At 53.8% G+C, this 57,671-nt stretch carries 56 protein-coding genes and 1 pseudogene (1 of these 57 running past the window's edge); 35 read left to right on the plus strand and 22 right to left on the minus strand.

Annotated elements, in window-relative coordinates; genetic code table 11:
• The 3 genes from EUU23_RS00005 to EUU23_RS00015 form a co-directional block, all read left to right on the plus strand.
• Positions 1-250, plus strand: a 250-nt coding sequence (locus EUU23_RS00005; RefSeq protein ID WP_160352109.1) for a hypothetical protein, incomplete at its 5' end; no start/stop codon positions are given.
• Between the two features lie 86 nt (positions 251-336).
• Positions 337-2,106, plus strand: coding sequence for an oleate hydratase (locus EUU23_RS00010; protein ID WP_160352110.1), 1,770 nt, complete (start codon positions 337-339; stop codon positions 2,104-2,106).
• Positions 2,107-2,165: 59 nt separating this feature from the next.
• On the plus strand, positions 2,166-3,803 hold the full coding sequence (locus EUU23_RS00015; RefSeq protein ID WP_160352111.1) for an oleate hydratase: 1,638 nt from the start codon (positions 2,166-2,168) through the stop codon (positions 3,801-3,803).
• 713 nt (positions 3,804-4,516) lie between these two features.
• On the opposite strand, the gene EUU23_RS14075 is transcribed toward EUU23_RS00015, so the two are convergent.
• The 4 genes from EUU23_RS14075 to EUU23_RS00035 all read right to left on the minus strand — a co-directional run bounded on the left by EUU23_RS14075 (position 4,517) and on the right by EUU23_RS00035 (position 12,939).
• Complete coding sequence (locus EUU23_RS14075) at positions 4,517-6,049, minus strand: glycine zipper 2TM domain-containing protein (RefSeq protein ID WP_246155963.1); 1,533 nt, start codon at positions 6,047-6,049, stop codon at positions 4,517-4,519.
• A 75-nt stretch (positions 6,050-6,124) separates the two neighbouring features.
• A complete protein-coding gene (locus EUU23_RS00025; RefSeq protein WP_160352112.1) occupies positions 6,125-8,404 on the minus strand; it encodes a heavy metal translocating P-type ATPase in 2,280 nt (759 codons plus the stop codon).
• Positions 8,401-8,580 carry a hypothetical protein gene (locus EUU23_RS00030; protein ID WP_160352113.1) on the minus strand — a complete coding sequence of 60 codons (180 nt, stop codon included), beginning with the start codon at positions 8,578-8,580 and terminating at the stop codon, positions 8,401-8,403. Before EUU23_RS00030 ends, EUU23_RS00025 begins: the two co-directional genes overlap by 4 nt.
• 72 nt (positions 8,581-8,652) lie before the next feature.
• Positions 8,653-12,939, minus strand: coding sequence for a CheR family methyltransferase (locus tag EUU23_RS00035; protein WP_160352114.1), 4,287 nt, complete (start codon positions 12,937-12,939; stop codon positions 8,653-8,655).
• A 218-nt stretch (positions 12,940-13,157) separates the two neighbouring features.
• On the opposite strand from EUU23_RS00035, the gene dps reads away from it, so the two are divergent.
• From dps to EUU23_RS00060, 5 genes are read left to right on the plus strand one after another with little or no spacing between them, the layout of a single operon-like run.
• Positions 13,158-13,661, plus strand: a complete 504-nt coding sequence (gene dps, locus EUU23_RS00040; RefSeq protein ID WP_160352115.1) for a DNA starvation/stationary phase protection protein Dps — start codon at positions 13,158-13,160, stop codon at positions 13,659-13,661.
• Positions 13,662-14,021, plus strand: a complete 360-nt coding sequence (locus tag EUU23_RS00045; protein ID WP_160352116.1) for a response regulator — start codon at positions 13,662-13,664, stop codon at positions 14,019-14,021.
• Positions 14,022-14,036: 15 nt separating this feature from the next.
• The gene (locus EUU23_RS00050; RefSeq protein WP_160352117.1) at positions 14,037-15,119 is read left to right on the plus strand and encodes an efflux RND transporter periplasmic adaptor subunit; all 1,083 of its coding nucleotides are present in this window, start codon (positions 14,037-14,039) and stop codon (positions 15,117-15,119) included.
• Positions 15,119-16,324, plus strand: a complete 1,206-nt coding sequence (locus tag EUU23_RS00055) for an ABC transporter permease (protein ID WP_218939469.1) — start codon at positions 15,119-15,121, stop codon at positions 16,322-16,324. Before EUU23_RS00050 ends, EUU23_RS00055 begins: the two co-directional genes overlap by 1 nt.
• Entirely contained in the window at positions 16,321-16,992 is a 672-nt protein-coding gene (locus EUU23_RS00060) for an ABC transporter ATP-binding protein (RefSeq protein ID WP_160352118.1), read from the plus strand. Before EUU23_RS00055 ends, EUU23_RS00060 begins: the two co-directional genes overlap by 4 nt.
• 4 nt (positions 16,993-16,996) lie before the next feature.
• Here the strand turns inward: EUU23_RS00060 and EUU23_RS00065 are convergent, their stop codons facing one another.
• On the minus strand, positions 16,997-17,458 hold the full coding sequence (locus EUU23_RS00065; protein ID WP_160352119.1) for a CHRD domain-containing protein: 462 nt from the start codon (positions 17,456-17,458) through the stop codon (positions 16,997-16,999).
• Between the two features lie 162 nt (positions 17,459-17,620).
• Between EUU23_RS00065 and EUU23_RS00070 the strand changes: the two genes are divergently transcribed.
• Positions 17,621-18,814 carry an autotransporter outer membrane beta-barrel domain-containing protein gene (locus tag EUU23_RS00070; RefSeq protein WP_160352120.1) on the plus strand — a complete coding sequence of 398 codons (1,194 nt, stop codon included), beginning with the start codon at positions 17,621-17,623 and terminating at the stop codon, positions 18,812-18,814.
• 51 nt (positions 18,815-18,865) lie between these two features.
• Here the strand turns inward: EUU23_RS00070 and EUU23_RS00075 are convergent, their stop codons facing one another.
• The 4 genes and pseudogenes from EUU23_RS00075 to EUU23_RS00090 all read right to left on the minus strand — a co-directional run.
• Positions 18,866-20,113: a glycoside hydrolase family 130 protein gene (locus EUU23_RS00075; RefSeq protein WP_484589691.1), complete on the minus strand. Its 1,248-nt coding sequence runs from the start codon at positions 20,111-20,113 to the stop codon at positions 18,866-18,868.
• A 36-nt stretch (positions 20,114-20,149) separates the two neighbouring features.
• A complete protein-coding gene (locus tag EUU23_RS00080; RefSeq protein WP_246155965.1) occupies positions 20,150-22,534 on the minus strand; it encodes a glycosyltransferase family 4 protein in 2,385 nt (794 codons plus the stop codon).
• 10 nt (positions 22,535-22,544) lie between these two features.
• The gene (locus EUU23_RS00085; protein ID WP_160352121.1) at positions 22,545-22,910 is read right to left on the minus strand and encodes a PRC-barrel domain-containing protein; all 366 of its coding nucleotides are present in this window, start codon (positions 22,908-22,910) and stop codon (positions 22,545-22,547) included.
• 387 nt (positions 22,911-23,297) lie between these two features.
• Positions 23,298-24,062, minus strand: a pseudogene (locus tag EUU23_RS00090) (response regulator); the annotation flags it as partial.
• A 150-nt stretch (positions 24,063-24,212) separates the two neighbouring features.
• On the opposite strand from EUU23_RS00090, the gene EUU23_RS00095 reads away from it, so the two are divergent.
• From EUU23_RS00095 to EUU23_RS00105, 3 genes are read left to right on the plus strand one after another with little or no spacing between them, the layout of a single operon-like run.
• The gene (locus tag EUU23_RS00095) at positions 24,213-24,449 is read left to right on the plus strand and encodes a NepR family anti-sigma factor (RefSeq protein ID WP_246156174.1); all 237 of its coding nucleotides are present in this window, start codon (positions 24,213-24,215) and stop codon (positions 24,447-24,449) included.
• Positions 24,446-25,081 (plus strand): sigma-70 family RNA polymerase sigma factor, encoded by a 636-nt coding sequence (locus tag EUU23_RS00100; protein ID WP_160352124.1) that lies wholly within the window; start codon positions 24,446-24,448, stop codon positions 25,079-25,081. Before EUU23_RS00095 ends, EUU23_RS00100 begins: the two co-directional genes overlap by 4 nt.
• A 33-nt stretch (positions 25,082-25,114) precedes the next feature.
• Complete coding sequence (locus EUU23_RS00105) at positions 25,115-26,806, plus strand: sensor histidine kinase (protein ID WP_160352125.1); 1,692 nt, start codon at positions 25,115-25,117, stop codon at positions 26,804-26,806.
• On the opposite strand, the gene EUU23_RS00110 is transcribed toward EUU23_RS00105, so the two are convergent.
• From EUU23_RS00110 to EUU23_RS00140, 7 genes are all read right to left on the minus strand, one after another.
• Positions 26,807-27,067, minus strand: coding sequence for a hypothetical protein (locus EUU23_RS00110; RefSeq protein ID WP_160352126.1), 261 nt, complete (start codon positions 27,065-27,067; stop codon positions 26,807-26,809).
• A gap of 30 nt (positions 27,068-27,097) precedes the next feature.
• Entirely contained in the window at positions 27,098-27,547 is a 450-nt protein-coding gene (locus EUU23_RS00115; protein WP_160352127.1) for a DUF2721 domain-containing protein, read from the minus strand.
• A 123-nt stretch (positions 27,548-27,670) separates the two neighbouring features.
• Positions 27,671-27,901 carry a hypothetical protein gene (locus tag EUU23_RS00120; RefSeq protein WP_160352128.1) on the minus strand — a complete coding sequence of 77 codons (231 nt, stop codon included), beginning with the start codon at positions 27,899-27,901 and terminating at the stop codon, positions 27,671-27,673.
• A gap of 105 nt (positions 27,902-28,006) precedes the next feature.
• Entirely contained in the window at positions 28,007-28,276 is a 270-nt protein-coding gene (locus EUU23_RS00125; RefSeq protein WP_160352129.1) for a GlsB/YeaQ/YmgE family stress response membrane protein, read from the minus strand.
• A 15-nt stretch (positions 28,277-28,291) separates the two neighbouring features.
• Positions 28,292-28,960, minus strand: coding sequence for a superoxide dismutase (locus tag EUU23_RS00130; protein ID WP_160352130.1), 669 nt, complete (start codon positions 28,958-28,960; stop codon positions 28,292-28,294).
• Between the two features lie 36 nt (positions 28,961-28,996).
• Entirely contained in the window at positions 28,997-29,179 is a 183-nt protein-coding gene (locus EUU23_RS00135; RefSeq protein ID WP_160352131.1) for a CsbD family protein, read from the minus strand.
• A gap of 102 nt (positions 29,180-29,281) precedes the next feature.
• The gene (locus EUU23_RS00140) at positions 29,282-29,800 is read right to left on the minus strand and encodes a GNAT family N-acetyltransferase (RefSeq protein WP_160352132.1); all 519 of its coding nucleotides are present in this window, start codon (positions 29,798-29,800) and stop codon (positions 29,282-29,284) included.
• Positions 29,801-30,270: 470 nt separating this feature from the next.
• On the opposite strand from EUU23_RS00140, the gene EUU23_RS00145 reads away from it, so the two are divergent.
• The 17 genes from EUU23_RS00145 to EUU23_RS00225 all read left to right on the plus strand — a co-directional run bounded on the left by EUU23_RS00145 (position 30,271) and on the right by EUU23_RS00225 (position 48,113).
• Complete coding sequence (locus EUU23_RS00145) at positions 30,271-30,792, plus strand: c-type cytochrome (protein ID WP_246155966.1); 522 nt, start codon at positions 30,271-30,273, stop codon at positions 30,790-30,792.
• 238 nt (positions 30,793-31,030) lie between these two features.
• Positions 31,031-31,411, plus strand: a complete 381-nt coding sequence (locus tag EUU23_RS00150; RefSeq protein ID WP_160352133.1) for a hypothetical protein — start codon at positions 31,031-31,033, stop codon at positions 31,409-31,411.
• A 396-nt stretch (positions 31,412-31,807) separates the two neighbouring features.
• Positions 31,808-33,379: a hypothetical protein gene (locus EUU23_RS00155; protein ID WP_160352134.1), complete on the plus strand. Its 1,572-nt coding sequence runs from the start codon at positions 31,808-31,810 to the stop codon at positions 33,377-33,379.
• A 79-nt stretch (positions 33,380-33,458) separates the two neighbouring features.
• Positions 33,459-36,176, plus strand: coding sequence for a TonB-dependent receptor domain-containing protein (locus EUU23_RS00160; RefSeq protein ID WP_160352135.1), 2,718 nt, complete (start codon positions 33,459-33,461; stop codon positions 36,174-36,176).
• A gap of 180 nt (positions 36,177-36,356) precedes the next feature.
• Positions 36,357-37,187, plus strand: coding sequence for a type II secretion system protein N (locus EUU23_RS00165; RefSeq protein WP_160352136.1), 831 nt, complete (start codon positions 36,357-36,359; stop codon positions 37,185-37,187).
• Complete coding sequence (gene gspD / locus EUU23_RS00170; RefSeq protein WP_160352137.1) at positions 37,184-39,376, plus strand: type II secretion system secretin GspD; 2,193 nt, start codon at positions 37,184-37,186, stop codon at positions 39,374-39,376. The genes EUU23_RS00165 and gspD overlap by 4 nt, the downstream gene beginning before the upstream one ends.
• A 47-nt stretch (positions 39,377-39,423) precedes the next feature.
• On the plus strand, positions 39,424-40,929 hold the full coding sequence (gspE, locus tag EUU23_RS00175) for a type II secretion system ATPase GspE (RefSeq protein ID WP_160353452.1): 1,506 nt from the start codon (positions 39,424-39,426) through the stop codon (positions 40,927-40,929).
• Positions 40,922-42,139 carry a type II secretion system inner membrane protein GspF gene (gene gspF, locus EUU23_RS00180; RefSeq protein WP_160353453.1) on the plus strand — a complete coding sequence of 406 codons (1,218 nt, stop codon included), beginning with the start codon at positions 40,922-40,924 and terminating at the stop codon, positions 42,137-42,139. The genes gspE and gspF overlap by 8 nt, the downstream gene beginning before the upstream one ends.
• Positions 42,140-42,180: 41 nt before the next feature.
• Positions 42,181-42,618: a type II secretion system major pseudopilin GspG gene (gene gspG, locus EUU23_RS00185; protein WP_160353454.1), complete on the plus strand. Its 438-nt coding sequence runs from the start codon at positions 42,181-42,183 to the stop codon at positions 42,616-42,618.
• Positions 42,590-43,084 (plus strand): GspH/FimT family pseudopilin, encoded by a 495-nt coding sequence (locus EUU23_RS00190; protein ID WP_160352138.1) that lies wholly within the window; start codon positions 42,590-42,592, stop codon positions 43,082-43,084. The genes gspG and EUU23_RS00190 overlap by 29 nt, the downstream gene beginning before the upstream one ends.
• The gene (gene gspI / locus EUU23_RS00195; RefSeq protein WP_343032661.1) at positions 43,071-43,457 is read left to right on the plus strand and encodes a type II secretion system minor pseudopilin GspI; all 387 of its coding nucleotides are present in this window, start codon (positions 43,071-43,073) and stop codon (positions 43,455-43,457) included. Before EUU23_RS00190 ends, gspI begins: the two co-directional genes overlap by 14 nt.
• Entirely contained in the window at positions 43,454-44,098 is a 645-nt protein-coding gene (gene gspJ / locus EUU23_RS00200) for a type II secretion system minor pseudopilin GspJ (RefSeq protein WP_160352140.1), read from the plus strand. The genes gspI and gspJ overlap by 4 nt, the downstream gene beginning before the upstream one ends.
• A complete protein-coding gene (gene gspK, locus EUU23_RS00205; RefSeq protein WP_160352141.1) occupies positions 44,098-45,081 on the plus strand; it encodes a type II secretion system minor pseudopilin GspK in 984 nt (327 codons plus the stop codon). The genes gspJ and gspK overlap by 1 nt, the downstream gene beginning before the upstream one ends.
• On the plus strand, positions 45,078-46,160 hold the full coding sequence (locus EUU23_RS00210) for a GspL/Epsl periplasmic domain-containing protein (protein ID WP_160352142.1): 1,083 nt from the start codon (positions 45,078-45,080) through the stop codon (positions 46,158-46,160). The genes gspK and EUU23_RS00210 overlap by 4 nt, the downstream gene beginning before the upstream one ends.
• Positions 46,157-46,636 (plus strand): type II secretion system protein GspM, encoded by a 480-nt coding sequence (gene gspM, locus EUU23_RS00215; protein ID WP_160352143.1) that lies wholly within the window; start codon positions 46,157-46,159, stop codon positions 46,634-46,636. Before EUU23_RS00210 ends, gspM begins: the two co-directional genes overlap by 4 nt.
• Positions 46,633-47,331: a type II secretion system protein N gene (locus EUU23_RS00220; protein ID WP_160352144.1), complete on the plus strand. Its 699-nt coding sequence runs from the start codon at positions 46,633-46,635 to the stop codon at positions 47,329-47,331. The genes gspM and EUU23_RS00220 overlap by 4 nt, the downstream gene beginning before the upstream one ends.
• Before the next feature lie 32 nt (positions 47,332-47,363).
• Positions 47,364-48,113 carry a prepilin peptidase gene (locus EUU23_RS00225; RefSeq protein ID WP_160352145.1) on the plus strand — a complete coding sequence of 250 codons (750 nt, stop codon included), beginning with the start codon at positions 47,364-47,366 and terminating at the stop codon, positions 48,111-48,113.
• Between the two features lie 237 nt (positions 48,114-48,350).
• On the opposite strand, the gene EUU23_RS00230 is transcribed toward EUU23_RS00225, so the two are convergent.
• Positions 48,351-49,919 carry a GMC family oxidoreductase N-terminal domain-containing protein gene (locus EUU23_RS00230; RefSeq protein WP_160352146.1) on the minus strand — a complete coding sequence of 523 codons (1,569 nt, stop codon included), beginning with the start codon at positions 49,917-49,919 and terminating at the stop codon, positions 48,351-48,353.
• A 92-nt stretch (positions 49,920-50,011) separates the two neighbouring features.
• Positions 50,012-50,599, minus strand: a complete 588-nt coding sequence (locus EUU23_RS00235) for a TetR/AcrR family transcriptional regulator (protein ID WP_160352147.1) — start codon at positions 50,597-50,599, stop codon at positions 50,012-50,014.
• A gap of 205 nt (positions 50,600-50,804) precedes the next feature.
• Here EUU23_RS00235 and EUU23_RS00240 point away from each other — a divergent pair, with 205 nt between their 5' ends.
• The 4 genes from EUU23_RS00240 (at position 50,805) to EUU23_RS00260 (ending at position 53,316) form a co-directional block, all read left to right on the plus strand.
• A complete protein-coding gene (locus tag EUU23_RS00240) occupies positions 50,805-51,458 on the plus strand; it encodes a TetR family transcriptional regulator (protein WP_160352148.1) in 654 nt (217 codons plus the stop codon).
• Positions 51,459-51,742: 284 nt separating this feature from the next.
• On the plus strand, positions 51,743-52,093 hold the full coding sequence (locus tag EUU23_RS00245) for a hypothetical protein (protein WP_160352149.1): 351 nt from the start codon (positions 51,743-51,745) through the stop codon (positions 52,091-52,093).
• Positions 52,094-52,348: 255 nt separating this feature from the next.
• Positions 52,349-52,702, plus strand: a complete 354-nt coding sequence (locus EUU23_RS00250) for a hypothetical protein (RefSeq protein WP_160352150.1) — start codon at positions 52,349-52,351, stop codon at positions 52,700-52,702.
• A 386-nt stretch (positions 52,703-53,088) separates the two neighbouring features.
• Positions 53,089-53,316 (plus strand): hypothetical protein, encoded by a 228-nt coding sequence (locus tag EUU23_RS00260; protein ID WP_160352151.1) that lies wholly within the window; start codon positions 53,089-53,091, stop codon positions 53,314-53,316.
• Between the two features lie 214 nt (positions 53,317-53,530).
• On the opposite strand, the gene EUU23_RS00265 is transcribed toward EUU23_RS00260, so the two are convergent.
• Positions 53,531-54,007, minus strand: coding sequence for a hypothetical protein (locus tag EUU23_RS00265; RefSeq protein WP_160352152.1), 477 nt, complete (start codon positions 54,005-54,007; stop codon positions 53,531-53,533).
• Positions 54,008-54,153: 146 nt separating this feature from the next.
• On the opposite strand from EUU23_RS00265, the gene EUU23_RS00270 reads away from it, so the two are divergent.
• Positions 54,154-54,765 carry a TetR/AcrR family transcriptional regulator gene (locus tag EUU23_RS00270; RefSeq protein ID WP_218939471.1) on the plus strand — a complete coding sequence of 204 codons (612 nt, stop codon included), beginning with the start codon at positions 54,154-54,156 and terminating at the stop codon, positions 54,763-54,765.
• A complete protein-coding gene (locus tag EUU23_RS00275) occupies positions 54,762-55,286 on the plus strand; it encodes a DUF2867 domain-containing protein (RefSeq protein ID WP_160352154.1) in 525 nt (174 codons plus the stop codon). The genes EUU23_RS00270 and EUU23_RS00275 overlap by 4 nt, the downstream gene beginning before the upstream one ends.
• A 256-nt stretch (positions 55,287-55,542) precedes the next feature.
• Here EUU23_RS00275 and EUU23_RS00280 read toward each other — a convergent pair whose 3' ends face one another.
• The 3 genes from EUU23_RS00280 to bla form a co-directional block, all read right to left on the minus strand.
• Positions 55,543-56,334, minus strand: coding sequence for a hypothetical protein (locus EUU23_RS00280; RefSeq protein ID WP_160352155.1), 792 nt, complete (start codon positions 56,332-56,334; stop codon positions 55,543-55,545).
• 62 nt (positions 56,335-56,396) lie between these two features.
• On the minus strand, positions 56,397-56,651 hold the full coding sequence (locus EUU23_RS00285) for a hypothetical protein (RefSeq protein WP_160352156.1): 255 nt from the start codon (positions 56,649-56,651) through the stop codon (positions 56,397-56,399).
• 296 nt (positions 56,652-56,947) lie between these two features.
• Positions 56,948-57,671, minus strand: partial view of a class A beta-lactamase gene (gene bla, locus EUU23_RS00290; protein ID WP_160352157.1) — the 3' portion only. 230 nt of this gene lie beyond the right edge of the window; 724 of the gene's 954 nt are visible here — the last part of the coding sequence; its start codon lies beyond the right edge, outside the window; the stop codon is at positions 56,948-56,950.

The raw sequence follows: 57,671 nt of genomic DNA on the forward strand, positions 1-57,671 counted from the left end.
AAAGACCAGCGTTACCGTATCGCCGCTATGGCCAAAGGTCGGAAGACTTGAGTTAAGCCGACCAATCACGCTCGATGAAATTGGCGGCTCACGGATGATGCATGATCCGACAAAGGTGAAGGACGGCATTGAGATTTCGCCGAACGACCAGATCATGGCCACACGGCGGGGCGCGTTTCTCGTTTCGGCGGCGAAGCGCAGCGGTGGCTGGCAGTCATGCCCCCACGCAAAACCATATGATACCAAATGAGAAGCACATGGCTGCAAGTCGTGCGGTGCACGACCGCGAAGCCAGCAGCACACTTTCTCGGCACCTCTCGTTGAAAGGGAGAACCCATGTACTATAGCAGTGGAAATTACGAAGCTTTCGCCCGCCCGCGCAAACCCAAAGGCGTAGAGACCAAAACTGCATGGTTTGTCGGCTCGGGAATTGCGGCGTTAGCGGGCGCTGCCTTCCTTATCCGCGATGGCCAAATGTCCGGCGATCACATTACTATCTTGGAGCAGCAACAATTACCCGGCGGGGCACTGGACGGCATCCATGAACCCGGAGAAGGCTTCGTGATCCGCGGCGGACGCGAGATGGAAAGCAACTTCGAATGTCTGTGGGACCTGTACCGCTCGATACCGTCACTCGAAATAGACGGGGCGAGTGTGCTCGACGAGTTTTATTGGCTCAACAAGGATGATCCGAACTTTTCATTACAGCGTGCAACTGTGAATTGCGGGGAGGACGCCCATACCGATGGTTTGTTCACTCTCAGTGAAGGAGCGCAAAAGGAAATCATCCAGCTCTTTCTAGCCACCCGTGAGGAGATGGAGAACAAACGCATAAATGAGGTATTCGGGGAGGAGTTCCTGAACAGCAATTTTTGGCTGTACTGGCGCACAATGTTTGCCTTCGAGGAGTGGCACTCTGCACTAGAGATGAAGCTCTACCTGCACCGCTTCATTCACCAGATCTCAGGTCTTCCGGACTTCTCAACACTCAAATTCACTAAGTACAACCAGTATGAATCGCTAGTACAGCCGCTCATTAATTGGCTACAAGACCATGGCGTGGTCTTCCAATATGGCACCGAGGTCACCGATGTCCGTTTCGATATCGCACCTGGACGCAAGCAAGCCACCCGGATCGACTGGCGTAAAAGCGATGTTCAAGGAGGTGTCAATCTCGGCCCCGATGACTTGGTGTTCGTGACCATCGGCTCGCTGACCGAGAATTCCGACAATGGCGATCACCATATACCGGCGAAGCTGAATGAGGGCCCCGCGCCAGCATGGGATCTGTGGCGACGTATCGCCGAAAAGGACCCTGCGTTCGGCCGTCCGGATGTTTTCGGCGCGCATATTCCCGAGACCAAATGGGAGTCGGCGACAATCACGACGCTCGATGAACGCATCCCGAAGTATATTCAAAAGATCGCCAAGCGCGATCCGTTCAGCGGCAATGTGGTGACAGGCGGTATTGTGACTGCGACGGACTCCCCCTGGTTGCTCAGCTGGACGGTCAATCGGCAACCGCACTTCAAACAGCAGCCAAAGAATCAGATCGTGGTTTGGTTCTATGGGCTGTTCGTCGAGAAACCTGGTGATTTCGTGAAGAAGGCCATGCAGGACTGCACTGGCGAGGAAATCACGCAGGAATGGCTTTATCACATGGGCGTACCGGCCACGGACATCCCAGAGCTTGCGGCAACCGGCGCAAACACTGTGCCGGTAATGATGCCATATGTCACTGCGTTCTTCATGCCTCGCCAAGCCGGCGATCGCCCGGATGTGGTGCCAGAGGGCGCTGTCAACTTCGCCTTTATCGGCCAGTTCGCTGAATCCGGGGAGCGCGACTGCATCTTTACCACTGAATATTCAGTGCGAACATCCATGGAGGCCGTTTACACATTGCTCTGCGTTGAGCGGGGCGTACCGGAAGTGTTCAATTCAACTTATGACATCCGAACGCTTCTGTCCGCCGTCGGCCGCCTGCGTGACGGTAAGGAGATCGACATTCCAGGGCCAGCATTCTTACGCAACCTGCTGATAAAAAAGCTCGACAGAACCGAGATCGGCGCACTGCTGCACGAGTTCAAACTTGTCGGGGGTGACTGAGCTAATTGCCACGATTGTGACGATTGCCGAGTTGAGCAAAATTGGAAAGGCAGGCCAAAATGAACAACACAGAGGATTCTTCCGTCAACATATATCTCAATGGGCTTGGTCTTGGCTCGATTGCTGCTGCAATGTATCTGATCCAGAAAGCAGATTTCAATCCATCCAATATCCACATCTTCGAGCAAATGGGCGACAATCACCTTTTGGGCGGGAGCTGTGATGCCTCAGAGGTCATGGTGAACGGCCAGCCGGCCTACTTCATGCAAGGCAGTCGTGAGTTCGAAGACAAGGCGTACCCGTGTACCAAAGAATTGTGGTCCATCATTCCGTACACCGATGATGCATCGTGCTTGCAAGACCATCAGAAGAATCGTGAAGAATGCAGGGTTCACACAGTCGTTCGCCTGATGCACGAAAATGGCGAGAAGGACAGCGGATATCAGCTCGGTTTGGACACGGCGCAAAAGCTGAATATGGCCAAACTCATGGCCACGCCTGAATCCCTGATCGCTGATGGCGCGAAGATCACCGACATCTTTGGCGAGACGTTTTTTACCAGCAACTTCTGGTACATGTGGCGCGCCATGTTTGCGTTCCAGCCGTGGCATTCAGCGGTGGAAATGAAGCGCTATATGCACCTTTTCTTTCACGAGATGCCGAACATGGACACGATGGTCGCCCTAGAGCGCACCCGCTACACCAACTTTCACTCGTTCATCCTGCCCGCCTTACGCTTCATGAAGAAGAAGGGTGTGAATATCCACTATAACATAAGGATATCGGACGCCGATTTCGGGACCGATTCTGGAACTGAAAAAAGGTGGATCAAGCGCCTCTACCTCGAAACGGCAAGTGGCGCGCCCAAGCCCTCGATCGCGGTGAGTGACACCGACCTCGTCTTCCTGACCATCGGCTCCATCGTCAGCAACGCATCGTTCGGCACCCATGACCGCCCGGTTGACAGACCCGCGGTCGACGGCGACAAAGTGGGCGGCGCGTGGACGTTGTGGAAGAATATCGCTGCCAAGCAACATGGCTTCGGCCGCCCCGATCAGTTCCTGCGCGATGTCCCGAAGTCCACCATGATAACCTTTACCGTCACCTTTCGCGGCGGGTTGTTCCAGCGCAAGTTCGAATGGTTGGTGGAGCGCCAGATGGGTCGACAGAGCCCGCTACCTCTCACCGCCTCCCCGTGGATACTGCACCTCCACACCTACCGTCAGCCCTTGTTCCCGGAGCAACCGCGCGACACATGCGTTATCTGGGTGACGGCGCTGGGCAGCGATCAGATCGGCACATTCGTGAAGAAGACCATGGCCGAATGCACGGGCCGCGAAATCCTGGAAGAACTGTTGGGTCATTTGCAATTCGACCATGACGAGGGGGAAAAGGCCGAACTGCTCGACACCTCGACCTGCATCCCCTGCTTGCTTCCCTACAGCACCAGCCAGTTTCTGGGCAGAGCCGAGGGCGACAGACCGGCGGTCGTACCTGCGGGCTCACAGAACTTCGCGTTCCTCGGACAGTTCGTTGAAATTCCCGATGGCATTGTCTTCACCACCGAATACAGCGTGCTGGGCGCGATCCATGCGGTAAAGCAGTTTGTTAAACCAACTTTGGAGGTGCCGCCCATGTATTTCGGACAGCACCATCCGCTGATAGTCGTTGAGGTCGCGCGTGCTTTGGCCCGTTAGGGGGTCCTTGTGTCGGGGTCCATGACGTGGCGCAACCTTCTCAATTGTTGCAGTTTGAATCGCGCGATAATTGCCTCGAGAACGGTGGCGATTTGACCTCACTTACCGCACTAATGGTTCAGCCGAGGCATCAAGACGCAGCGCGACCGGGCGACAGGTGAGTTTAGGGTTGCCGCTGTTTGAAATCGCTTGTTATTCGCATGGGCTGTTTTTGCGGACCCACGACGGCTTTTGCGAATGGCGATCTGCAAAGGGCACCGCAGAATTGTCAGCGGATGCGCCTGCTTTCAGTGAGGCGGGACAATGGGACCTGAACCGCTGAAATATTAACAGTCAAACCGCCCTTAAGATCTCCCAAAAGCGGAGTTTCATGTTCAACTATTGTGATGGCACCGGACGGACCATAGACCAATTTTTTGGTCCGTTCGGAATGCGCCAGTGGCGCGTGACGTCGAAACCAAGCGCATGATGATCGGGCGAACACCCAGCAATGCGAAGATACTAATGTAGTTCGGCGGGATGGTTGGCGTCGCTTGCCGCGCTAACGGTCAGATTTCAAATCACGCGAACTTTGGTCTGGGGCCAAATGGAATTTGGCAGATACTCTACGCGCCATCGTCGGACGGATTACGTCCATTGCTTCGGATTTTGAGATACACCGGATGCTGCACCGGACAGGGGGGTCATAAAAGTGCAGCATCCGATGGCCTGGTTCAATAGCGCCGGTCATCTTCAAAGGTTGTGACACGCAGTTGGCCGCTTAATCGGTCAAGCCTGACATTTATCGCCGCTTCGTTACGGATCGACAGCTGGCCGTCGCGGTCACGGCGCATCATGCGTTCGCTGCGCCGGATATTGTTCAGATCACGCAACGCCCGGTTGGTTTCCACACGGTTCAAGGTGCCTTCGCGATTAGAGGTACGGATGTAGTTTTCGATCCAGGCTTCACGCGCGCGGATTTCGTGCGGCATACCGGTGCCCGGTTCATTGCCCATTGAAGGTCTTGTGATCCAGCGTCCCTGGCCGTCATAATAACCCGAAACGGTGCCTGCCTGCCAATGGCCGCGGGAATCATAATAGCCGGGTTGGTCGCCGGACATCCAAATGCCAGCGCTATTGCGATAACCGCCCGGATCACCGGCAATCCATTTGCCCCGGACATCGTAGTGCCCTGTCGTCAGCCCGGCAATCCAGCGACCGCGGCTGTCATAATGACCACTTGTGGTGCCGGCGATCCACTGGCCATCACGGTTGTAATAGCCTTCGGCCGACGCCGGAATCCAATGTCCCTGCTGGTCATAATATCCCGCAGCGGCGGCCTCTCCCCTTGCTGCTATCCATCGGCCTTGATTGTCATAATATCCGTTGGGCGTACCTTCTACCCACTGGTCGTTGCGATCATAATAACCTCTCGCCATGTTGCGGTCAGAGGTGCCGACATGCCAACGGCCCTGATTGTCATAATATCCGTAGGCATCGCTGCGTCGTCCTGACTGGGAAGGTGGGCCCTGGTTGGGTCCGGTCGAGACCCAGCGACCGCGCGTGTCATAATAGCCAGCCGCGCTGCCTGCATTCCAGCGCCCGTCGCTGCCATAATGACCGCTTTTTTGGTCGCTGATCCAATTTCCATTTGCGTCTGTATGACCATTGGCCATGCCGGGCATCCAGCGCCCGTCGTCATTATAATGACCCGTCGTGTTGCCGATGTTCCAACGACCGCGATCGTCATAATAGCCAGCCGTCGACCCGGCTATCCAACGATCGTCGCGGTCATAATAGCCGTCGGCAGAAGCCGGAACCCAATGACCATCGGTGCCGTAATACCCATTTTCATCCTGCGAACCGGGATTTTGAACCCAGCGGTTGCTGGAATTGTAATAGCCATTGGGTGCACCGCTCACCCAGTCGCCATCGCGGTCAAAATATCCGGTGGCTTGCGAACGATCTATACCGGTTGAATGCCAACGGTTATTCTGGTCATAATAGCCAAAAGCGCGCGAGCAGTCGGCGTCGGGCCTGGTGACCTGGTTGCCTACCACCGCGCCGACGACGGCACCGATCACAGTGCCAAGGGTTTTATCGCCGCGTCCGGCGATGACATTACCTGCCACACCGCCGACGACGGCACCGCCAACGGTCGCGCCAACACGTGCAGAGCGCTGTCGCTCGCAGCTTTGCTGTGCAGACGCGATTGATGGTATCATCGTTACAACGGCGATACCGGCAAAGAGAAGATGTTTACGCATGATGTCATACTCCTGAAACTGGCTGATGCGAGCCTCTTTCCAACTAAACTGCGGGGAGTATGAATTGTTCCTCGGTCACAGTTTGACGCGGTTGAGTCGCAAGGCGTTCAGCACCACGGTCAACGAGGACAGGGCCATCGCGGCGCCGGCAATCATGGGTGACATCAATATGCCGGCGACCGGATAGAGCGCGCCTGCCGCGATCGGAATACCAATGCCGTTGAAAAGGAACGAGAAGAAGAGGTTTTGGCGAATGTTACGCATCGTGGCCGTTGATAGTCGACGCGCGCGGACGATGGCACCGAGATCGCCTTTGGTGAGCGTTATGCCGGCACTTTCGATGGCAACGTCAGTCCCGGTGCCCATTGCGACCCCGACATCAGCAACAGCAAGCGCCAGCGCGTCGTTGATGCCGTCACCTGCCATTGCAACCCTGGCACCATGAGCTTTCAGTTCACCGATAATCCGCGCCTTACCTTCCGGCAACAGGTTTGCACATATGTCGTCCAATCCACCAACCGCTGTTGCTACAGCGTTTGCCGTCAACTCATTATCGCCGGTCAACATGACGACGCGCAGGCCTTGCGCCCGAAGTTCGGCAATAGCTTCGCTTGCGCCACTTCGAACCGGATCGGCAACCGCGATCAAACCGGCCAGCTTGCTTCCGATTGCGACGAACATGACGCCAGCGCCATTGCTGCGATACTTTTTTGCAGCGCTGGATAACGGTGTGGGATCAACTTGTATGCGGCGCAATTGCGCTTCATTGCCAATCACGACCATCTGTTTCCCAACCTTGGCGGAAACCCCCATACCGGTGTGTGACTTGAAATCCGTGACCGAGCCGAGCGAAAGGCCGCGCTCTGCGGCACCTGCGACAATAGTTTGCGCCAACGGATGTTCTGACTGCGCTTCAACTGCGGCAACACGGGAGAGCAGGTCATCGGCGGCGAAGGTTGCGTGTGGTTCAACCGCGATCAGCTTGGGCTTGCCCTCGGTCAGCGTTCCGGTCTTGTCGATAACGAGTGTGTCTACTGTCTCAAAGGCTTGCAGAGCCTCTGCATTCTTAATAAGCACACCCGCCTGTGCTCCACGTCCTGCCGCGACCATGATCGACATCGGCGTCGCAAGGCCAAGCGCGCAAGGGCAGGCGATGATCAGCACCGCGATTGCATTAAGCAAGGCGTGACTAAAGCGAGGCTCGGGGCCGAAGAGACTCCATGCGAGAAATGTCAAAACCGCAATGCCGATAACTGCGGGTACAAACCAGCTCGAAATCCTGTCTGCAACCGCTTGGATCGGCGCTCGACTGCGTTGGGCATCGGCTACCATGCGGACAATATGCGCGAGCATGGTGCTATCGCCCACGGCGCGCGCTTCGATAATCAGGCTGCCGGTTCCGTTGATCGTCGCGCCGGTCACAATGGCTCCTATGTCTTTGGCGACCGCGGCTGGTTCGCCGGTCAACATCGATTCATCAACGGTTGAGCGCCCTTCGATGACAACGCCGTCGACCGCAAAGGCCTCTCCGGGGCGGACGCGGAGCCGGTCTCCGGTCACAACCAGGTCAAGTGTGACCTCGCTTTCGGTGCCATCGGCTGCAATCCTATGCGCGGTCTTGGGAGCCAGATCCATCAATGCACGGATCGCACGTCCCGTGGCAGCGCGGGCGCGCAGTTCCAGGACTTGACCAAGCAGCACCAGCGTCACAACAACGCCCGCCGCTTCATAATAGACGGGTATCATTCCGGCATGACCGCCAAAGGACGGAGGGAACAGTTGCGGAGCGACGGTCGCGACAATGCTGATGGTAAAGGCCGCGCCAACCCCGATGGAAATCAGCGTGAACATGTTGAGGCGGCCCGTGACAAGCGATGTCCAACCCCGCACGAAAAAGGGCTGGCCCGCCCACAACACGATGGGCGCGGAAAGAACGAGCTGGATCCAGGGTGATGCGGTGGCGCTAACAATGTGCAACCCGAACATGTCGGCCCCCATTGAGAGCAGCAGTAACGGAATGCTCAGCACGGCTGCAACCCAAAGCCGCCGGGTAAAGTCGATCAGCTCTGGGTTAGGCGCATCGATGAGCGATGGTGCTTCAGGCTCCAGCGCCATTCCGCAAATTGGGCAAGATCCCGGACCGGCCTGCCGGATTTCGGGATGCATCGGACATGTCCACATTTCGGATGTCGTCGCAAGGAGCGGGCGAGTCATATCTTTCGGATAGCTCAACGGGTCGGCGATAAATTTTGCCTTGCAACCTGCACTGCAGAAATGGATCGTCCGGCCCGCATGATCTACGTTATAGGGTGACTTCACCGGATCGACCGTCATCCCGCAAACCGGGTCTTTCATTGCACCGCTAGGATGACCGTTATGGAAACGGGCGCATCTTCCTGTCGCTTAAGTGCCCCGAATTTACTGGCAACGTCCTGTGGCGCTTCGTTGACGGGACGTCCCGAAGACACAATTGCGCCGGGAAAGGCAGATCTCAACCGGTTGATTTCGGTGTTCGCGGATTTGATGTTCATCGATGTCCTCCTTATTCGGACCTTGGATCGACGCATTTTAATACCGATATTGCAATCTGCCAGACTCGGAATCTACTTAGCCTTGGCGGCAAGAGCTAAGCGGGCCAGCGCGGGTAGTGACGTTGTGCCGGTTTTTGTCATGATCGCGGCACGATGATTTTCCACGGTGCGTTGACTAATGCCCAGGTCGGCGGCGATGATCTTGCTCGGCTGCCCGGCGAGCACCAGATCCATGACTTGATGTTGGCGTTTGGTAAGACCTGCAACCAGTTTCGCCGCAGCAATCTGCTGGTCAGAACGCTTGCTCACATTTTGTGCAAGCTCCAGCGCTCGGGTTATGCTTGCGAGCAGTTCTGCGGTGCCGATCGGCTTCTCGATGAAGTCCACGGCACCCGCCTTCATCGCCTCGACGGCAATTGGTACGTCGCTGTTTCCTGTGATCATGATGGCCGGAAGATGATCACCGCTTTCCTTCAGGCGCTGCAAAAGCTCTAGTCCGGTCATGCCGGGAAGATATGCGTCGATCAGCAAGCATCCCTCTTGCAATGGCTGGTAAGTCGAGAGAAACTCTTCGCAATTGGCGAAATCTTTCACTTCATGCCCTTCTGCTTCAAGCATTTCGCGCATGGAAGTGCGGATTAATGTATCATCGTCGACAATATAGACGACGGCATTTTCATTAAATTTGTTAGGCGTAGCGGCCAGCATCCGTCTAATCGCCTGGATCAGTATATTCGGTTTCACAGGTTTGTTGAGCTGTTCGCAATCATGGTCCGCTATATTACGTAGGGCCGCGGTTGATATATCGCCGGTCAAGATGATTACTGGAACCATATGCCCGATCTTCTGCCGCAATCTGGCAGTAACCTCGACGCCGTTCATCCCGCCCGGCAGGTTATAGTCCGACAAGATGAGGCCAGGTTTAAACTGGGCGTCTGTCGCAAGTTTTAAAGCCGCCGCACCATCATAGGCCAAAACGACGTTATGACCTTCGTCGTCGAGCATTATTTTGAGCAATTCTCTTAACTCGGGATCATCCTCGATAATCAGGATTTGTCCACCACCCTGCGTCTTTAATGTGATGTCCTTGGGTACGGAATCCTGTTTACCGGATTGGCGCGGCAATGTCTTTACGTCTACCGCAAACACCGATCCTTTGGCTGGAATTGATCGGACATGAACCCTATACCCCAGCAGATTACCAAGACGCTTGACGATTGAAAGCCCCAGTCCCAGACCTTGGCTACGTTCGCGCGCGGCATTGTCGACCTGATGATATTCTTCAAAAATGGCGCCTAGATCAAACGCATCGATGCCAACGCCGCTGTCCCAAATCTCGATGCGAAGATGATCGCTATGTCGGCGGCAGCCAATCAAAACCTTCCCCTTCGATGTGTATTTGATGGCATTGGCAATAAGATTTCTCAAGATCTGTTCGAGCAGGCGTGGATCACTTGCTATCGATAGCCCGCAAGGTACAAGGCGCAGCGACAGTTGCTTGGCATCTGCATGATAAACAAATTCGCTTCGGAGCCGTTCGAGCAGATCGCCGACTGGAAATGTCGAAATTTCTGCGCGTACAGTGCCGGCTTCGATCTGGTTGATATCGAGCAATGTGTTGAGCATACCAGACATGGCGCCCAATGTATCATCGACCCGTTTAACCAGTTGCTGCGCTTTAGGTCCCTCGACAATTTTGGCGAGTAGGCCCTGCAACAGCGCCAGCGTCTGAAGGGGTTGACGCAAATCGTGACTGGCAGCTGCAAGAAAACGTGATTTTGCCTCATTGGCCCGATCGGCCTGCTGCTTGGCATCTTCGAGTGCAAGTTTGATCTGTTTGCGCTCGCTCACGTCGGTAAATGTAATGACGACACCTTCGACCTTCCCGTCATCGGCAAGATAAGGCAAAATACGCCGAACAAACCAAAGGCCAGGGGTAGTTTCGATTTCCCGGTCAATAGCATCCAGACTCGCAAGAACATGGTGGGCATCTTCTGAAAGAGCCTGATCCGCCGATAGTGACTTCAAATCTGTCAGCGGCCTGCCCACGTCACCTGGTATAAGATTGAAAAGCGCAGTTGTCGCAGGTGTAAAGAAACGAATGTTGAGATTGGTATCAAGAAATAGCGTGGCCACATCGGTACTATAAAGCACATTTTGCAAGTCATTTGACGTAATTCGCTGCCGATCAAGCGTTTCTTGAAGTTGACTGTTAAGGGCTGTCAATTCTTCATTCAATGACTGCAATTCCTCTTTCGACGTCAACAGTTCCTCATTGGTTGATTGAAACTCTTCATTAACCGACAGGGCTTCTTCATTAACCGCGCGCTGCTCTTCACCTGATATTTCAAGATTATGGATCGCACCCTGCAATTCTGTCCGGGTGGTTTCCAATTCATGCTCCAGTTCGACGACACGGGCGGCATTGGTCGGCGACGCGGCGCGGCTTTTCCATGCTTTTGTGACCGGTACATCTACGAAGCACACAAGGAGCAACGGTTCGCCTTCGCTATTGACCGGTGTAACGTGGATGTCGAAATCGGCCAGCGGGCTGCCCTGTTCACTGCGTCGGCCGGTTACAATCACAAGCGCATTGGTCTGAATGGCCTGCTGAATTGCAGACCTTAGCTTTGTTCGGAGTGACTGGGGAGCCATGGAAAGGATGTCGTGGCTAGGATGCCCCGGCGCAACGCGGAGATAACGCTCCGTAGGACCAGAAGAAAAAAGTGCCTCATTTTTGCGATTTATCAGCACGGCAGCGGGGCAATGCGCTTCGGCGACCAGGCGTTGAACGAGATCGGCAAGCTTGTTTTGATGTGTGATTTGGCCTTGGCTATTTCGATTCGAACTGCGCGCCGCTTCGGCTTGACCAATCTGAAACCCGATTTCGCCGGGCTTACTGCGACCGACATGGCGATAAAGCCGCTCGACTTTTGAAATGACTTTGAAGCGACTTTCGTTGCTACCAATTGTTTCGGCATTGCCGAGCAACAAAATTCCTCCTTCACGTAATGCGAAGTGGAACAGCGCAATCACTTTGGCCTGTGCCTCTGGTCCGAGATAGATCAGCAGATTGCGGCATGAAACCATGTCAAGCCGAGAGAATGGTGGATCGGCAAGTACGTCCTGCACCGTGAACACGACTGCCGCGCGAAGCTCGGGAGACACGCGATAGCCTTGGTCTTCCTTGACAAAGAAACGCGCAAGCCGTTCGGCACTGATCTGCGGCGCAATGGTTTCTGGATAAATACCAACCCGCGCAGCCGATATAGCGTCGCCGTCCACGTCCGAAGCAAATACCTGCAGCTTGATGTCGCGCTTGCTGGAAATGATCGCTTCGCGGAACAGCATCGCAAGCGAATAGGCCTCCTCTCCTGAACTGCACCCGGCTATCCAGATTCGTAGTGGACGGTCGGCCGGATGATCGCGAACCATGTCAGGTACGATAGATTTTGCGAGCATATCAAATACCGCCATATCGCGAAAAAAGCTGGTAACATTGATGAGCAAATCCTTTGCGAGCAGATCGAGTTCCGTAGCATCGGTCTTCAATCTCTCGAGATATGTCGACAGATTGTCGATCAAGGCGAGGCCCATCCGCCGTTCAATTCGTCGCTGCAAGGTTCCCATTTTGTAGAGCGTGAAATCATGATTGGCCGAGGCACGCAGCAATTCAATAATCTCGGTGAAAAGGGTCGAATCTGTATTTGGCGCTAAATGGATGTTCAATGATCGCCGCGTTGAATCCATTAGAACGGCTGCAATTTCTGTAACCGGAAGGATAAGGTCAATAGCTCCCGCAGCGATCGCAGCCATTGGCATACCCTGATATTCAGCTTCATCAGGGCTTTGCGCCATGGTGAAGCCGCCCGCGCTGTGAAGCAGAGTAAGCCCGATGGTTCCATCCGCACCGGTTCCCGACAGGATCACCCCCGTTGTGCGGGAAGGACAATCCATCGCAAGTGATTGTAACAGAAAATCAAAGGGCAAGCGGGCACCATGAGGTGCGGTGGGTTTGGAAAGATGGAGACGTCCAGCGGTTACGGAGAGGTAATTACCTGGAGGAATGATATAAAGATGGCCGGGCTGAATGATCGAATCGTTTTGCGCCTGCGCCACTACCATTGTCGTATGTCCGGCCAGCAAGTCGGCCATCATGCTTGCATGATTTGGATCAAGATGCTGAACAAGAATGAAAGCCATGCTACCGGCAGTGCGATCCAGTCCTTTTGCTAAGGCATCTACCAGCTTTGTACAGGCGTCCAACCCGCCCGCAGACGCCCCTATCGCAACGATAGGAAAAAGTCTGGACGGCGACCGATGCGTGGCCTTCAATGGTTTCGGCCGCTCGTCTGTCATGATGACCCGTCCCTTAAATATAGGTTCCCGCTGAACCATAACAACACGGCTTCGCTTTTGTTCCACGCGGCGGTGTGCGGACAAACTGAGTAGGGGCGCTTCGGTTAGACAAGTCAACGAATAAGCGGGTGGAACCAAATACGAAATGAGTAGTTTCCGATTCTTAACGCACGAAGCGTTAGCCCTAATACTGGCGCAGTTCTAAATGGAGTTTCCCCATGCAAAAGACCCACAATACCCTATCCGAAAAAATCCGGATTCAGTCGGTTGAGCTTCTAAACAAGCATCTGGCCGCCGCAATTGATCTCCATGCCCAAGTAAAACAGGCGCACTGGAATGTGCGTGGCCCCGGCTTTATCGCGATCCATGAGCTTTTTGACCGGGTTTCGGTGGAAGTAGAGAATTTCTCCGACATGCTCGCAGAACGTGCCGCCGGACTGGGAGGTAGCGCAAACGGAACTATCCAGGTAGCAATCAAGGAATCATTTCTGATCCCATACCCGCTGGGCATCGCAGATGAATCAAAGCATCTGTTCGCAGTATCAGCCGCGCTGGCTGCATTTGGCGGCTCGATTATCGAGGCGATCGGAAAGTCTGCGGAGATCGAAGATCCCACCACAGCCGATCTTTTTACCGAAATCTCGCGGGGTATCGATCAGCAACTCTATTTCGTTGAATCCCATTTTGCCCCGTTGAAGGTCGATCCGTCTAAAGGAAACTGAATGCGTAAGATATCGATCCTCATTGTCGAAGACGAACCCATTATCGGCATGTTGCTGTCTGAAGTGCTGGCTGGAATGGGTCACAACGTGATAGCGGTCGTAGGAACCGAGGGAGCAGCGGTTGCAATAGCTGCGGAGTATTTGCCCGACCTGCTGATTGTGGATGCAGGGCTGACGTCGGGCAATGGTATCTCTGCGGTTGATATGATCCTGACGACAGGGTTCGTACCGCACCTCTTCACAACCGGTGACGCGATGAAAGTCAGACAACTTAGACCCGATGCCATCATACTCGAAAAGCCGTTCAACGAATCCGACCTAGCCGATGCCATCGCCAGTGCGTTGACGCATCACAGTTGACGGTGGATCGAAAGGGTGAAGATAAGCCGAACCCGCGCCATCCAGATCTTGATTGCGCTGCTTTTGGTGTTCGGCGCTGTTGCTATCGCAATTCGGGCAACGGCACCCAAGCCGGTTAATGTAATACGCCTGACCGTCGGGCCTGCTGAACAGATTTTGGCTGTTGTGGGACGTGTCCGCTCGGCCAATGTCGTCCGCATCCTGCCCGAAAATGCCGGGGCCATTATTGCACTGCTCCATGACGAGGGCGATGTGGTAGCAAAAGGAGAACTGCTGGCGCAGATACGATCGGACCAACAAGCCGCCGCCGTCGCAGTTTCCTCCGCGCAGATCAAAAATTTCGAAGCGCAGTTAAAGCTGGCAAGGGCCAAACAGCGCCGTGTCCAGGCCCTGGCGGCCAAGGGCTGGGTTACACGGGCAATGCTTGATGAAGCCAATGCTGCCGCTGATGTTGCCGTCGCCAGTCTCGATGCGGCAAGGGCAAATGCCGGTCAGGCGACCGCAAAGGCGCGAGAGTTTAACATTTATGCGCCGATGACAGGTACGATCCTGGTCCGGCCGGTTGACCCGGGGCAGGTGGTATCAGTCAGCAGCATCTTGTTCGAAATCGGCTCGGAAGGACCGGTGGAAATCGAAGCCGAGATTGACGAAGTCTATGCAGACCGGGTCCCGATCAACGCAACGATCATGCTTTCACCAACCGGTAGCGGGCGGCAATTTGCGGGCAGGATTAGCGAGATCGCACCACGCATTGATCCCGCGACCGGCGGCAGGTTAATGCGGTTTATCGCCAATCAGGGGGATGACAGCCTGCGGTCCGGCCGGTCCGTTGATGTGAATATCATTGTCAAAAAACGGGACCGCGTCTTGTCGCTGCCGCGGTCGGCCATGATCAAGAAACTGGGCCAAAACAATGTTTTCGTCGTTGAGTCCGGTAAAGTTGTTTTACGCTCTTTGGATATCGTCGATTGGCCCGGCGCCTATGTCATCGTCACCAGCGGCGTTAAAGCGCGGTCTTTGATCGTGCTCGATCCGCTCAGCGTGAAGTCAGGCGACAAGGTGGAGGCTCGGATTGCCAAGAGCATGAGGGCCAACTGATGCTGTTCGCGCTGCGGGTCGCCTTTCGATATTTAACGGCAAACCGTGTGCAGAGCGGCTTGTTGATTGGCGGCGTTGCCTTGAGCGTCATTGTATTTGTGTTCATGACCGCGCTTATTCGTGGTCTTGCGCTTTTCCTGACCGTGCAAACCACCGGCCAGATCGCACATGTCGAGATGGAACCACCACGCAGAATTGCAGAAGTGATGGGTCCCGATGCCCGGTTCGCGGCTCAACCGATTTCAACCTTTCAGCGGCAGCAGATCCGTAACTGGCAGCTGATGGTCGATCAGGCGGAACAACTCGATCACGTCGTAGCTGTTGTCCCCGAAGTAAACGGAAACGGCTTTTTGGTGCGCGGCACGGCTGTGGCACCTATTGCTTTACAGGGGATTGATCCCAGCCAGATCGACGCCATCATCCCCTTAAGCAAGTCGATTATTGATGGCAGCGCCGACCTTTCAACCGGCGGTCTGTTGATCGGCGCTGAACTTGCGGAGGATTTGGGGCTTCGTGCGGGTGTCCCAGTCATCCTCCGGTCGGACCGAGGCATCGAACGACTTATTCCTGTGACAGGTATATTCCGCATCGGCCTTTCCAATGTCGATCGGCGGGTTGCGTATCTTTCGATAGCGGTTGCCCGGCCTCTGCTCGCGCTACCTAACGGCGTCACGTCGGTTTCGATCAAGCTGGATGATCCCGCACTGGCGCCCTTGATAGCCGAACAGTTAAAGCGCCAATTGCCCTTGAAGGTCACCGCATGGCAGGAGAAAAACCGCAATCTGGAAACCGCGCTTGAATCGCAAGGCCGTACCGGCAATTTCATTCAGGCTTTTGCGCTTATTGCCATCATGATCTCGATAGCAAGCGCGCTGCTGCTGACCAGCGTGCGGCGACGGGGTGAGATAGGAATTATGCGGAGTTTCGGGATTTCGCGGGGTTTTGTTGCAAGTGTATTTGTATTTCAGGGGGTCATCATCGGTTTGGCCGGCTCTCTCATTGGGTCCGCATTGGGCTATCGTTTATGCTTGTTCCTCAGTGAGGGCATAACGGGTCCAGATGGAGGGCCGCTATTGCCGATTGCGCCTGCGGAAGGCGGATATGTGCTTGTCATCGTGTTGACAGTTGTCGGTTCGGCGATTTCGGCAATCCTGCCCGCGCAGGCCGCTGCGCGGCTCGATCCTGTCGAAGCGATACAGCAATGACGTTGCTGAAAGCCGAAGGCATAACCAAAAGTTTTCGCACCGGAGATATCGACACCCTCGTCCTCAAAGGAGTAAATCTGGTTTTGGAACCTGGCGAAATGGTGGCATTGTCTGGACCATCAGGTTCCGGTAAATCGACCTTGCTCAACATTCTTGGTTTGCTGATGCAGCCAAGCGATGGCGCATTATCGTTTATGGACAAACCCATGTCCGGCCTGACCGACAAGCAATTGTCGGCAATCCGCAACACGCATTATGGGTTCGTATTTCAATTCCACCATTTGCTACCCGATTTCACCGCCATGGAGAATGTCGCCTTTCCGGCCGCTGCACCCGCAGGTGGAATATCGGCAGAGATCAGGGACCGTGCAAAGATGCTGCTTGGCCGGGTAGACCTTACGGACCGTATCGATTTTGCTGCAATGCGGCTTTCTGGCGGTCAGAAACAGCGCGTGGCAATCGCACGTGCGCTGATGAACAAGCCCGAGCTGGTGCTTGCCGATGAACCCACCGGAAGTCTTGACCGGGAAAACAGCGCTCGTGTTATGGCGCTGTTAAGAGAAATAAATCATGAGGATAGAACAAGTTTTCTGATTTCAACACATGATCCGGAGATCGCAAAATGCTGCGACCGCCAGATCAATGTTGTCGATGGCCGGATCGCCTGACTAATTAGCGTGTCAATTGACCCCGGATTGCGCCCTGTGGGAATTCTGTGGTTGAAATCTGGATATAATAATTGCCCGGTTTCCATTCCAGCGAGTCTTCGAGCCATTCGGACCGCTTGACACAATTCTTCCATCCGCCTTCATTTGCGCGGCTGAAGGTAAGGACGGCCGGTCCTGTTTGGCCCCTCAAACCGCGATTGATTGACACAGAAGTAATGTCCGCAATGTTATTGATTTTGTTTATGTCGTAACAGATCTGGTCGAGCGTGTTGGCAATGCTGACCTCGGCTTGGGCGGACCCGTCCCGGTCACCGGTAGAGGTGACGACTTCGCGCCCGCTCAACGAGGCGCGATGGGTCTCGGCGACAGCCTCGACAACCCCCTCCTCTAAAGTGGCGCATCCCGCCATGAGGGAAGGAAGCACGATTGCAAACGCGATAGCGACGTTTTTGGGACTCATATTCATAGGATCATCCTTTATCTGTTTTCCAATGCACAAACCCGTTGCGGGCTTTATTGTTCCGAATGATCCTGCGGTGTGGAACTTAATCAATCCAGTCGGGTTTTCTCCATTCTGCACGGTATGCGCCAATCGCATGGCCGTGTTTCGCCCCACTGGAGTAATTTCATGTTCAACAAATCTTTCGTCGTCCTGCTTTTGGCAGGCACGTCCACCGTGGCGCACGCCCAAGCGATTCCGGGAGCCACGCCAAATCAGAATGGCGTCGCTACCGTTCTTGCGGCGCCTATTGGTGCCCCTTCGATCACAGCCATAGAGCTGCAGAACAGCCTGACAATTACGGACCCTGTCATCCGGGCAGACGCCTTGGCGCAATTGACACCGCAAGCATATAGTCTGGTTCCAGAGGTATCGCTCAACGCAGTCGAAGCACAGGAAACCAACATATTGCGCTATGTTCGTGACCAACGCGGTAACGCTGAACGCCCGGATGGGAGCGAAGTCACAATTGACGATGCTGGCCGCCTGAGTGCCTTCGTTATAGGCGGCGCACGTTTTGGCAAATATGATGCCGCAACAGATCGTCCGCGCGTAAAAAATGACAATCGCATGGTCATGGGCGGCCTGAACCTCCGGCTGACGCCTAAAACGACGCTTGGTGCCTTTGGCGGCTGGATGCAAAGCGATGTCGATTTTGAACAGTCTGCGACATCGGCGCCATCAAAACTGAGCAACTGGTTTGCCGGCGGTTTTGGCACCATAGGCGTCGGGCCCGTGTATATCGATGCCTGGGGCAGCTATACCAATCTCGATTGGACCTTGCGTCGCGGCTATGCTTTCAACGGCTTATCGGGTGTATCCAATGGCAGCACGTCAGGACATGTATGGGCGGCCGGTGCGGCAACTGGCTTCAGCTTTTCTGCGGGAAATTTCGAGATAGAACCGTTTGCCGCGCTCCGTTACGCCAAAGTCAAAGTTGACGGCTTTAGCGAGAGCGGGTCGCCTGCTGCCCTCGACATTGGCCGTAATGACGCAGAAAGCCTGCGACTAAATCTTGGCGGCCGAATTGGTACGAAGTTTGATGCAGGCGGCGTTGTGGTTCGTCCCCAATTGCGCGGTGGGTGGAACAAAGAGTTCAAATTGGACGACGCCCGCACGATTTCGGCGGCATTTACCGACGGCACCATCAATACGCCATTCAGTTTCACCACAACCCCATTGCGCGGAGAATATTTCAATGCCGGGGCTGCCATCAATATTGCAGGGAACGGGCCTGTTTCGATTGCTGTCGATTATGATGCACAATTTGCCAAGGACAGACAGTTCCATGCACTATCGTTGACCGGGCGTCTGAAATTCTAGGCCAGACCGTACCTATTAGAAGGGGGGTGGCGTCATGCCGCCCCTTTTTTATTACGCCATTCGCGATAGAATGTCCGGTATCGCAAAAAAGGCGAAACAGACCGAGCTGTCCGCTACTCCATAAGGCACGAACAGATCATCTCCGGTGCGGATCGCGCCGCAGGTGTAAACGACATTGGGAACATAGCCTTCGCGGTCTTCATCCGCCGCCGACAATATGGGGCTCGTGGTTCGGCCGAGGACCTTTGCTGGATCATTCTTGTCAAGCAACACCGCGCCGACCGCATATTTTCGCATCGCACCGACGCCGTGGGTTAGGACCAGCCAGCCTTCATCCAGTTCAATCGGTGCACCGCAGTTACCGATCTGAATCAATTCCCAGGGGAATTTGGGTTGGAGCAGCAATTCGCCCCCTTCCCATTCATCGAGGCTGTCCGAACGCAGCAGATAGAGATTCATGCCATCCTGCCGGCCGATCATCATATATTGCCCGCCAATCTTACGCGGGAACAGCGCCATGCCCTTATTGCGGCCGGCTCCTCCCTTAATCGGGGTTAAAGTGAAATCATGGAAATCGCTGGTGCGTAGAAGTTCCGAACGAATGTCGCGCCCGCTATAGGCGGTATAGGTGCCGATCCATTCGCGGTTGCCATTGTCGCACGCGAACTCGACCAGACGCAGATCCTCAAGACCGTTGCGTTGCGCTTCGGTCACCGGAAAGATCACGGTGCCGGACAGGCTGCTTTCCGGGTGACGGTAAACGGCAACGCTGTCGGCGGTGGTTTCGCCCAGCATGGCAGCGGTTGCAAATGCAGGCTGATGCAACAGGCTGAGTTGGCGTCCTGCCGAAATAATCCCTTCGCGGAACGCTATGGTTGAAATATGACCTTCGCCCACCGCGCGCAGCGAAAGCAATATGCGTGTGCTGCCGGGTTGCAACCCGGATTGGTCGGGATGGCGAACAACGCTTGGATTCATCAACGCGGCGGCAGCATAGCTGTATTCATGGCAAAAATAGGCACCGATCAACCGTTTGGTAGGTCGTCGCAGCTTGCTTCCATCAAGTTTCAGTGCAGTCTCAATCTGCTTGTAACGGTCGTCAAAGACGCGTTCGATCTGCCAATGCCGATCGGCAAAATCGTGCAGGACAATGCTCATTTCGCTCCGCACGGTGCGAAGATCGAGGCGAATGATGTGGTTGACCAGATTGCGAACACGCTCAATGTCCGGACCCGACGCCTGCCAGGCAAGGTGAAATGGGCGCACGACAACGCGGCTGGGGTCTGCGTGCAGCCGCAATTCATGGTGGACGAGGTCAACTATGGTGTTTCACCTTTAATGTGTGGCGACCTTGGCCATTAAACCGGAGAGCGCGCAGTGCGCCAATTGGAACGAGAGCACGGATTCTGCGCCTTCGTTCAGATTTACGCCGCGCGGATTGATTCCATCGCGGCAAGAACCGGTCAACATTTCGCCGATAGCGACGCTGCGATCATTTGCTCCGGTAAACCAGTCAAAGGCGCGGCTCGCATGGCCCAGCCAGTGCCCGTCGCGGGTCGCGTCATAGGCAGCGCTGGCACCATCAATCGCGGCCCATGCTTCGACAGGTTGCTGGTCAAAGGGGAGGGGTGGCGCATATTCATGACCAAAACTATCCGACCCGACCGGCCTGAAATGACCAGACGGACTGATCTGTAATTCCAAAATCCACTGAAGTGTTTCAAGACCGTGCTGCGTGACATCAGGGCGTTCAAGCCGAAGTCCGGCGCGGATCATGGCTTCTGACATCCGGCAATTGTCATAGGCCAGCACACTTTCAAACCATGGCCAATCAGAACGACGTGTCAAGGCGAGACGCGCGAGAAGGAAGTCGGCACCGTCCGATAAAATGGCGCGTGCCCTATCGTGATCGGGGTGCGATGCCAGCACATAATCGGCGCCAAGCATGGCAAATGCTGTGGCACGTGGAGATCCAAAATGGCGCGCACTATCGATTGTCCCGTCGAACAGCTTTTGCGCCCAGTGGCGCAGTGAGGGGGTCAATCCTTCATGTGCGGTTGCACCCAACGCCCAAATTGCCCGGCCACAACTGTCTTCAGATCCTGCGGCTTCGAGCCAATTGCGGGCAAAGCCCATAAAATTGCGAAATTCGCCGCTTTCATAATTCCAGGAACTCTGCACAAAACTGGCAAAAATAACCGCCAACCGGGATCGTTCCGGCTCTGCCTGAGCGCCGAGCCGGTTCGTCAGCATCAAGGCCCGGGCATTGTCATCGACGCAATAGCCATGCGCCCTGTCCGGCACGCACAAGATGGAATGCTGGATGATACCTGTGCCATCACACAAACGCGTCAAGCCTTCGATAGCGGTGCGCGCAGTTAATTGAAAAGCTGGCGCAGCGACAGGATGGAGGCTATTCAAAATCACGTCTTGGCAGCGCATGGCAAATGCCGGCCAAATCATGGAACGGCTGCGTTCATACCCTCGGCGCTGCAAGGTAAGCAAGCGTTCGGGGTTTTCGAGAAGTGCTTCAATTTCACCCGCCAGGGCCGCACTGTCATTAAATGGAACCAATATGCCATGGTCGTCAGCCAACAGCTCGAGAGCATGGGCGTAAGGCGTCGAAATCACTGCTTTGCCAAGCGCGAGCGCGTAAGAGAGCGTGCCCGATGTCGCCTGATTGGCCCCCTGATAGGGCGTTATGTAAATGTCAGCCGCTTCGATAAGGTCGAGAAGTTGTTCGGTTTCCAAAAACGCATCAATCCAATGGATATGTGCCTCAACCCCCAGAGATCGGGCCAAGCCTTGAAGTCGTTCCCGATAAGCCTCGCCTTCGCGCGCCAATAAATTGGGATGCGTTGCGCCGACGATGCAATATAGCAGGTCAGGATACGCGGCGAGGATATCGGGTAATGCAGAGATAACCGTTTCAATACCTTTGCCCGGCGAAAGCAGGCCAAATGTCATCAGCAGTTGCCGACCCTCGAACCCGAATTTCGCTTTGAAGTGGTTGGTCCGACCAAAGGGCCGGTCGGGAACGCCATGAGGAATTACTTCGATCTGATCGGCATTTGCGCCAAAGATGTCACGCAGCAAAAGGGCTGCGCGATCCGTCATCACGATCAGTTTTGTCGCCCGCGCGACCAGTTTTTGCATGACACGCATTTGATCGGGATCGGGATCTGGCATGACTGTGTGCAATGTCACGATCAAAGGTGCGGCAATCCGGTCGGTCAGTTCGAAAATTTTGTTGCCGGCAGGGCCACCGAATAGGCCGAATTCATGCTGAAGCCAGACAATGTCGGCACAGCTTGTTTCTATTGCTAGTGCTGCCGCGATGAAGCTTGCGCTGTCATCTTCGATGATGACTTTGTGAACAGGGGCATCAAACACAAGGTCGTTAGCAGGGGGTGCCATGGCGTAAATGTCTATGACAGCTTCGGGAAAGGCAGCGGTGATCGAGGTGCGGATATCCGCTGTAAAGGTCGCGATGCCGCACCGTCGGGGTGTAAAGCCGCCAACAAGCGCAATATGCGGCATGTTGGGCATCAGCCCTGACTGCGATTGCACCAAGGGTTTTGGGATCAAATTCTCGGACGGATAGGTTTCAAGCACGGGCTGTTCGACCACAATGCCGAAGGCGGCATAGGGGGCCGAAAAAATGCGTCCCGGCCGGGGGGATGGCCGGGACGCGCTGGCAGGAGGGGTGGTCGCCAGCATGCTCAAAATCCTACCAGGTAACGCCGTAATAGCTGTTGATCATCGTGCCATATGAGTCATCAAAGACAGGGGCGTTGCCGCTTGAATGCTTGGGCGCTTTGTCAAGGGTCGGTTGGTCGATATCGACCACAAAGCCATTTTGCGTATCATCATATTTAAGCTTCTTCCAAGGCAGCGGATAATGATCTTCGCCCATGCCCAGAAATCCGCCGAACGACATCACGGCATATTCGACTTGGCCGGTTCGTTTGTTGACCATGAAATTCTGGACTTTGCCCATTTTTTCACCGTCCTTGTTAAATATGGTGGTTCCCTCGACCATATCTGATGCAATCAGCGACATTGTTTCTTTGTGCTCGGTTTCGTGGTCTGCCATGATTTTTTATCCTCTGGTGTGTCTGATAAAAACAACTGGCAGAGGTCGGATATGTTCCCGGAGAAATTCAGAAATTAGGCCATAGGACAGTAAATTGTCGACCGGTCGTGCGCGTTAGTCGGGCTGACCGGATATCCGGGTGAGAGCATTTTTAACCTTGCGCGCTTCGTCTGCCAATTGGGCTTCGCGCTTCGCACTTATTGGATCGGATGCGCTCATGCCTTCTGACTCTGCGTTGAGCCGATTGTCCATTTCCGAATCCCACTCCGTCAGAAGTGCCTGTTTGTCGCCGTCAGCAAGCTGTGGATCGGCAAGCAAAGCCTCTGGAGTGTCAAAATGTTTGCGCGGATTGGGTGTCATATCATCCATCGCCAAAATTGCGGGGGCCGCCGCCGCCAATCGTTCACGATGGACCAGAAGAGCCTGGCCGATGGTAGCGATTACAGTTTCAGGTTCGAACGGCTTGGTAATAAGGTAAGTGGGTTCGGGCCGTTCACCCGTCAGCAGACGTTCCGGGAATGCAGTGATGAAAATCACCGGCACATTCATCGCGCCCAATATGTCTTTCACCGCATCGATCCCGCTGGATCCATCGGCCAGGCTGATATCGGCGAGTACGAGCTCGGGTTGGGTTCTTGCTGCTAGCGCAACGGCTTCCGAACGGGTGCGTGCGACGCCGGTGACACTGTGGCCAAGCGCTTCGACAATCGAACGGATGTGCAATGCAATGATAGCTTCATCTTCAATGATCATGACCGAGGATTGCAGGCTATCGGTGATGGACTGCCGGGCGATTGCGGAATTGGCGGAAACCGACTCAACATCACTTCCGAGAATTTCGGCCGCCTCCTGCATACTGAACCCTTCTACAGCGGTTAAAAGCAATGCTTGCCGACCCTGGACCGGCAAACGCGCAACAAGTCCGTCGCCACCGCTTGGTTCGACCAACGCATCGTGTCGCCACAGTTGGTGAAATATGCGGTATAGTTCGACCCGTGCCGGTTTTTGGGCATCCAATTCTTCGGGCGCGAGCAAAAGCCCTTCCAGCACCTGACGCACAGCTGCGTCGCCCATTTTTTGCGATCCTGTCAGCGCACGCGCATAGCGGCGCAAGAAAGGGAGTTCAGGCGCAACCGCTGCTTTAAGTGACATATGCATTCCTCATTCGAAACAGCCAAAACTGCCCGGAGCGGTTTTTGTTCCGCGGGACGGAACTTTTTCCCCGAGTATCGAGTTTACGCTAGCATGGATGGCAAGTCGCCACCCGTTTTTTCCATGACGGCAAGGAATTCGGTGACAAACATGCAAATATCGCCGACACCCACCGGCCTACAATCGAAACCCATGCTGGCGGAGCAACAAGCAATGGTGAAAGCGAACAAGCCCGGCAATCATGATTCGGATAGCGGAGCCGATCCAATCGCGGCCGCGCTGAAACAAATGCATGATGCGGTGGCAAATGAAGAGCTGCCTGCCGACTTTCTGAAGTTGCTCGATGAAATTGATATGAAGATAGCCGATAAAAAGGCATCGCATTGACGCGCGCGGGGGAGGCCATTGATCCTGACAAGGTGTTTCGCGACCAGCTGGTGGCGCTGCTGCCGTCTCTTCGCGCCTTTTCGCGGGGGCTATGCGGGCACAGGGAAATGGCCGACGATCTGGCGCAAGACACGATGATGCGCGCCTGGGCCGCACGCGCAAGCTATACCCAAGGTACAAATTTCCGCGCGTGGATGTTTATGATCATGCGTAACCAGTTTTATTCAACAATCCGGAAAAATTCGCGGACGACTTCGCTTGATCCAGAGGTTGCTGAACGCATACTCGTGGTCGCGCCCGCGCAGCAAAATGGCATCAATGTCGACGATGTCGCCAAGGCTTTGCAAAAATTGCCAGCGGAGCAAAGGGAGACATTGTTGCTCATCGGTGCAAATGGCCTATCTTATGACGAGGCTGCTGAAGTGATGGGATGTGCCATGGGTACCGTCAAAAGCCGCCTCGCACGCGGGCGCAGCGCGCTGGCCGCCATGATTGATGGTCCTGCCGACAACGCATTATTTGATTCCCCGCCGCAAAAGGCTAAGCTTGGCGAAGGTCATGAGGTCGCACATATATTTAGTGACATCCTGCGGGAACCACCCACGGCGAAGAGCGCGATAATCGCCAGCTGAACCAAGTCAGGGTTGAGAAAAGGAATGCATTCGATGCGACCGGTCACCTTGCGTAATGGTCTGGTTCTGATCGTTATCGCGGCACTATTGCCGATCGGTACGTTAAGCATCGTACAAGCGCTATCGACCTTGAACTATTCGCGCACCCTCATTGGCAATAGACTGGTGACCAGCGCATTGGCAACGGCCGCCCGCGAGCGCGATCCTCTGGTTATCAGTAAACAGGTGCTGCTGACATTGAGCAAGGATCCGCAGGTGGTGTCCGGAAAAGCGGGATGCAGCGCCGCGCTGAAGGCGGCACTTGGGAACCTTGCTGCATTCCCCAATTTAGCGCGCTCTGACGCAATGGGTCGCGTTCAATGTTCGATTCTGCCGTTTGATCCAACAATATCTTTTGCCAAAGAAGCGTGGTGGCAGCGCGGTATCAAGGCACAAGGCTTCACAGTCAGCGCGCCAGTATATGGACAAATTTCAAAGCGGCGTATCCTTGTGGGCATGCAGCCCATCCGGGCTGAAGATGGCACCAATGATGGCGCTGTGACCGTCGCGATCGACGCATCATGGCTGGAGCGATCAATGAATGCTTCGGAACTGGGTGCTGATGCCGCAGTTGCCATCGTCGACAAACAGGGAATTGTTGTCCTTACAAGCGAGAACAGACATCTACCCCAATTTAACGTCACTTACGGAGACGCCAAAGTGGCCGATGCAACTGCGCTGGACGGTGTTGCGTGGATGTACGCGGTTGCCCCGCTTTATGATCACGAGCTTTTCGTTGTCTATGCCGAGCCCACCGAGCATTTGATGGCGACTGCGGTTAAACAAGTTCGCATCAGCCTGCTTTTGCCGATTGCGGCCCTTCTGATCGCGTGCCTGGCGATCTGGCTTGGCACCACGCGGCTTGTCCTTCGATGGCTAGAGTCGCTCCGCACGCTTGCCTCGCAATTTGCAAAAGGCGATTTTGCCGGAAATGCCGAGAAATATGAGCGCGCGCCGCGCGAGCTTGGGTTGCTGAGCGCCGATCTGCATAGCATGGCGCGCGCAATCGAGACCCGCGACCTTGAGCTGCAGGCGGCCCTTAATGCCAAGACCGCGTTGACGCATGACATACATCACCGGGTGAAGAATAATCTGCAAATCGTCAGCAGCCTGCTCAATCTTCAGGCAGGAAAGATCAGCGACCCTGCCGCGCGAGAAGCGCTAAACCAGACTCGCGCCCGTATAGGAGGGCTCGCGCAGATCCACCGGTTGCTCTATGAAGAAAGCCACGACAGCGATCATGGCAATGTCAACATCGCCAGTCTGCTAAATGCCCTGTGCGTTCAGTTGCGCGCACTGCATCGGGGGCAGGGCAATGTGCATTTAATATGCGAAGCGGCATCACAAACCGTCCCCATCAACAATGCAGTTCCCCTCACTTTACTTGCTGTCGAAGCGGTAACCAATGCCTATCGGCACGGCTATCCTTCCGGCCAGACCGGCAAGATAGTCGTCCAGTTCGATGTGGTCGATGAACAGGCAACATTATCGGTATCCGATGATGGCAGCGGATTTGATGCCACGCAAAAGACTGCGTCGATGGGGGGGCAGTTAATGGAGGCATTTGCCCAGCAGCTGGGCGGCGTACTCAGCGTCATTTCGGCACCGGGAAACGGGACAGTCATCAAGCTCGCATATCCGCTTTTGCACGAACAGGTAGACACTGAATTCACCTCCGGCGCTTAGCTATTTTTTAAGCTCTGCGTCCGCCGCTTCAACGGCATTATCGACCTTTTTCAGGTCCGATTTCACTTCGCGTTGCACGCCCTGCGCCTTGTGTTCGACAATCCGTGCCTTGGCTTCGATCTTGTCCTGTTGGGCATTCGCGTCTGAACGGGCCTTCGCAATCGCGGAATCCGCCTGACGCCCTTTGTCTTCCAGATTTTCTTTGTCAGAACAGCCGGAAACCAATGCGATCAGTGGCAATAGGGTTAGAAAATTACGCATTGATTTGGTCCTTTTGGTGGATGTTGACCACTAAACATCCGGCTGATGCATATGTTCCTTATGCAGCCGCCGCCCACCAATGGCGATCTGGATTTCGGTGAGAAATTCGATCAGCCCGCCGGCGAGGAGCAACATCGCAAGCACAAAAATTAGCGCAATGGTGTTTCCAAGATTAAGGCCGATCATCTGGCTGACAAACAGAAATACGACTACAAGACATACGGCAAGCGCGCTTGCAACACAGAGGGTGGTGGCGTGATTGCTGTGCTTTATGCGGCGTTCAAGCAGCAAGAGTTCAGTGGCGTATCTGTGATGCTCGACTCCAGCAGATTTCGAATGCAAGTCTTCGATCGCCCGCACCCTGTCTACGGATCTGCTGAGCCGCATTCCCACGACATTCAATATGCCGCCAATACCGGCAAACAGAAATACCGGTGCCACTGCTGACTGGATGGTCGACGCGATCGCGTTAAACGGCATGGATTCCGCAATCTGGCTTTACATTTGACATGACCCGCACACCAACTGACGGCGCAGTTTGCAAGCAAACTGCGCCGTCATTGAAATCCGGATATGCGCTCGAATGTTTCACCTATCCGTTCTTCAATCCTTAGCAGGCGCCGCATTGGCCCGGGTTTTGCCGACTTTCGTGGCTTGATCGGGACTGTTGCGATGCAGGAGCGTGGAACCGATGGCTGTGGCGGCGGCGCCCACTGCCACACCAATCACCGCAGCGCTCGCAATTTTCTCTTTAGTGGAAATGTGGCTAATCTGCTCGACAGCAGCAGTTTTGATTGCCGTCATCTTATCCTTGGCTGTTTTCGCTGTTAACATGTCAGCTCCTTTTAGGGTTCAATTTGGTTGTACGGCGCGTCCGGGTTTATTGATTGAACGCTCGATCACTAAGATTGCGGTTTGACCGGGAATTGTGCCCGATTTTCAGCGAACCGAACCACGCCGGACCAGATTCACGATTCCCAGCAGCACAACCGCACCAAGTAGCGAGACGGCGAGTGACTTTATATCAAATGCACCCGATGTGATCGGCGCGCCTCCAAGCAAAGGTGTCAACAGATAGCCGGCCAGAATGGCACCGACCACGCCGACCACTACATTCAACAAAATTCCTTGTTGGCCGTCTGTCCGCATAATCATGGACGCCAGCCATCCGAGGATACCGCCGACGATGAGCATGATGATCAAATTCATTTTACTTCTCCTGATTCATGAAACCGTAATAACGAACGGAGCCGCATTTGGTTCCACCCGCGTCGGCGTTTCTTCGTTCATTGCCGATGCCGCGGCGGCAAGATTGGCATTGGCAAAGTCCCAATTGAGCAGATGGTCGAGAAACACCGTGACAAAATCGGCACGCCGGTTTTGATAGTCGAGATAATAGGCATGCTCCCAAAGGTCGCAGCATAACAACGGCGTCCGCACGTTCCGCGGAGGGAGTTCTGCATCATGGGTTGTAACTATTCCAACCGCGCCGTCCGTTACGACCAGCCAAACCCACCCGGAACCGAAATGCTTGGCTGCCGCCGCGCTGAACGCCGCCCGAAACGCCGCGTCGTCACCGATTTCACGTTCAATCAGCATCTTGATATCGCCGGTCGGCGGTCCGCCGCCATCCGGTTTCATCGATTTCCAGAAGAAATCATGATTCCAGCTTTGAGCGGCGTTGTTGAAAATGGTTTGGCGCGCAGCAAGTCCCTGGGACTGTTGAATAACCTCTTCAAGAGGCAAATCCGATAACGCATCGCCGTCAAGCAATTTGTTGAGCGTATCGACATAACCCTTGTGATGCTTGCCATGATGTAACGCCAGTGTTTCTGCCGAAATATGCGGTTCCAGCGCATCCTCTGCATAAGGAAGTTTGGGGAGGGTAAACATAGGGTAGCTCCTGTGCAAAGGATGCAATGGCTGGAATTAAAGCCGGTCGCCAAGCTTGCCTTTGATCGTTCCGATCTTGCTTTGTGCCTTGCCCTTGGCTTCTTGTGCGAGGCCCTTGGCAACCATTTCAGGATGTTCGGTGTTCTTGCCTACGGCAACTTTGGCCTTGCCTATCGCCTCGTTGGTGGCACCCTTCACCTTGTCAACAAATTCACCCATCGAAAATCTCCTTTTCATATCGTCGAACTGTTCCGACGATATGCCAAACCTGTGAAATTTGGTTTTGATCCCTTAAAGGCTTTTTTGTCGGCTATCGCTTGGTCAGGCGGGCGCCAATTGTCTTTGCAACAGCATGAGCGATGCATCGCCCGGATAGCTGGTTGCGGTGAACCCCATCTCGCGCTCCATATCAATGGCGGAATAATGATCGCGGCTTTCAATCGATTCAATTGTCTTGACGCCCTTGGCTTCGGCAAAGCGCACGATGTGCGCCAAAAGCTCCCACGCCAGACCCATATTTTTATATTCAGGCAGCATGACCATGGCGACCTCGCCTTTTGCCATATCGTCCGAGCAGGCAAGCATTGCGGTTGCAATGATCTCCGGTCGGTTCGGAACAAATGCGAGGAAATTCTCGGTCTGGCGATGGTCGACGCTGGTCATCGACACGAGGCGTTCGTGGCTGACCGTTTTAAGCGCGGAAAGAAAGCGAAAGCGCATGTCGACAGGTGTAACATTTTCGAAAAAGGCACTCAAAGCAGCTTCATCTTCGGCCCGGGCGGGCCGGATATGCACAGCAAGCCCTCCGCTCGTCGTCAAATCCCGTATCCAGTTTTCCATGAAATTTACTGCCTTTTTTGCTCACCGGAATAGGCGATCATACGGGCATTATGTGAGCAGCGGGACGCCCGTAATACCGTCGGAATCTACCTACATTTTGTCAGCTTCTATTTCAGGTCCGACGCCATCTGTGCATGCTGCGTCCGCAAGTTCGCGATGGGAAGCAAGAAACCGGATTTCAATTGTAAGATTACAGGGTGGGGTCGAACATTGGATATCGGCGGATTTGCGGGAAAAGGCCAATGGAGCCATTGATCACTTTTCTATCCCCCTTGCGCTGACCGCAAGAACTGAGAAAAGGGAGATTGCGGTCATGGGCGATTGCGCGTGCAAGTCGAAAAATTCGGATTTTGTTCGATTTTGATGGAATCAAATGGAGCGCATAGGTACATTTCTTGCTCTTGTTGGCCGATCGGTGGAATGTTTCATTCTGTCAGAGGCCACCTCATTCAAAGTGGGATAGGAATATTATGGCCCGGATACGGATGTTTACAGCGGCTGTCATTGCACCGGCATTTCTTTTCGGCTGTTCGGGGGGTGGTTCGGAATCCGCTGGTCCGCAACAGACATCCGATAGCGCAACCGGTCCGGTTTCTTCTGATCAAAGCAAATCCGTTGCCACGGCGTCAGAACTGCCTGCGGCAGAAGATGTGTCCACGCTGGACGGCGCGAAACTGTCAGACTTCAAAGGCGACGCGGCGGCTGGCAAGCTTGTATTTGCCCAATGCAAGGCATGTCATGTGACCGATGCAGGCGTCAACAAAATCGGGCCATCGCTTGCCGGGGTAATTGGTCGCAAGGCGGGCAGCGTTGACGGATTTAACTATTCATCGGCAAATGCGGCGAGTGGCTTTGTCTGGACAAAAGAGAAAATGTTCCAGTTTCTGGAAAAGCCGCAACGGGTTATTCCAAAAACAAAGATGATGTATGCGGGAATGAGCGACCCGCAAAAGCGCGCGGACATTATCGCCTATCTTGAACAGCCTGGCTGACACAAGGTCGGTAGGCGGGTTCTTTCCCGTCATGCCCCAGAAGTCAGAATAAGTACAAATCAGCATCTCATCGAAGCCGGGGTAACGCCCGGCTTTTTTGCGTAAAAAAGGCAGGTGGATGAGCGGACAGGCCAATTTATGACACTGGCATATCATTTAAGTTACATATTTATGACTATAATATTGCATTATATGTCATCAAAGTGTAATAAAAACCTTCAGAGCAAGGAGAGTTGCCATGAAATCATTATTTGTCGGCATGTTACTGACAGTTGGTCTGTGCGGAGTCGCACAGGCGGCGCCCAGTTCTCAAGGCGAGATTGGCTATCCAAAGGGGTCCATTGGATATGATGCCCTGGTGGAAGGTGATAATCAGCGCGCAATTTCGCAAATTTTGAGCAGCGACCGGGTCAGTCTGCGCGATCCTGCAAAGCTTATCAACCTTGGCCAGGCCTATGCACGGACTGGAAGAACCGCCGAAGCGGCCGAACTTTTTATGATGGCCATGCAAAGCCGGGAAAACGTTGAACTGGTTTTGGCCGATGGCCGGATCATGAATTCCAGGGAAGCCGCCAGACAGGCATTTTCCGGACTTCAGACAAAAGTGGCGACACGCTGACGACGGTCGTCGTTTAGGGTAAGGGCCACTGAAATGCGCCGTCAGGCAGAATGGCTGCCTGACGGCGCGCATTTTGGTCCGACATCTTTGCCATTTTGACGCCTCGCAAGTGCTTTTGACGGGTCCTGACCCTAGCACAGCCACTGTCGATATTTGGGCGGGTATTATTACCCGCCCTCTTTATTTTACAGATAATTAGGTCGTGTCAGCCAGCGATTCCGCTGATGTCACATATATGCCATAAAAATGACTCCGCATTGAAATCTAATAAGCGCTGCTTTGTCACATGCCGCTTCTATGGGCGGTTTGGACAACGGGTGGGGCCTTCGTTGATTCGTCGCTGGTCCGTTGCTTGTGCCTGAAATTAGGCGATTATATTTGTTGCGGAGAATCAGAATGTTAGATCCAAAATTGCGTGGCATCATATATGCGACTGCTGCTGCTGCCCTCGTTGCCGGTTGCGGCGCGGATGACATCGCATCGCCGGGTACGGGCGGAAACGTCACTATCAATAATCCGGCTCCTCCCCCGCCACCTCCACCTCCACCTCCGCCGCCAGCAACGGTTCAGCCTGCAGGTGGCTGCCCAACTATTTCCGATCCGCAAGGATTGACGGACTCGGGCACGATTACTGGTCCAACGGGAACTTATCGCGTTTGCACATTGCCTGCGCGGTTGAATACAACCAGCACGTTGCCCAAGATCACTGGTGTTCTGTATAGCCTGGGTGGACGCGTAGATGTAGGGACCGACCAAGGCCCATCGTCGACGAATAATGTCGTTACGCTAAATATTGAACCAGGCGTCATTATTTTTGCAAATGTGGGTCAGGCATGGTTGAATGTGAACCGTGGAAACCGGATCAATGCTGTAGGAACTGCGGCTCTGCCGATCATTTTTACAAGCCGTGATAACGTTCTAGGCCTGAACAGCGACAATTCGATTGGCCAGTGGGGCGGCGTTGTTCTCAGCGGTCGTGCGCCGATAACCGATTGTGCTGCACCGGGTGCGACGCCAGGCACCGTTGCATGCGAACGACAGGTTGAAGGCGCAGTTGACCCAGCGTTGTTCGGTGGTGCCAACAGCGCGGATAATAGCGGTCGCATGAGCTTTGTGCAGATCCGGTTTTCAGGCTTCGTTCTGTCCGGAAATTCGGAACTTCAGTCGCTTACTACAGGCGGTACTGGTTCAGGAACAGTTCTTGACCATATTCAGTCGTTCAACAGCTCTGATGATGGCGCTGAATTCTTCGGCGGATCAGTGAACATGAAGTTCTTTGTTTCAGTCGGGGCTGATGACGACAATCTTGATACCGACACCGGCGTAAAGGCGAACTTCCAATATGTATTGGCAGTTCAACGGCAGGGTGCTGGCGACTCGATGATTGAAGCAGATTCCGACAATGCGCTTGACGGCAATCTTCCCCGTCAAAACACCCGCCTGTCGAACTTCACCTTTATCCAGCGGAGTAATCTGGGTAACCTTTCAGCGATATTGCTGCGCGGTGGTACCGACTATAGCTTGGTGAATGGCGTAATTGTCAGCCCTAACACGTCGTGCTTGCGGATAAGCCGTCCCCAGACAATTTCAGCAACTGTTGATGCTGCGATTGACGAAGCTGGCGCGCCCTTCATCCGTTCTGTTGTCGCCCAGTGCGGTAACCCTGCATTTGTCGGATCAAATGGCGTCACCGAAGCTCAGGTTGCTGCGGTATTTGGTTCGGGCAGCAATAATAACAACAGTGCGTTTACCCCGACATTGTCTTCATTGTTCATCAATGGTGCCAATGAAACTGCGGTGACTGCATTCAATGCCAACACATTGAACGCATTCTTTGATGCCACAACTTATGTGGGCGCTGTACGCGATGCCAATGATACATGGTTTGCCGGTTGGACTTGCAATAGCGCGACCGCAAATCTGGGAACAAGCACGTCAGGTCTCTGCACCTCCCTGCCGACCTTTTGATAGGCCGTAATTGATTTGGGTGGGGTGCAGGCGTAGCCGCGCACCCCACCCTTTTTTGACCAAGAGTAAGGGAAAGAATATGTTGAAGCCATTGGGGGCAATCAGCCTGTTGCTTTTGTCATCTGCGCTTGTCACGCCTTCAATGGCGTTGGCTCAAGATGCCGAAACTGCACAAGCCGAACCAACCGAAATGACGGAAGAGGCGGCTGAACCAGCTGTTGACGCCGCCGCTGATCCGGCAACCGATGCCGCCGCCGAAGAAGAGCAGGTGGATGTTTCCATCCCAGGTGGTGAAGAGATAGTTGTACGTGGGTATCTCGATCGCAATATTTCCAAAAACGCGCAGCAGGTTGTTTCGGTACTTTCCAGTGCAGATATCGAACGTACCGGCGAAGGTGATATCGCGGGCGCTTTGGCCCGGGTTACTGGTCTGAGTGTGGTTGGCAATGGCTTTGTCTACGTGCGCGGTCTTGGCGACCGTTACTCATTGGCGCTTCTTAACGGTTCGCCTTTACCGAGCCCTGAGCCGCTAAAGCGCGTTGTCCCGCTCGATCTATTTCCGACCAGCGTGATTGCTTCCTCGCTGGTGCAAAAGACCTATTCGGCGAATTTTCCCGGCGAATTTGGTGGAGGTGTTATCAACCTCACTACAAAAGCCATTCCGCGCGAGACATTCCTGACCATTGGCGGTGACATTAGTGTCAATGGCGAAACCACAAATCAGCTCGGCTATACCTATTTCGGCAGTTCGCAGGATTGGAGCGGGTTTGACAACGGTAATCGCAATCTGAAGCCGGCGCTTGCTGCCTATTTGGCGAGTGGCGAACGGATCAGTGCGGGTAATGTTGATACGCAAGCAATTGCTGGTCAGTTGGTTACGGGACGCAATGCGGTGATACAGCGCAATCGTAATCTTCCCGCCAACGGTTCCGCAAATATTACCGGTGGTACCAATTTCGACATTGGTGATGATGCGACAATGGGTATTATTTTTAATGCCGGATACAGTAATAAATGGCGGACCCGCGATACGTTGCAGCAAACTGCTGCGACCCTCGATTTGAGTCAGAAAGAGCTCGATTTTCAGCGCGTCATTACCGATAACCGGATTGTCGTAAACGGCTTGCTGGGCTTTGGTATCGAAGCCGGTGATCAAAAGATCCGTTGGACCAATTTGTTCATTCGCGACACGTTGAAGCAAGCGCGTCTGGGCGTGGGAACACGGCAAACGACGTCGCCCACCGCAACTTTGATGCAACAGGATACGGCTTGGTTTGAACGCCAGCTTATAGATTCGCAATTGGTCGGTGAATTCAAGCTTTCACCGGATGTGAATTTGAGCGTCCGTGTTGCCTATGCAAATTCGCAGCGTGAAGCACCCGATGAATTTAGTTTCGAATATATTCGCAGCAATCAGGCATCTGACCCATTTGGGCAGTTTTTCATCAATCGTCTGAACAATGGTCAACAAGGCAGTGCTGAAGTCAGCTATTCTTTCCTGAACGAAGATCTATGGGCAGGCGGCCTTGATCTGTCAGTCAAAGTTACGCCAGACATTACGGCAACCATTGGCTACGCCTATTCTGATACGACCCGACGGACAGAACGCCGCGATTTCCAGTTTACGGCCCCGTCAGATTTTCCCAATGCAGTTGCCCTGTTCCGACCGGATTTTCTGCTGCAACCCGACGTCATAGATTTTTTCAACATCGCACTGATTGATACCAATGAAGCGAATCCTGTATTTGATGCTCGGTTGCTGAACAATGCGGGCTATGGACAGATACAGGCGTTTATTACCCCGGAAATCAGCTTAAATCTCGGCGTGCGTTATGAAACTGCGAAGCAAACCGTTTTACCGGTGCAGGTGTTTAACACGCCATCAGCATCTTTGGCCGCGACCAGCTTGAATGAGAGCTATTGGTTGCCTGCCGTGACATTGACCTGGGATATTACGGATCAAATGAAGTTCCGGTTGAGCGGTTCGAAAACCATCGCGCGTCCGCAGTTTCGTGAACTAATTTTCCAGAATTATTTCGACACTGATTCAAACCGACTCTTCCGGGGCAATCCATTTCTGACAGACAGTCAGCTTTATAACGCCGAAGCCCGTTATGAATGGTATTTTGATCGGGATCAGCGATTCACGGTTGCTGGATTTTTTAAACGGATCGACAAACCGATTGAATCCTTCTCCAGTTTTGACGACAATTCGGTCATTACCAGTTTCGCCAATGCGCCCAAGGCCGATTTGTACGGTGCAGAAATCGAAACGCAGAAATATTTTGATTTATCCGGGCTTGGAGAAAAAGGCTTTTTTGCGACACGACGTGCCGTTGTTATCGCCAACTACACCTATACCCAGTCAAAAATCAGCGTTAAGGCGGGTGATGCTGTTGCGGTATTCAACTCGTCTTCAACGAGCGCCCTCGACTTCTTCACAAATGGCTCTCCGTTGACGGGGCAATCTGACCATTTGGTGAACTTGCAATTCGGCCTGGAAGATACCGAGCGTTTGTCCCAACAAACAATCCTGCTGACTTACGCCAGTGAACGAGTCACAAGTCGCGGTGCTTCACTGCAACCGGATATCAAGGAAAAACCGGGGTTTCAGCTCGACTTTGTTGCGCGTGAAGGCTTCACTATCGGTGGCAAAGAAGCCGAACTGAAATTCGAAGCGCGTAATCTGACCAACACCAAATATCAGGAATTTCAGGAAAGCGGAGAAAACCGGATATTTTACAACCGCTATCGTCAAGGAATTAGTGCGTCGATTGGCGTAGAAATCAATTTCTAACCCACAGCAAACCCCCACTTACGGCAGTGAATCTTGACCGATTTGCTGCCGTAATTTTGTGACCGCCCCAATTCTGGCCCGACACAAAGCGTCATGAAAATGTAATTTTAATGTCACGCATAAGTCACGGGATCGCCTTACGCCCGCAGTGTCGGATCAAGAATCACGCAAAGAAAAAGGGTGGCAATTTTGCTAGCGGACAAGTTTAGACTGCAATCATTCCGGCTCGCACCAATTCCGTTTGCAAAACTGGTTTTGGCGATACTGTCGATTTTGGTCGCTTTGCAAATTGTACGCTTGGTCTTTTTGTTCGTCGCCGATGTGGGGCCCTTGGGCAATTGGCGTGCGGTGCCGGTTAACATAGTATCGTCGTCGGCGCGCGGTGCCCTGTTTACCGGCTTTGATCCTTTCTTCCGTAGCGAGGCTGTGGCGGGCGGCACCCAAAATGTGACTTCGCTCAACCTCACCCTGTACGGCATCAGGTCCAATGAAAACTCGGGCGGCGGCTCTGCCATTATCGCGGGGGAGGACGGTGTCCAAAACAGCTTTGCGGTAGGTGAAGAAGTGACGGCTGGGGTCGTTCTGGATGCGGTCGCGTTCGATCATGTTATTTTGTCGCGTGGCGGGGTGAAAGAATCCCTGTATCTAGATCAATCAGTGCCTGCTGAAACCGTGGGAACCGGCACGGCCGCCGCTACTGGCGTAATGCCACCGCTTCCTGCGTCAACCGGCGCGCAGTTAAATGCGGAAAGCTTGCAAAAATCAATTGGCCTTGCCCCGCGAAATGAAGGCGGGCGCGTTACTGGTCTGGTATTGCAGCCGCGCGATGATGGCACAATGATGCGGCTGGCCGGCTTTCAAGACGGGGATGTTGTTGTTGCCGTCAACGGTCGCCCCGTTTCTTCCGCCGCCGACGTTGCTTCGCAATTCCGACCCGGCACCCGACTGAGCATTGAAGTCGAGCGGGCAGGGTCAAAAATACCTATCGCATTAAATCTGGAAAAACCGTGATCTATAAATTTCCGCACTGGCTTGCTTGCGCCGCGCTTCTTATTGCGACGCCACTATTTGCCCAGCATTCACTTAATGTACGTGACGCCGATATCAGGGCATTTGTTCAGGATGCTGCGCGCGTTACCGGGCAAACATTTATTGTCGATGGCCGTGTTACCGGTAAAGTCTCTGTGGTTACAGACAGACCCTTGTCACGGTCCGAATATTTCGAGGTATTTTTGTCGACATTGAGGGCCAATGGTCTGGTCGCAATACCCATGCGCGGTGGCGGTTATCGGGTGCAACCTTCGGAAGGCGCAGCAACCCAGCCGAGCCGCGTCGGTAGCAAATCTGCCGCCCCCAGCCAGTTTGTAACGGAAGTATTCCGCTTGCGTTCGATAGATGCGACCACCGCTGTGGAAACATTGCGTCCTTTGGTCAGCCGCGAAGGTTCGATCACCGCTAATCGCAATGCGAACAGTCTGGTGGTTGCCGACTATGCCGACAATCTGCGCCGGATCCGCGAATTGGTGCGACAGATAGACAGGGATTCTGCAGCAACCCAAATCGTGACGCTCGAAAATGCAGGAGCACGCGAAATCGCGACTGCTTTACAAGCGCTGGCCGGGCAGGGCGGCGGCGAAGGTAGCCGATCACCCGTATCCGTTGCCGCCATTGACAGTGCCAACGCCATCGCCTTGCGCGGCGACCCTACGTCGGTTGCGCGTTTTGCCGCCATGGCAAAACAATTGGATGCGCGCGCGCAATCGGGCTCTGAAATCCGCGTATATCGGCTGGAACACGCCAATGCCGAAACGCTTCTGGAAACCGTTCAATCGTTAATCGGTGGCCAGAATAAAGTGGCATCAAATGGGGATTTACCGCCCATTGCCAACGCATCATCAAATGGGAATGCGCCGTCGGCACCGGCATCGTCGCCCGTGGCGGCCATTTCCGATGGCGCAGGGGGGAATGGCATAGGCGGACGTGGGCCGATTGTAGTGACGCGTTACGAAGGCACAAATGCCCTGATAATTGCGGCCAACCCTGAAATGCAGCGCACGCTGGGTGAACTGATCCGCCAATTGGACAGTCGGCCCGAACAGGTGCTTGTCGAAGCGATTGTGGTTGAAATAGGTAATGAAGCTGCAAAAAATCTGGGTGTGCAGTTTCTGCTGGGTGGGAAGAACCTGCCCTTTGCGGCGACCAGCTATTCCAATGCAACGCCCAATATCCTGACGATAGCCGGAGCCATAGGTGCGGAAGAATTGACGCGCACGACAACTACCGTCAACGGCAATACCACGACAACATCGACCAACAGTGCGCTGGGCGACAGTTTGCAGGAGGCTGCGGCAGCTTCTATATTGAATGCCACAGGCGGCTTTGGGGGCTTTGCGCTCGACATCGGCAAAGATGCAATTTTTGGCACGATTATCAATGCGATTGCCGCTGACACAGAATCCAACCTGCTGGCGACGCCACATATCGTTACCCTCAACAACCAGAAGGCGAAATTTCTGGTCGGTCAGGAAGTTCCTGTCAGCACCGGTGAACAGCTCTCGGCCAATTTTGAAAATGCGTTCCGGACGGTCCAACGTCAGGAAGTAGGTATCAAATTGGAAGTGACGCCTCAGGTCAACGCCCAAGGAGACGTCAAACTCTTCCTCAAACAGGAGGTATCGAGCGTTGCGGGACCTGTGTCGTCGCGCTCGAGCGACCTGATCTTGAACAAGCGCGAATTTGAAACGACCTTGACTGTAGGCGATGGGCAGTTGCTCGCAATTGGGGGGCTTTTGAACGATGATGAACGGCGAACGATTGAACGCATCCCCTTGCTGAGCGACATTCCGCTGATCGGTGAATTGTTCAAATCGCGCAGCCGAAGCCGAAGCAAAACGAACCTGATGGTTTTCATTCGCCCGACAATTTTGCGAAACCGGGCCGACGGCGACACTCTGACGGCACGCCGATATGAATATGTGCGCGGAATGCAAAAGGCCCGCGATCCGGATTCGGAACCCAGTATCGACGAATTGTTGCGGGATTATATGGGGGCGATGTTGCCGGTGTCGCCTGCGGTCGGGCCGAACGATCTGCTTGTCGGTGCAACCGACAATTTGCAGCGTCCCGAAACCGGTGGACCGCTGCAACCTGCTGAAATTCCGCAGAGTAACATCTCACCCACCACAGGGGGCGGAATATGACAATAAGGCGCGGCGAAGTCGACATATCCGATGCAACGCCGTCCGGGATGGCGCAAACCATGGGGTTGACGCCGCCAGCTCCCTTGCTTGACCTGCCTTATGCCTTTGCCAAAGCGCATGGCGTTGTGTTGCGCCATGAACATGAAAACCGCATGATTGTAGCTTTTCGTCAGGGTGCAGATCCGTTGATGTTGTTAGAGGTGCGGCGGTATCTCGCCATGCCGTTCGATGTTGAAATCGTCGATAATGCGACTTTTGATCGCTATCTTTCCGACCATTATGCAATGGATGGGTCGGCCGCTGCGATGGCCGGATCAATCGGGGCTGGCGATAGTGACTTGCTGTCTGACATGTTGCCAAGCGCTGATGACCTGCTCGACAGTGCAGATGACGCACCGGTAATCCGTCTGATAAATGGGATCATTGCCGAAGCCGTGCGTCAGGGCGTTTCCGATATCCATATCGAACCATATGAAACCGGCCTTGTTGTGCGAATGCGGACTGACGGCGTGTTGCAGGAACGCCTCCGATTGCCAGCCAATGTCGCGCCAATTGTAGTAAGCCGCATAAAAGTCATGGCACGCCTTGATATTGCCGAGCGCCGCATTCCGCAGGACGGCCGCATTGGCCTTACATTGGGCGGCAGATTGGTTGATGTGCGCGTTTCGACATTGCCTAGCCGTGCCGGCGAACGTGTCGTGATGCGTATTCTCGATAAGGAAAATGCAGGCATCTCCCTCGATCTGCTTGGCATGTCGGATGAAACGCTTAAGATATTGAGCGAAGCCTTGGCCGAACCCAATGGTATCATCCTTGTGACCGGGCCCACTGGCTCGGGCAAGACGACTACGCTTTATGCCGGACTGAAAAGCCTGAATGATGGCACCCGCAATATTCTGACCGTCGAAGATCCGGTCGAATATGCGGTCGACGGTATTGGCCAGACGCAAGTCAATGCCAAGGTCGGCATGACATTTGCCGCCGGTCTGCGCGCCATTTTGCGGCAAGACCCCGATGTTGTGATGGTCGGCGAAATCCGTGACCGTGAAACAGCCGATATTGCGGTGCAAGCCGCGCTTACCGGGCATTTGGTGCTGACCACGGTGCATACAAATGATGCCCTTGGTGCCATCACCCGAATGCGCGACATGAAAGTCGAACCATTTTTGCTGGCGTCCACTTTGCGCGCCGTCATCGCGCAAAGGCTGGTTCGGCGCTTGTGCCCGCATTGCCGCGAAACCGAGCAGGCCGATGGTAACGCTGCATCCTTGCTGGGCTTTGATAAAGGCACCGCCGTCTATAAAGCCGTCGGTTGTCCTGAATGTGGAAACACCGGTTTCCAAGGACGTATCGGCGTGTTCGAAGCGGTCAGGGTCGATGAAACAATCCGCCGCCTGATCAATGATGGCGGCGATGAGGCGATTCTGGCGCGGCACGCGTTCGTCAACCAACCCAATTTAAGCGCCGCCGCCCGCAAACTTGTGCGTGCGGGCCATACCACGCCGGAAGAGGCCATCCGCATTTCGCGGCGCGAAGATGTTCAGGATGCCTGAATTTGCCTATCTTGCCATTGACCCCGAAGGCCGTGAAAAACGCGGGCGGATTGCGGCGGTCAATGACGATATGGCGCGTGAACGGCTGACTCTGAAAAAACTGTATATCGTGACCGTAGAGCCCGCTGCTGCCAACCCGTCTAGATGGGCCAATATGCCATTTCGCCGCAGAGCCCGTTTGAATTCCAAACAATTGACTTTGTTTACCCGGCAATTGTCATCGCTGGTACAGGTCAGTCCGTTGGAAGAGGCGCTGCGGACGATCAGCCGTCAAAGTGAGCAGCCCCATGTCAGGACAATCCTGACCGAAGTTCATGCCGGCGTGGTTGAAGGGCAGCGGCTTTCGGATGCGATGCGCCGTGAGGACAGTAGCTTTCCCGCTCTCTATCGCGCGATGATTGCGGCCGGTGAAGGCGCAGGTACTTTGCCGTTGATTACAGAACGGCTCGCCAATTTGCTTGAACGTCAGGCGGAAATGCGCGGCAAGCTGATTGGTGCGCTGGCCTATCCGGCGGTACTTTCGCTGGTTGCCATCCTTGTCGTCATGGGGCTTATGGTTTCGGTGGTTCCACGGGTTGTTGAACAATTTGACAATGTCGACCAGCAATTGCCATTGATTACCCGAATTGTGATCGGTGTTTCTGCGTTTCTTGCAAGTTATTGGTGGGCGATTGCGCTTGTCCTGATGATCGGCGCATTTCTGTTTTGGCAAGCGTTGAAGAGGCCTGCATTTCGGCTGTCGGTTGACCGGACGATGCTGCGGGTTCCGCTATTGGGAAAATTGCTTCGCAATCTTCACGCGGCGCGTATGGCGCGAACTCTCGCAACGATGGTCGCCAGTCGCCTGCCCCTGTTGGAAGGCCTGCGCCTTACAGGCGGCACGATCCGCAATCGGCTCTTGTCCGGTGCCAATGATGACATCGTAGAGGCCGTTCGCAGCGGCGGCAGTCTTTCAGGGGCGATGCGCGCAACAGGTGTTTTCCCGCCGCTACTTGTTTATCTTGCGGCAAGCGGGGAAAGTGCGGGTCAATTGGATGTAATGCTTGAACGTGCGGCGGAATATCTGGAACGTGAATTTGACAATTTTACCAGCACCGCCCTATCCTTGCTGGAACCATTGATTATCGTCGCGATGGGCGGCGTTGTTGCTATAATCATATTGGCTATTTTATTGCCCATCCTCCAACTGCAGAATCTTACGGGACTTTAGCAATGCCTAGTTTTTTCAATCACCGATCCATCGCACTACCGATGGCATCAACCGTCGCGCCAAAACCCTCTGATGTGGAAAACCGCAACGGTTTCACCCTCGTCGAAATGATGGTCACGCTTTTCATTCTCGCGCTATTGACCACGATTGTGGCAATCAATGTCCTTCCCAACCAGGATAAGGCGATGGTGCAAAAGGCAAAGGCGGACATTGCCGTACTGGGCCAGGCGCTGGAAACTTACCGGCTGGATAATCTGCGCTATCCTGATGCGGGCATTGGTTTGCAAGCGCTGGTTTCTCCGCCATCAGCAGGCAGTGTCCGCACGCAAGGCTATATCAAAAAGCTGCCCAACGACCCGTGGAACCGACCCTATCAATATAGTAATCCCGGCCGGAACGGCGCGTTTGATATATATTCGCTTGGGGCCGACGGCGCACCGGGCGGCGAGAATGAAAATGCGGATATTTACGGCGAATAAGCTGCCTCATTTCCAAATCATTCGGGAAACAGAGCGCGGTTTCACTTTGGTGGAATTGATGGTGGTTATCTTCATCATCGGCCTTGCCAGTGCCGCTGTCGTAATGACATCGCGCGCGTCCGGTGGCGGTGCGCGGGATGAAGCGGAGCAACTTGCCGCCCGGATCGCCGCGTTGCGTGACAATGCGATTCTGCAATCACGCACCATGGCTGTCTGGGTCCGGCCTTCCGGTTATGGTTTTGAAACCCGTTCAGCCGGTGTGTGGGCACCAATTGCGACGGCACCGTTCACCATGGTTGATTGGCAACGCGGCACAACGGTGCGGCTCCACGGCGATCGGCAACTTAGGGTGGCATTTGATAGCACCGGCTTGCCCTCTAGCGCCGTCGGCATTGATGTTGTGCGGGGCGACGCAGTTGTGACAGTCAATCTCGCTGCGACAGGAGATGTACGTGTCGCCCGTTAAAAGCACTTTGTCCCGCAATGGCTTTACCTTGCTCGAAATCATGGTCGCACTGGCCATTTTTAGCCTGGCGGCGCTGGCGATGGTGCGGTTGCAGGGATATTCCGTCCGCTCCACCGCCAATCTGGGCGACAGCAGCATGGCGTGGCAAGTCGCGCGGAATGTTGCTGTGGAAATATTGTCCAATCCGGTATCCCCGACCTTGGGCGAAACAGGCGGGGAGGAATTGAACGGCGGTCAAAATTGGCGCTGGACCGCAACCGCAAGCAAAACCGACGATGCCCGCCTTGTACGTATAGAAATCAACGTCGTTGGCACCGGACTTGCCGCGTCGCGCAAGGCGCGACTGTCCATTGCCCGGCCCGTAGCGCAATGAATTCGGCGCGCCATCCGGAGGCGGGCTTTACCCTTGTCGAGCTCCTTGTAGCGCTGGCCATTTTTGCGTTAATCTCGGTCGCCGGGGTCATATTACTCCGTTCGGGCAGTGATACGCAAATTGCGGTCAAGGGTAGACTGGAAGAATTGTCGCGTAGCAACAGACTGTACAACAGCATCGAAGCCGACCTAGCCCAAGCCATTGCGCGGCCGGTGCGCGACACGTCCGGTTTGCCCGTCCCTGCTTTCACGCAAACAGCGGCGTCAACGCCCGAAGCCTTGTTCGGATTTGTCCGCGCAGGCTGGTCCAATTTCGATGAATCGCCGCGCGCCGGATTGCAGCGCGTTACCTATGTCTTGCAAAATGGCATGTTGAAACGGGTAAGCTGGCCGATGCTCGATGGGGCAGCACCGATGGACGCGGCGACGTTGGTTGAGAATGTCAAATCGGCTGAAATCCGTTTCCGCGACGATCGGGGCGAATGGCGCAGTGACTGGTCAGCAAATGACCCGGACGCACTGCCCCGCGCCGTCGAATTACGGCTGACTCTGGTGGCAAAACCGGAACAGCGGATGCTATTCCTGGTTGGATCGCAGACGCGGCCCATACCGAAATCTGTGGATGAAGAGGCTGCCGGTTGATGTGTCACCGATCATCTGAACGCGGGGCGGCGCTGTTGTCGGTTTTGCTGATGGTGGCGGTGCTTGCGGTGATCGCGGCAACGACACTTGACCGGTTGGCGCTTTCGACCAAATTGTCGGGCAATGGCAATGCGCTCTCTCAGGCTCGGATGTTCAGTTACGCCGCCGAAAGCATAGCCAGTGCGCGCATTGAGGATCTGATTGCACGTGACGCGGCGCAAACGACATTGGCGGGTAACTGGATGGGTCGGCAACAGGCCTTGCCCATACCCGTCGGCACCGCCATGGCGCGGGTGAAAGATGGTGGTAATTGTTTCAATCTGAACAGCCTGGTGACCGACAGCCAAGGCAGATATCTCGCGAGTGCAACGGGTCAGGAGCAATTTGTTTCGTTGATGGTCGTATTGGGCATCAACGAAAATGTAGCGCGCCCCATTGCCGCAGCGTCCGCAGACTGGGCCGACAGTGACACGACAATTTTGGCAAATGGGGCGGAAGATGATTCCTATCAGACAACCGCTACGCCCTATCTGGCCGCCAATCGGCTTTTCGCCCATCCCAGCGAATTGCGCGCGGTCAAGGGTGTTACTCCGGCCATTTATGCAAAGCTGCGCGGATGGATTTGCGCGCTGCCAGAAGCGACGCTATCGCCCTTGAATGTCAATACGTTGCTTCCCGAACAGGCACCATTGCTGGTCATGCTATTCCCCGTGGGCAGGCTCAGTCCCGTGACCGCGCGGAGCTATCTCGCCAAGCGGCCATCGAATGGCTATGGCAGCCTCATTCGATTCTGGGAGGCACCCGAATTGGCGGCGTTGGAGCCGACACTTCCGGTGCGGGGGCAGGTAAAACTGACGAGCAAATATTTCCTTTTGGACACTCAAGTGTCGTTGGACGAACTGGTACTCGAAGGCGAATCAATGATCGTTGGCAGCCCGGCGCCAGCGCATGTCATCTGGCGCAGTTGGGGGGAACAGGAATGAACCTCCTCATCACTCGCTTCCCCATGTCCGAATCGGATTTCCCGAAAATCTGGCGTGTTGCGGATGGCAAATGGATTGATTGCGGACCGCTCGACCAATTTCGACCGGAAGTTGAAGACGATAGGGTGATGGCAATTGTCGCACCCGCTCCGGCTTTTTGTTCATGGCTTTCCCTGCCCGACCTCGAACCGCGTCAAGCGGAAGGGGTGGCAAAATTGCGGGTTACCAATCAGGCCCTTGGGCCAGTGCATGTGGTAGCCAAACATTATGAAACCGACATATTGTGCGCCGCAATCTCGCCAGATGCGATGAATTGCGGGATCGATCATCTCACAAAATACGGACTTGATCCTGATATCATCATCCCTTTTGGATTAGCGATTGAAGATACTGCCAAACATGTGGTGCGGGCCGAATTTGATGGCATGACGGTGTTGCGCGGAACAGGCTTTGCGACCCCTGACGAGCCGATATTTCGCGCCTTGATTGCTGGTGATAATCCGGTTGTTGATATCGATGCGGATCTGCTGCGCGGGATGCTGCTGGACATGGGCCAAGCGCCACTGCTCAATCTGCGGGCAGGAACCTTCGCCAAAAAGGCGCGGACGATATGGGTAACAGACCGGCAACGCGCATGGATTGCCCGCCTGACAGGTGCATTGCTGGCGGCCACGATCCTGCTGTCGCTTGTGACTTTGGCCAAATATTGGACAGCAACCTCGGCGGAAAATGACCGGGCATTAGCTGCGGCGCGTAAAATTGATCCGTCGATCCAGGATATCGCGCAGGCCGAAATGCAATTGGATCGTAAATTGCAGCAAAAGGGGTATTCCAAGGGCCGGTTTGGCGCATTGTCTGCAGGGTTGTGGCGTGCTGTGCAGTCAACGCCCAATGTAACGGCTCGGGAAATGCGTTATGGCAATGACGGTATTTTGATAGCCGTACTCGCAGCGCCCGATGCAAACAGCCTGAACAAGGCGTTGGTTGCAATTCAACAGGACGGATTTCGTGTCACTGCAACACCGCGACAGGATAACAGCGGTGCAACGCTTGTCGATCTGACCGTGAGGATGCCATGATGTCCGCCTTGCAAAACTGGTTCGAAGAATTGAGCGTTCGTGAACGGTGGATGGTGGGTGTCGCGGCCCTATTAGCCATATTGGCGGTGCTGATATTTGCAATCATCCTGCCAGGCATGGCGGCGATTGATCGCGCGCAATCGGCACTTGACGAGGCAGTTCAGCGTCGTGGCCGGATTGAAGCCACAGTTGCATCCGCGCTAGCGCAACGGCCGTCCGGTGCACCGTCCAATGCTGCCAATATTGATATGATTGTCACCCAGGGCGCGGCCGAAAAAGGGTTTGATCTGATCCAGTCAACCAATGCTGCGCCGGGCCAAATGGCGTTTCGAATGGATCAAGCGCGTGCTCCGGCGTTGTTGGCATGGTTTAACGATTTGGAAATGCAGGGTATCCTTGTCAACAAGCTGACATTACGCGGTAACGCCAACGGCGGGGTCACTGTCGAGGCGGAATTGCAACAGGTGGCGCGGTGACCCGCCGCCGGATCATAATCGTCTGGGTCATGCTGTTCCTTGTAGCGGCGCTGATTTTCATGCCCTTGCGTCTGATTATCGGTGGCCAAGGCGTCTCTGCCCGAAAAGTAGAGGGCATTATATGGGACGGATCAATTCGCGATTTACGTGTCGGGCAATTGCGCGTCGGTGACGTGAATGCGCGTTTGCACGCCCTGCCGCTTTTGCTCGGTCGCGCCAAAGTGTCGCTGTCGCGCGGCGATGCCCCTTTCGCACCCGGCATATATGGTTCATTTACCCGGGGCTTTGGCGGATTATCGGTCGATGTCCTTAAAGCGAGCCTGCCGGTCAACGCGATTTTTGCACCTTTGCCTGCCGAGACTTTGGAGGTGCAGGATTTTTCAGTTCGCTTTGCAGGGGATCGCTGTGTCGAGGCGAGTGGAACGGTAAGGCTTTCATTGGGCAATATGATTCCCGGTCTGGACCTGTCAAATGGGTTGCTGGGCAAGCCGCGCTGTGACCGGGGGCAGTTGCTGCTTGTGTTGACCAGCCAGTCTGCGATGGAACATTTTAACATCAGACTGTCCGCAGATGGCGACTATACAGCCACAGTCTTTCTTGAAGGAGAGCGGGAAGATCAAAAGGCTGTGCTGTATATGGCTGGATTTCGCACCGTTGCGAATGGGTATCAGATGGTCAGGAAAGGCCGGTTCTGAGCGTCTTTTTTGAAAGCATAAGCGGTGCGTTAATGGCGTTGCCGCTCTGGATGCTCACCATTTGGCTTGCGCTACTGGGGGCGGTTTGGGGCAGTTTTACATCTGCACTGTGCAGTCGATGGCCAAGGGGCGAAAGCATCATAACCGGCCGTTCGCATTGTGACCGCTGCGGAACGCAAATCGCGGCTTATGATCTGATTCCGGTTATTTCTTTTCTTGTGCTGAGAGGTAAGTGCCGGACATGTCGTCAAAAAATCGGACTTTCGCCAATTGCGACCGAATTGCTTGCGATTGTAATCGCAATTCTGCCTTTGGCGATGTTGCCGCAGGACGAAGCGGTCGGGTTGGCAATTTTTGCCTGGATTTTGTTGCCGCTGATTTTGCTGGATCACCGCCATTTGTGGTTGCCGGACCGGCTGATAATGGTGCTCGCTGTGGTAGGCTTTCTGCTGGGTCCGTTGCTCAATCCCGACGTGACTCTGATAGATCGCGCTATCGGTCTATTAGCTGGCTTTTTAAGCCTTGAGGCGATCCGCCATTTTTACAAAAGATTTCGAAACATAGATGGAATGGGGGCAGGCGATCCCAAATTATTCGGTGCATTGGGAATGTGGCTCGGCTGGCAAGCGCTGCCGATTACCCTTTTCACCGCGAGCGCCGTGGGCCTGTTGCTTATCTTGTTCAGCCATAGATCAAAAAATCTGGAGCAGGCCGCTTTCCCATTGGGCAGCTATCTGGGCATTGGCGCCTATATCACCGCACTCGCCCCCTACCAATTTTGATCGATTCAAATCCGCGCCCTTTTGTCCTTCATGTGCGGGTTAGGGTCACTTAGCGCCGAAAAAATTTTGGCCCGTCCGTCAAAAAACAACTGGGGAGCTGCGACGAACGGGCCTTGGGACCGTCTTGGGCAGAAACCAAATGGGAAGTTTCGCTTCGACGGTACCAATTCGGAAATATGATGTTCAATAGCGGCGCTGAAACATTTGTTTTTGCACGCAGCGTTCAATTGATGATTCTTACGCTCCTTTTGCGATGAATTCGGCGGCCCGTGAGGCGATCATAGCGACCGCGGCATTGGGGTGTCCGCGAACAAGCTGCGGCATCACAGACGCATCGGCAATCCAGAGCCGATCCAGTCCGTGCACTTTCAGCCTGGGTGAAACAACCCCGTCCCCTGAGCTGCCGATCCGACATGTTCCCGCAGGGTGATAGACTGTCTGCAAATTTCGGCAGATTTCAGTAAACAGAGCATCATAGTCTTTGACGTCGGTGCCCGGCAGATGTTCCCGCGAAATATGCGGACTTAGAGAAGGTTGTTGAGCAATCTTCCGGGCGAGAAGGACCGCAGCCAGCATCGCTTTGCGATCCTGGCCATCTTTATCGGTAAAGAATCCGAAATCGATCTTCGGAGGAACCTGACCGTGACGTGTCGTCAGTGAAACCGAACCGCGCGAATGTGGTGCGACGATTGCGGCGCCAATGGAAAAGCCGTGAATTGCGGGTGGCTGCAATGCCTGTTCGCGCCATTCAAAGGGTGCAAATATCAATTCGATGTCTGGTGCTGTCAATTTGGGAGATGACCGCGCAAAGGCAATCGCCTCTGCCGCATTAGACGCAAGCGGCCCAGATTTTTTTAAAATATAGCGTAACAGATTGGTCAGCGACTCGGCCGATTTATAGGTATCGGAATGCGTGGTCTGGAAAACCATGGGCATCATTGGATGGTCTTGCAAATGCTGCCCTACATGCGGCGAGTCGCGATAGGTTTCGATACCCAGCGCCTGGAGACTTGCCCCGCTGCCAATACCTGACCGCATCAGCAAAGTCGGCGTTTCAATAGCCCCCGCTGTCAGAACAACGCCCGCCTTGGCCCGCGCAGCGGTTCTTCCCTGTGGGCCATCCATCATCACGCCGACGGCGGACCCGTTTTCGGTGATCAGGTTGCTGACGGTCATGCCGGTCAAGGTCACCAGATTGCGCCGTTTCATGGCCGGCTTCAAATGGCTGTCATAAACGCTGTATCGTTTGCCATTTCGTATGTTGGTATGCGCGATCCACGCACCTTCATAAGCGCCGCCATTATAGGAATCGCCGGAATGGCCGATCACCGACCGTGCGGCATCGACAAAGTCCGATGATGCGGGATGGGCATGGCTATTCGGCGCGCATTCCAGCTTTTCTTCCATCTTTGCAAAAATGGAGGATACACTGTCCCATCCCCATCCAGTTGCGCCGGATTCAGTCCACGCTGCAAAATCATCGGGATGACCCCATTGATGGATCATCGCATTGATATTTGCACTTCCGCCCAGCATTTTTCCGCGCGGCACGTAAATTTGCCGCTTCAGAGCGCCACATTGAGGCGCGCTTTCATAATTCCAAGCGTTACCGCCCTTGAACAGTTTCGCAAAGCCTGCGGGTATCTTTATGAATGGATTTCGCGGTTTTCTACCGGCCTCAACCAACAGAACCTGATTCCTGCCATTGGCAGACAGCCGGTCCGCCAGCACGCAGCCAGCCGTTCCCGCCCCGACAATGATGTAATCAACAACCACAAAATGCTCCATCAAACCGATGGTCAGCACATCACGATCTGCAAATTACCAAAAGCCGATTCGGTGCTCACCCAGATTGGTATTATACATAGTGATACTTTTTTTGTAAATATCCTTTCACCCTAATGCGACGCGATCCATTGATCCAATATGGATCTGATTGCGTCGATAATGTCGTCTTCTGCGACAAAGGGGTCCTTTCGCGCCAGGGCAAAGCAGGCTTCATTCAACAAACCCAGCAAGGTGAGCGCCGTTGCCCGCAATCGGGATTGCGAAACCGGTAAATTGCCCAGCAGGAGTTGTAGTGCAGGTTCAATAGATTGCAGCGCGATCCCGGTATCGATTTCCTTCCACTGTAAATGCCCCAAAATACCGGGTGCATCGATGAGAACGATCCGTAGATATTCCGGTTCCTGCGACAGACGCAAGGACGCCCTTGCACCGGCCAGAACGCGCAACATACCGTCGGTTTCGACGATCGCTGTTTTAAAAACCGCATTGTCGAACTCGATCTGAATTTGCTGCACTACTTCGGCAAACAGTTCCTGTTTGCCTTTGAAATGATGAAAAAATGCCCCCTCGGTAACACCCGCACAGCGCGCTATTTCCTGCGTTGGAGAATGCGTATAGCCCTTCTCCGAAAAAAGCATCCGTGCCGCCCTGACAATGTTTCCCCGAGTAATGGCTGCATCAGCGGCACTCCGCTTCATAGCCAACCTCCTTCTCTCTCCAAAGAGAGCATATTCATAGTAATGCTATGTAGTCAATCGAAGTTTTTCCCAAAATGGAGTGATCTCTTAAAGTATAAGAATAATGAATTTTACCATACGCCACGAGCTGCCATCGCAAAAAACCCTGCATTTGCTTCTTTTTTGGCAGTTTTCCGCGGATCAATGCCGTTTCCTATAGATTGAAGTGGTTCAAGTTGAGCTTGACCGCAATGCAACACTATTATTAAGAGCAGCTATGGGGAAAAAAAGTGCTGCGGAGGCAGAAAAAACTCGAAAACTTATAGTGTCGACTGCCAGGTCCTTGTTCGCTGAACATGGGTTTGCAGGCGCTACGACCAGTCGTATTGCGAAAACGGCCGGATTGACCGAGGGAGCTTTTTTCCATCACTTCAAAGATAAAAAGGCATTATTTGCCGAAGTGGTGAAAATCTTGCAGCGCGAATTCGCCTATGAAGTTGTGATTCGGGGCAGCGCCGGTAAAAATGCCCTGGAACGCTTTATCCTGGGGGCCCGCGCCTCCATTGAACTTTCCCAAAAGCATGAATATCTGCGGCTGGTTCTGATCGAAGCGCCAACGATTTTAGGCGGCAGCAACTGGCGCGAAATCGATGCGATTACGTCGCTATCCGTGATCGAGCCTGCTCTTGCAGCAATTGCAAAGCGCGAAGACATTGAAATCCGCCAAATTAGGCCGATGGCGCTGTTGACATTGGGGTTACTCAACGAAACGGCATTCGCACTTGTTCGCAGTGACGGCACCATCACTGTTGATGATGTGATCGACGTCCTTGAAATGTCCATTAACGACTGGCTGAAACGAATACAGAAGTCAAAATAGCTTCTGGTTTTTTCGCTGCCGGCCAGTTTCATTCTATCGCACATAGTCCTGCGCGATCACCTTTTCTGCAAGACCATCTGACCGCCGCAACATCGAAAGCTGTTATATGTTCATCGGCGCTCTTGATTTTCATCGCGTCTTTGCATTCCATCTCCCAGATCCCAGATTGCAGACTGAATTTTCGGCCCCATAAAAGGCGCCAGACCAATCCATACACATGTGTATTGACAAGTCTCCCGCATTTCTACATCACATGACAATACACATGTGTATGGAGTGCTGATATGGATCATTTTCTAATGCAAGCGGGCGGCGCGGTCGGCGCGGCTACTGGTGTTATTCACGGCTATCTGGGTGAAAAAAAGCTCTTCGCTCTTGCGAAAATTGAGCCACCTTATGCCAGACAGATGGCCAGACTAGGCTGGCAGTGCGGTGCCGTCGCTTGGGTCGCAATGGGTGTTTTGCTTGTTTTTGCCGCTGGTTTTCAATCCCCTGACGCCCGACGGGCCGTCATTGCGGCGTCTGTTATTGTGTATCTGACCGGGGCTGTCGGCAACGCGATGGCAACGAAAGGCAGGCATTTCGGTTGGGCCATTCTGGCGCTCACAATTGGGTTGGTACAGACAGGCTGGTGACACAAATGCGGGAACAGCGCAGTTCCGGCACCCGGTTGTATGACGTTCCCCGGGCGGTCGACCAGACAGATTCTGGCTCCATTTTCGAAAAGCGATTGGATCGAAATTGGTCATTCCCGCTATTCCAAATTGGATTTTCAGCCGGAGTTTGTTCAGATCAACCGTGGTGTTGGTTTCGTCTATCTAAGACCCGAGCCGCTCGATTCCCGTGAAGTGATCGGGAAAGCCGATGAAAATTTTATAAGGGTATAGTCCATGAGCGCTTACTATTTTTACGCGGGCATTTTGCTGATGGCTCTCGCGCTGGCCCACAGCATCATTGGTGAACTTCTGATATTTCGTCACTTGGCCAAAGGCACACAAAAGCACGAAGCGTCGCTTTCGCTCTTCGAACAGCGGCGTTGGTACGCAATTCGGAGCAGTTGGCATGTAGTCACATTGCTGGCATGCGGGATCGGGTTTGTTTTGATAGATATCACGCGGCCTGTCGCGGTCATCACCTGGACTATCGGCATCACGACAATCTTCTGGTTCATGGGAACACGTGGTCGGCACCCTGCATGGATTGTCTTGTCGCTCGTTCTTGGGCTATTGGTTGTCGGCGGCTAAACGGCGCCCCCAAAGTGAAGGGAAATCGGCCATCTGTCGTGCCGTAACATTTGGGTAATTCCCTTATGTGCGATGGAATGTTTTGGGCATTTCCTTTTGATGGATCGATGCGGGATCCCATATTCAGGTCTCGACCCTAGTCCTCAATTATCTCTCGAATTTCTACGGTGCCGCCTGCATCAAATGTGGGGTTTCCTTCCAAAAGGTTTCGGGCTTCTGCCAAATTCTCTGCAACAATGCGAATGAACCCGTTAATGTGTTCGTCAGCCGGTGCTGCGATATGTCCATTGCGATATGCCTGCCCGCATCCAATCGAACTGCCCCCGCGAAACTGCCCTGTGCCATTTAGGCCGTGAACTCATAAATATCGTCGTCGAGGCGTCAAAATGGCGAAGATATCGGGCCAAAATGCGCGCCGTCAGGCAGTTATTCTGCCTGCAAGCGTATTTTGGTTCGAGATCAAAGCCATTTTGACGTCCGAAGGATTTGACCCATTTTGCCCATCGCTGCGTCAGAAAGCCTTGAGATATATCTATATCCCTGCGGCTTCCTTCCTTGCCCTGTGCAAAATGGCCTCAAACCTCGACGACGATATTTATGAGTTCACGGCCTAATCTTTCGATGTAGATTTCCCAATCAGCATAATTTTCGTCCGTGACCGTGTCTGAATGCATCAAAAACATGTACTCTGGCATATTCTATGTCCTCCAAATTGTAACTCGAACCGAAGGTGTTCGATGCGTTCACGGCCCGACAATTCATATGCTTTCAATTGGATCAACGCGAATTTCCGTTTGTATCGACCAAAGTGCCGAGTTTCAGAGTTTTTCACGAGGGCAGCTTTACGTCATAAAGCACACCGCTCAAACCCATGACGACGAGAATTCCGATGATCAGCCCGGTTCCCGAGCATAACATGATCCAGCGCAATTGTGCTGTGTGATTGTCAGAATAGAAACGCCAGCTGATGGCACAGCCAATATGGGTAAATAACGCCAGAAATGAACCGGTGTAATAGGGTATGAAGAACAACGCTCCATTGGGTGTGTGTAGGCCCGCTGCCGCAAAATTGAAGTTGGTGTCGATACCGAGATAAGTCCTGGCAAAAAGAACAGAACACACATGGATTATCAAAAACAGCGCAAGATAAGCGCCAGAAATAATCTGTAACCAGGCAATGATACCGTCATTGTTGCGCCAGCGGTGCACCAACAGGCGAAACCCTGACAGCATTTGCCAGACCAGCAAAGATAGCAGGCCCGCTTCGATCACGATTGCCCGATATACAGGCCTGATAATTTTCATGAATTGAATGTGATTTTGCTGCCCGGTTAACCCCACTAAATGGTTCGCGACATGCAAGATAAGGAAGATGCCGACAATTAAAGCTGAAACGCGGTGTGCAGTTTTTAACATCAGTTTAACTACCTCAGGGTCGCAGGGATTTCAGCATGGGTGCAATTACATACACATATGTATGGTTGGGCTATTGCCAAAGATTCAAAGTTCAGTCAATACACTTCTGTATGGAAACTGACCGCAAAAATAGAACCGTCTGGACAGACCAGGGACTTCGAGCGTTGGAAGCTCTTGGGCATAATGCTCTTAAGGCGCAGCCTTTGGCGCACGCTCTTGGCGTAAGCCGCGGCAGTTTTTACTGGCATTTTGAAGACCTCAGCGATTTTCATTCCGCGCTTTTGGTGCGTTGGCGTGAACGCATGTTTGACCAGATAGTCCAAGACGTCACCCGACCAGGACACAATCCTATACGCCGGCTATTAGAGCGCGTGCTGTCGGAGCCTTCACGACTTGAAATTGCCGTAAGATCATGGGCACTTGTAAATTCGCAAGCCGCGCAAATGGTCGAAGACGTTGATAAGCGGCGCGTGGATTTCATCAAGGACCTGCTTTGCAAGGCTGGCTGCCCGCCGGAACTGGCAGTTACGCGCGCTCAATTGTTCAATTGGGCGTATCTAGGGTTCGCCTTGAGCAATCGCCGTCTCGACCCCGAGACACGGAACAATATTGTCGAGGATTTAATGAGGTTTGGAAACAAGAAATGACTTTGGTAAGTTCGACCGTCATACCTTCGCAAAGCTTGCTTGACGCAAAGTTGGTTGATTCCGCATATTTTTCGGATTCATACAAAATCCCACTTAACGATAAGTCGATGTCCATGCCGAATATCTTCTTTGGGATATTTGGTCATTCCCCGCTATGGTTGAAGGCCATGTTACTGCTTAGAAATCGTACCGCAGCCCGTTTCGGACTGGACGTACCGGATGCGTCGCTCATTTTACGGCCGGAGCAGAAAACCCATTATGTTGTCGGCGACACCATTGGGCCATGGCCGATATTTGAATTGCAGGAAAATGAGTTGATCGTCGGGCGCAACAATTCCCACCTTGATTTTCGACTATCGATACTCAAGGCACCGTCCGGACATGGTCATCATGTTACCGTGTCGACGATATGCAATGTTCACAATATTTATGGGAAACTATATTTGGGCGTTATCGCGCCGATTCATAAAAGTGGCGTAAAGCGATTGCTGGCCAATGCCGTTCTATCCCGACGTATTTAGCGATCATTGCATTGCAGCGCCGGAAGAAAGTGACCAGCAAAAATTATGCTTTGGAGGGCAACAAAGGACGCATCTAACAAGCGTGCCCGGCAATTTCATATATTAACGTGCAACAAGGAATGGCCGCCGCGCACCATAATCCAAGCCTCCTCTGCCTCGAAATCTTCTATATGTTTTTCAGATCTTTGGTTACTCTGTTTGCGTGTTTTATTCCCATATGGCCGGCGCAAAACCGGGACAAGTCCCATTCACGTCTCTAAAATTTGAAACGCAGCGTTCCGCCGACATTCACATCGTTGCCCCAAGGGCCCTTATACCGACCCGCATATACTGCTATGCGTTTTTTGTGGCTGATATCCTTGTTAAACTCAAATGAAAGAGATTGCTCTTTTGGAAGATAATATTCGCGCTTTCCGGTTTTAACAAAATCCATTCTCAGGTTTTGTGATTTTCCAATAGGCAAGTTCCAACCGCCATATACTTCATTGACATCCCGACCAGTTGACCATTGTGTTTTGAGATTGAACTTACGAGCGGCACCTGCCCAGATACTCCCATGCTTCGTTTCGGCGCGCACTCCTAAATCTGCCATAAATTCGGTTCGACCCCTGCCAAGCCTTGCATATATGTTTCCTGTCGGAAGCTCGGCTCGCGCCAACGTATCGATAAAAAAGCTTTTTGTGACAGTGAAGCTCCTTCGCACCGACACACGAACGTCCGTCACACGTGACGGACGGGATGTTGCAACGGATTTCATCGAACCGGGTATCGCTTCAACATTCGAAGACTGAACAATGGGCGGCCGCGCTTCTCGAACAATCGAAGTATCAAGTTCCAGTTCAAATCCTGCGAGTTCGGCGTTCAAAAAAACAGGCGAAAATGACAGGCCATCTATAATTCTTTCGTCGTCCTCGATTGGAGGAATGTATTTGAGGTTTTCTGAATTTTCCGCATGTGCAATTGCGCTATGCGATGCTGCAATGGTCGCGCACATCGCAAAGAGCGACTTGAAAGGGAGTTTCCCCTTGGGAGTTTCAGCAGTAAGCATATCAGCCCCGGTCAGCCAGAGGTCGATAGCGCCGACCTTTTTTTGATCGGCGCTAAGCTGAATTATCTGCGACGGACTGTATCTTTGGACTTGTCTGGCACGATTATGTGACCAGGATCCCGTACATCTTCCTTTTGAGCTGTTACCGGTATCGCATTCGTTGCCGTTCCAACAGCCACTACCGGTGCAGGCTGATCGCGGTCACGGTCAGGACGCGGAAGACGACCGGGATCGCGCACATCCTTGGCGATCAATATTGTAGGTACAGTAATTAATGCTGCGGCTATTCCAGCCACTAATATTTTCTTTATTTTCATGACATCTTCCCCTGCAAGAACGTGGAACATCCACAGTCGTTTGCGCCCACAATTTAAAGACTACGAAATTATCAGGGGGTCAATATAGTAATATTTACTGATGGTTAACGATGTTTGACGGGTTTAATTGCAAATATTTGTTTGCAAACAAAAATTACCAATATTTTGGCATATTGCCGCTTTGTGTAGTGATGGCTTGAGATTAACTGTCCCAAAATTGAACAATTATTTCAACGCTGATTCCAATGGAAGTTTTCGATTTGAATATGTCTGAACGACATGATGTGAAGTGCTCGTTATTTCGAAAACACACCATGGCCGATATGGGCAGAAATCTTTCCCAATTCTGCCAGCACAGCTTGATCTTCGTCTCTCATGGTTTCCGATTTAACCGGGGATTCATAATATCCCGTGATTATGATCGGCGCGCCCTTATTCACGCCACCATTTGGCCATGCGATCGCAATGTCATTATAACGGTCAGGTCCATGCTTTGGGGCCATTCCTGTCCCGGTTTTGTCACCCGAACGCCAATCCGCAGGAAGGCCGGCACGAATGCGCTTGCTGCCTGTTTTTGTGGCCTCCATCCAACCCAAAAGCTTTGTGCGGGCGCCAACTGACAGCCAATTCGTCGTTGTCATCTTGGCCACGGTGTGCGCCATGGCAAAGGGCGTCGTTGTATCACGAGGGTCGCCGACATCTACAAGCATCATCTCTGGTTCCAAACGGTCCAATCGCGTCTGAACATCGCCGATTGCACGCATCGCTGCCGTGAAGCCGGCTGGGCCACCCAATATCGCCAACAGCTTGTTCGTTGCTACATTGTCGCTAAAAACCTGAGCCGCTTCGGCCATTGCACCGATGGTCATCCCGCCCTTGGCGAGATTCTCGGTCACCACGGGCGCAAAATAGACCATGTCCGAAGACGTAATCGGGACAAAGCTGTCCAGATCCAGCTCGCCACCGTCAGCTTTTCGTAAAATCAGCGCAGCAAGTGCAAGCTTGAAGCTTGAGCACATA

The sequence above is a fragment of the Sphingorhabdus profundilacus genome, assembly GCF_009769755.1.
Lineage (GTDB): Bacteria > Pseudomonadota > Alphaproteobacteria > Sphingomonadales > Sphingomonadaceae > Sphingorhabdus_B > Sphingorhabdus_B profundilacus.

Coding starts and splice junctions, on each gene's coding strand:
- EUU23_RS00010 (WP_160352110.1), top strand. CDS start 337: ATGTACTATAGCAGTGGAAATTACGAAGCTTTCGCCCGCCCGCGCAAA.
- EUU23_RS00015 (WP_160352111.1), top strand. CDS start 2,166: ATGAACAACACAGAGGATTCTTCCGTCAACATATATCTCAATGGGCTT.
- EUU23_RS14075 (WP_246155963.1), bottom strand. CDS start 6,049: ATGCGTAAACATCTTCTCTTTGCCGGTATCGCCGTTGTAACGATGATA.
- EUU23_RS00025 (WP_160352112.1), bottom strand. CDS start 8,404: ATGAAAGACCCGGTTTGCGGGATGACGGTCGATCCGGTGAAGTCACCC.
- EUU23_RS00030 (WP_160352113.1), bottom strand. CDS start 8,580: ATGAACATCAAATCCGCGAACACCGAAATCAACCGGTTGAGATCTGCC.
- EUU23_RS00035 (WP_160352114.1), bottom strand. CDS start 12,939: ATGACAGACGAGCGGCCGAAACCATTGAAGGCCACGCATCGGTCGCCG.
- dps (WP_160352115.1), top strand. CDS start 13,158: ATGCAAAAGACCCACAATACCCTATCCGAAAAAATCCGGATTCAGTCG.
- EUU23_RS00045 (WP_160352116.1), top strand. CDS start 13,662: ATGCGTAAGATATCGATCCTCATTGTCGAAGACGAACCCATTATCGGC.
- EUU23_RS00055 (WP_218939469.1), top strand. CDS start 15,119: ATGCTGTTCGCGCTGCGGGTCGCCTTTCGATATTTAACGGCAAACCGT.
- EUU23_RS00060 (WP_160352118.1), top strand. CDS start 16,321: ATGACGTTGCTGAAAGCCGAAGGCATAACCAAAAGTTTTCGCACCGGA.
- EUU23_RS00065 (WP_160352119.1), bottom strand. CDS start 17,458: ATGAATATGAGTCCCAAAAACGTCGCTATCGCGTTTGCAATCGTGCTT.
- EUU23_RS00070 (WP_160352120.1), top strand. CDS start 17,621: ATGTTCAACAAATCTTTCGTCGTCCTGCTTTTGGCAGGCACGTCCACC.
- EUU23_RS00080 (WP_246155965.1), bottom strand. CDS start 22,534: ATGCTGGCGACCACCCCTCCTGCCAGCGCGTCCCGGCCATCCCCCCGG.
- EUU23_RS00085 (WP_160352121.1), bottom strand. CDS start 22,910: ATGGCAGACCACGAAACCGAGCACAAAGAAACAATGTCGCTGATTGCA.
- EUU23_RS00095 (WP_246156174.1), top strand. CDS start 24,213: ATGCAAATATCGCCGACACCCACCGGCCTACAATCGAAACCCATGCTG.
- EUU23_RS00105 (WP_160352125.1), top strand. CDS start 25,115: ATGCGACCGGTCACCTTGCGTAATGGTCTGGTTCTGATCGTTATCGCG.
- EUU23_RS00110 (WP_160352126.1), bottom strand. CDS start 27,067: ATGCGTAATTTTCTAACCCTATTGCCACTGATCGCATTGGTTTCCGGC.
- EUU23_RS00115 (WP_160352127.1), bottom strand. CDS start 27,547: ATGCCGTTTAACGCGATCGCGTCGACCATCCAGTCAGCAGTGGCACCG.
- EUU23_RS00120 (WP_160352128.1), bottom strand. CDS start 27,901: ATGTTAACAGCGAAAACAGCCAAGGATAAGATGACGGCAATCAAAACT.
- EUU23_RS00125 (WP_160352129.1), bottom strand. CDS start 28,276: ATGAATTTGATCATCATGCTCATCGTCGGCGGTATCCTCGGATGGCTG.
- EUU23_RS00130 (WP_160352130.1), bottom strand. CDS start 28,960: ATGTTTACCCTCCCCAAACTTCCTTATGCAGAGGATGCGCTGGAACCG.
- EUU23_RS00135 (WP_160352131.1), bottom strand. CDS start 29,179: ATGGGTGAATTTGTTGACAAGGTGAAGGGTGCCACCAACGAGGCGATA.
- EUU23_RS00140 (WP_160352132.1), bottom strand. CDS start 29,800: ATGGAAAACTGGATACGGGATTTGACGACGAGCGGAGGGCTTGCTGTG.
- EUU23_RS00145 (WP_246155966.1), top strand. CDS start 30,271: ATGGCCCGGATACGGATGTTTACAGCGGCTGTCATTGCACCGGCATTT.
- EUU23_RS00150 (WP_160352133.1), top strand. CDS start 31,031: ATGAAATCATTATTTGTCGGCATGTTACTGACAGTTGGTCTGTGCGGA.
- EUU23_RS00155 (WP_160352134.1), top strand. CDS start 31,808: ATGTTAGATCCAAAATTGCGTGGCATCATATATGCGACTGCTGCTGCT.
- EUU23_RS00160 (WP_160352135.1), top strand. CDS start 33,459: ATGTTGAAGCCATTGGGGGCAATCAGCCTGTTGCTTTTGTCATCTGCG.
- gspE (WP_160353452.1), top strand. CDS start 39,424: ATGGCGCAAACCATGGGGTTGACGCCGCCAGCTCCCTTGCTTGACCTG.
- gspF (WP_160353453.1), top strand. CDS start 40,922: ATGCCTGAATTTGCCTATCTTGCCATTGACCCCGAAGGCCGTGAAAAA.
- gspG (WP_160353454.1), top strand. CDS start 42,181: ATGGCATCAACCGTCGCGCCAAAACCCTCTGATGTGGAAAACCGCAAC.
- EUU23_RS00190 (WP_160352138.1), top strand. CDS start 42,590: ATGAAAATGCGGATATTTACGGCGAATAAGCTGCCTCATTTCCAAATC.
- gspJ (WP_160352140.1), top strand. CDS start 43,454: ATGAATTCGGCGCGCCATCCGGAGGCGGGCTTTACCCTTGTCGAGCTC.
- gspK (WP_160352141.1), top strand. CDS start 44,098: ATGTGTCACCGATCATCTGAACGCGGGGCGGCGCTGTTGTCGGTTTTG.
- EUU23_RS00210 (WP_160352142.1), top strand. CDS start 45,078: ATGAACCTCCTCATCACTCGCTTCCCCATGTCCGAATCGGATTTCCCG.
- gspM (WP_160352143.1), top strand. CDS start 46,157: ATGATGTCCGCCTTGCAAAACTGGTTCGAAGAATTGAGCGTTCGTGAA.
- EUU23_RS00225 (WP_160352145.1), top strand. CDS start 47,364: ATGGCGTTGCCGCTCTGGATGCTCACCATTTGGCTTGCGCTACTGGGG.
- EUU23_RS00235 (WP_160352147.1), bottom strand. CDS start 50,599: ATGAAGCGGAGTGCCGCTGATGCAGCCATTACTCGGGGAAACATTGTC.
- EUU23_RS00245 (WP_160352149.1), top strand. CDS start 51,743: ATGGATCATTTTCTAATGCAAGCGGGCGGCGCGGTCGGCGCGGCTACT.
- EUU23_RS00250 (WP_160352150.1), top strand. CDS start 52,349: ATGAGCGCTTACTATTTTTACGCGGGCATTTTGCTGATGGCTCTCGCG.
- EUU23_RS00260 (WP_160352151.1), top strand. CDS start 53,089: ATGGCGAAGATATCGGGCCAAAATGCGCGCCGTCAGGCAGTTATTCTG.
- EUU23_RS00265 (WP_160352152.1), bottom strand. CDS start 54,007: ATGAAAATTATCAGGCCTGTATATCGGGCAATCGTGATCGAAGCGGGC.
- EUU23_RS00270 (WP_218939471.1), top strand. CDS start 54,154: ATGGGTGCAATTACATACACATATGTATGGTTGGGCTATTGCCAAAGA.
- EUU23_RS00275 (WP_160352154.1), top strand. CDS start 54,762: ATGACTTTGGTAAGTTCGACCGTCATACCTTCGCAAAGCTTGCTTGAC.
- EUU23_RS00280 (WP_160352155.1), bottom strand. CDS start 56,334: ATGCTTACTGCTGAAACTCCCAAGGGGAAACTCCCTTTCAAGTCGCTC.
- EUU23_RS00285 (WP_160352156.1), bottom strand. CDS start 56,651: ATGAAAATAAAGAAAATATTAGTGGCTGGAATAGCCGCAGCATTAATT.